This is a genomic window from Mariniflexile maritimum, from assembly GCF_009746565.1.
GTDB lineage: Bacteria > Bacteroidota > Bacteroidia > Flavobacteriales > Flavobacteriaceae > Mariniflexile > Mariniflexile maritimum.
The window spans coordinates 115,344-168,092 of sequence record NZ_WRPN01000009.1; the positions used below are offsets into that span (position 1 = coordinate 115,344).

At 37.4% G+C, this 52,749-nt stretch carries 47 protein-coding genes and 2 pseudogenes (1 of these 49 cut by a window edge); 36 read left to right on the forward strand and 13 right to left on the reverse strand.

What is annotated here, in order from left to right; all coding sequences use genetic code 11:
- From atpG to nadD, 15 genes are all read left to right on the forward strand, one after another.
- Positions 1–474, forward strand: the 3' portion of a protein-coding gene (gene atpG / locus GQO80_RS12250; RefSeq protein WP_157208652.1) for an ATP synthase F1 subunit gamma. It extends 387 nt beyond the left edge of the window; 474 of the gene's 861 nt are visible here — the last part of the coding sequence; the start codon falls outside the window, past its left edge; it ends in the stop codon at positions 472–474.
- Positions 475–706: 232 nt separating this feature from the next.
- Positions 707–1,450 carry a hypothetical protein gene (locus tag GQO80_RS12255; protein ID WP_157208653.1) on the forward strand — a complete coding sequence of 248 codons (744 nt, stop codon included), beginning with the start codon at positions 707–709 and terminating at the stop codon, positions 1,448–1,450.
- 116 nt (positions 1,451–1,566) lie between these two features.
- A complete protein-coding gene (locus tag GQO80_RS12260) occupies positions 1,567–3,027 on the forward strand; it encodes an oligosaccharide flippase family protein (RefSeq protein WP_157208654.1) in 1,461 nt (486 codons plus the stop codon).
- 48 nt (positions 3,028–3,075) lie between these two features.
- The gene (gene dut, locus GQO80_RS12265; RefSeq protein WP_157208655.1) at positions 3,076–3,510 is read left to right on the forward strand and encodes a dUTP diphosphatase; all 435 of its coding nucleotides are present in this window, start codon (positions 3,076–3,078) and stop codon (positions 3,508–3,510) included.
- Positions 3,511–3,680: 170 nt separating this feature from the next.
- A complete protein-coding gene (locus tag GQO80_RS12270) occupies positions 3,681–4,700 on the forward strand; it encodes a sugar phosphate nucleotidyltransferase (RefSeq protein ID WP_157208656.1) in 1,020 nt (339 codons plus the stop codon).
- A 179-nt stretch (positions 4,701–4,879) separates the two neighbouring features.
- Positions 4,880–5,287 (forward strand): energy transducer TonB, encoded by a 408-nt coding sequence (locus tag GQO80_RS12275; protein ID WP_198037781.1) that lies wholly within the window; start codon positions 4,880–4,882, stop codon positions 5,285–5,287.
- A 194-nt stretch (positions 5,288–5,481) separates the two neighbouring features.
- A complete protein-coding gene (locus GQO80_RS12280; RefSeq protein WP_157208658.1) occupies positions 5,482–6,843 on the forward strand; it encodes a tetratricopeptide repeat protein in 1,362 nt (453 codons plus the stop codon).
- Positions 6,843–7,613, forward strand: coding sequence for a DUF4292 domain-containing protein (locus GQO80_RS12285; protein ID WP_157208659.1), 771 nt, complete (start codon positions 6,843–6,845; stop codon positions 7,611–7,613). The genes GQO80_RS12280 and GQO80_RS12285 overlap by 1 nt, the downstream gene beginning before the upstream one ends.
- Positions 7,613–8,848 (forward strand): murein hydrolase activator EnvC family protein, encoded by a 1,236-nt coding sequence (locus tag GQO80_RS12290; protein WP_157208660.1) that lies wholly within the window; start codon positions 7,613–7,615, stop codon positions 8,846–8,848. The genes GQO80_RS12285 and GQO80_RS12290 overlap by 1 nt, the downstream gene beginning before the upstream one ends.
- 117 nt (positions 8,849–8,965) lie before the next feature.
- A complete protein-coding gene (locus GQO80_RS12295; RefSeq protein ID WP_157208661.1) occupies positions 8,966–9,823 on the forward strand; it encodes a YicC/YloC family endoribonuclease in 858 nt (285 codons plus the stop codon).
- 111 nt (positions 9,824–9,934) lie between these two features.
- Positions 9,935–10,567: a ribonuclease H1 domain-containing protein gene (locus tag GQO80_RS12300; RefSeq protein ID WP_157208662.1), complete on the forward strand. Its 633-nt coding sequence runs from the start codon at positions 9,935–9,937 to the stop codon at positions 10,565–10,567.
- Positions 10,568–10,606: 39 nt separating this feature from the next.
- The gene (locus GQO80_RS12305; protein WP_157208663.1) at positions 10,607–12,769 is read left to right on the forward strand and encodes an ATP-dependent helicase; all 2,163 of its coding nucleotides are present in this window, start codon (positions 10,607–10,609) and stop codon (positions 12,767–12,769) included.
- A gap of 193 nt (positions 12,770–12,962) precedes the next feature.
- Positions 12,963–13,100: a helix-turn-helix domain-containing protein gene (locus GQO80_RS12310; RefSeq protein WP_232333178.1), complete on the forward strand. Its 138-nt coding sequence runs from the start codon at positions 12,963–12,965 to the stop codon at positions 13,098–13,100.
- A gap of 99 nt (positions 13,101–13,199) precedes the next feature.
- Positions 13,200–13,790 (forward strand): guanylate kinase, encoded by a 591-nt coding sequence (gmk, locus tag GQO80_RS12315; protein ID WP_157208664.1) that lies wholly within the window; start codon positions 13,200–13,202, stop codon positions 13,788–13,790.
- 10 nt (positions 13,791–13,800) lie between these two features.
- A complete protein-coding gene (nadD, locus tag GQO80_RS12320; protein ID WP_157208665.1) occupies positions 13,801–14,379 on the forward strand; it encodes a nicotinate (nicotinamide) nucleotide adenylyltransferase in 579 nt (192 codons plus the stop codon).
- A gap of 85 nt (positions 14,380–14,464) precedes the next feature.
- On the opposite strand, the gene ppnP is transcribed toward nadD, so the two are convergent.
- The 3 genes from ppnP to GQO80_RS12335 all read right to left on the reverse strand — a co-directional run bounded on the left by ppnP (position 14,465) and on the right by GQO80_RS12335 (position 18,473).
- The gene (ppnP, locus tag GQO80_RS12325) at positions 14,465–14,746 is read right to left on the reverse strand and encodes a pyrimidine/purine nucleoside phosphorylase (protein WP_157208666.1); all 282 of its coding nucleotides are present in this window, start codon (positions 14,744–14,746) and stop codon (positions 14,465–14,467) included.
- Positions 14,747–14,872: 126 nt separating this feature from the next.
- Positions 14,873–17,203: an inorganic phosphate transporter gene (locus GQO80_RS12330; RefSeq protein ID WP_157208667.1), complete on the reverse strand. Its 2,331-nt coding sequence runs from the start codon at positions 17,201–17,203 to the stop codon at positions 14,873–14,875.
- A gap of 73 nt (positions 17,204–17,276) precedes the next feature.
- Positions 17,277–18,473 (reverse strand): porin, encoded by a 1,197-nt coding sequence (locus GQO80_RS12335; RefSeq protein WP_157208668.1) that lies wholly within the window; start codon positions 18,471–18,473, stop codon positions 17,277–17,279.
- A gap of 383 nt (positions 18,474–18,856) precedes the next feature.
- Here GQO80_RS12335 and GQO80_RS12340 point away from each other — a divergent pair, with 383 nt between their 5' ends.
- A complete protein-coding gene (locus tag GQO80_RS12340) occupies positions 18,857–19,192 on the forward strand; it encodes a toxin-antitoxin system YwqK family antitoxin (protein ID WP_157208669.1) in 336 nt (111 codons plus the stop codon).
- An 81-nt stretch (positions 19,193–19,273) separates the two neighbouring features.
- On the opposite strand, the gene GQO80_RS12345 is transcribed toward GQO80_RS12340, so the two are convergent.
- The 3 genes from GQO80_RS12345 to GQO80_RS12355 all read right to left on the reverse strand — a co-directional run bounded on the left by GQO80_RS12345 (position 19,274) and on the right by GQO80_RS12355 (position 23,960).
- Positions 19,274–20,392, reverse strand: coding sequence for a hypothetical protein (locus tag GQO80_RS12345; protein ID WP_157208670.1), 1,119 nt, complete (start codon positions 20,390–20,392; stop codon positions 19,274–19,276).
- Positions 20,393–20,599: 207 nt separating this feature from the next.
- Positions 20,600–23,362: a TonB-dependent receptor gene (locus GQO80_RS12350; protein WP_157208671.1), complete on the reverse strand. Its 2,763-nt coding sequence runs from the start codon at positions 23,360–23,362 to the stop codon at positions 20,600–20,602.
- Positions 23,363–23,573: 211 nt separating this feature from the next.
- Positions 23,574–23,960, reverse strand: coding sequence for a carboxypeptidase-like regulatory domain-containing protein (locus tag GQO80_RS12355; protein ID WP_157208672.1), 387 nt, complete (start codon positions 23,958–23,960; stop codon positions 23,574–23,576).
- 160 nt (positions 23,961–24,120) lie between these two features.
- Here GQO80_RS12355 and dgt point away from each other — a divergent pair, with 160 nt between their 5' ends.
- Positions 24,121–25,461, forward strand: coding sequence for a dGTP triphosphohydrolase (gene dgt, locus GQO80_RS12360; RefSeq protein ID WP_157208673.1), 1,341 nt, complete (start codon positions 24,121–24,123; stop codon positions 25,459–25,461).
- 238 nt (positions 25,462–25,699) lie between these two features.
- On the opposite strand, the gene GQO80_RS12365 is transcribed toward dgt, so the two are convergent.
- The 3 genes from GQO80_RS12365 to dxs form a co-directional block, all read right to left on the reverse strand.
- Positions 25,700–27,472 (reverse strand): hypothetical protein, encoded by a 1,773-nt coding sequence (locus GQO80_RS12365; protein WP_157208674.1) that lies wholly within the window; start codon positions 27,470–27,472, stop codon positions 25,700–25,702.
- A gap of 45 nt (positions 27,473–27,517) precedes the next feature.
- Entirely contained in the window at positions 27,518–28,195 is a 678-nt protein-coding gene (locus GQO80_RS12370; protein WP_157208675.1) for a type II restriction-modification system restriction endonuclease, read from the reverse strand.
- A 189-nt stretch (positions 28,196–28,384) separates the two neighbouring features.
- A complete protein-coding gene (gene dxs, locus GQO80_RS12375) occupies positions 28,385–30,136 on the reverse strand; it encodes a 1-deoxy-D-xylulose-5-phosphate synthase (RefSeq protein ID WP_157208676.1) in 1,752 nt (583 codons plus the stop codon).
- A 91-nt stretch (positions 30,137–30,227) separates the two neighbouring features.
- Between dxs and GQO80_RS12380 the strand changes: the two genes are divergently transcribed.
- From GQO80_RS12380 to GQO80_RS12400, 5 genes are all read left to right on the forward strand, one after another.
- Positions 30,228–30,677: a nucleoside deaminase gene (locus tag GQO80_RS12380; protein WP_157208677.1), complete on the forward strand. Its 450-nt coding sequence runs from the start codon at positions 30,228–30,230 to the stop codon at positions 30,675–30,677.
- A gap of 212 nt (positions 30,678–30,889) precedes the next feature.
- On the forward strand, positions 30,890–31,990 hold the full coding sequence (ald, locus tag GQO80_RS12385) for an alanine dehydrogenase (RefSeq protein ID WP_157208678.1): 1,101 nt from the start codon (positions 30,890–30,892) through the stop codon (positions 31,988–31,990).
- A gap of 91 nt (positions 31,991–32,081) precedes the next feature.
- Entirely contained in the window at positions 32,082–32,777 is a 696-nt protein-coding gene (locus GQO80_RS12390) for a zinc metallopeptidase (protein ID WP_157208679.1), read from the forward strand.
- Positions 32,778–33,004: 227 nt separating this feature from the next.
- A complete protein-coding gene (locus tag GQO80_RS12395; RefSeq protein ID WP_157208680.1) occupies positions 33,005–34,051 on the forward strand; it encodes a GntR family transcriptional regulator in 1,047 nt (348 codons plus the stop codon).
- Positions 34,052–34,340: 289 nt separating this feature from the next.
- On the forward strand, positions 34,341–34,880 hold the full coding sequence (locus GQO80_RS12400; RefSeq protein ID WP_157208681.1) for a hypothetical protein: 540 nt from the start codon (positions 34,341–34,343) through the stop codon (positions 34,878–34,880).
- 155 nt (positions 34,881–35,035) lie between these two features.
- Here the strand turns inward: GQO80_RS12400 and GQO80_RS12405 are convergent, their stop codons facing one another.
- Positions 35,036–36,577 carry a glycine--tRNA ligase gene (locus GQO80_RS12405; protein WP_157208682.1) on the reverse strand — a complete coding sequence of 514 codons (1,542 nt, stop codon included), beginning with the start codon at positions 36,575–36,577 and terminating at the stop codon, positions 35,036–35,038.
- Between the two features lie 247 nt (positions 36,578–36,824).
- Between GQO80_RS12405 and GQO80_RS12410 the strand changes: the two genes are divergently transcribed.
- Positions 36,825–37,502: a ComF family protein gene (locus GQO80_RS12410; protein WP_157208683.1), complete on the forward strand. Its 678-nt coding sequence runs from the start codon at positions 36,825–36,827 to the stop codon at positions 37,500–37,502.
- A 58-nt stretch (positions 37,503–37,560) separates the two neighbouring features.
- Positions 37,561–39,168 carry an Ig-like domain-containing protein gene (locus GQO80_RS12415; RefSeq protein WP_157208684.1) on the forward strand — a complete coding sequence of 536 codons (1,608 nt, stop codon included), beginning with the start codon at positions 37,561–37,563 and terminating at the stop codon, positions 39,166–39,168.
- Here the strand turns inward: GQO80_RS12415 and GQO80_RS12420 are convergent.
- Together GQO80_RS12420 and GQO80_RS12425 are read right to left on the reverse strand one after the other, a co-directional pair.
- The gene (locus tag GQO80_RS12420; RefSeq protein WP_157208685.1) at positions 39,155–39,931 is read right to left on the reverse strand and encodes an amidohydrolase; all 777 of its coding nucleotides are present in this window, start codon (positions 39,929–39,931) and stop codon (positions 39,155–39,157) included. The two genes, GQO80_RS12415 and GQO80_RS12420, sit on opposite strands and share 14 nt — an antisense overlap.
- Positions 39,932–39,946: 15 nt before the next feature.
- The gene (locus GQO80_RS12425) at positions 39,947–40,414 is read right to left on the reverse strand and encodes a hypothetical protein (RefSeq protein ID WP_157208686.1); all 468 of its coding nucleotides are present in this window, start codon (positions 40,412–40,414) and stop codon (positions 39,947–39,949) included.
- Between the two features lie 245 nt (positions 40,415–40,659).
- Here GQO80_RS12425 and GQO80_RS12430 point away from each other — a divergent pair, with 245 nt between their 5' ends.
- The 12 genes and pseudogenes from GQO80_RS12430 (at position 40,660) to GQO80_RS12485 (ending at position 52,452) form a co-directional block, all read left to right on the forward strand.
- A complete protein-coding gene (locus GQO80_RS12430; RefSeq protein WP_157208687.1) occupies positions 40,660–42,696 on the forward strand; it encodes a transketolase family protein in 2,037 nt (678 codons plus the stop codon).
- Between the two features lie 55 nt (positions 42,697–42,751).
- Positions 42,752–43,408, forward strand: a complete 657-nt coding sequence (gene fsa / locus GQO80_RS12435) for a fructose-6-phosphate aldolase (RefSeq protein ID WP_157208688.1) — start codon at positions 42,752–42,754, stop codon at positions 43,406–43,408.
- A gap of 36 nt (positions 43,409–43,444) precedes the next feature.
- The gene (locus GQO80_RS12440) at positions 43,445–44,131 is read left to right on the forward strand and encodes an NUDIX hydrolase (protein WP_157208689.1); all 687 of its coding nucleotides are present in this window, start codon (positions 43,445–43,447) and stop codon (positions 44,129–44,131) included.
- A gap of 199 nt (positions 44,132–44,330) precedes the next feature.
- Entirely contained in the window at positions 44,331–44,792 is a 462-nt protein-coding gene (msrB, locus tag GQO80_RS12445; protein ID WP_157208690.1) for a peptide-methionine (R)-S-oxide reductase MsrB, read from the forward strand.
- Entirely contained in the window at positions 44,782–45,321 is a 540-nt protein-coding gene (msrA, locus tag GQO80_RS12450) for a peptide-methionine (S)-S-oxide reductase MsrA (RefSeq protein ID WP_157208691.1), read from the forward strand. Before msrB ends, msrA begins: the two co-directional genes overlap by 11 nt.
- A complete protein-coding gene (locus tag GQO80_RS12455; RefSeq protein WP_157208692.1) occupies positions 45,318–46,883 on the forward strand; it encodes a protein adenylyltransferase SelO in 1,566 nt (521 codons plus the stop codon). The genes msrA and GQO80_RS12455 overlap by 4 nt, the downstream gene beginning before the upstream one ends.
- Positions 46,884–46,906: 23 nt before the next feature.
- Complete coding sequence (locus tag GQO80_RS12460) at positions 46,907–47,770, forward strand: acyl-CoA thioesterase (protein WP_157208693.1); 864 nt, start codon at positions 46,907–46,909, stop codon at positions 47,768–47,770.
- Between the two features lie 3 nt (positions 47,771–47,773).
- Positions 47,774–48,460, forward strand: coding sequence for a glycerophosphodiester phosphodiesterase (locus GQO80_RS12465; RefSeq protein ID WP_157208694.1), 687 nt, complete (start codon positions 47,774–47,776; stop codon positions 48,458–48,460).
- The gene (locus GQO80_RS12470) at positions 48,457–49,710 is read left to right on the forward strand and encodes a BaiN/RdsA family NAD(P)/FAD-dependent oxidoreductase (protein WP_157208695.1); all 1,254 of its coding nucleotides are present in this window, start codon (positions 48,457–48,459) and stop codon (positions 49,708–49,710) included. The genes GQO80_RS12465 and GQO80_RS12470 overlap by 4 nt, the downstream gene beginning before the upstream one ends.
- Positions 49,711–49,979: 269 nt before the next feature.
- Positions 49,980–51,098 carry a diphosphomevalonate/mevalonate 3,5-bisphosphate decarboxylase family protein gene (locus GQO80_RS12475; protein ID WP_157208696.1) on the forward strand — a complete coding sequence of 373 codons (1,119 nt, stop codon included), beginning with the start codon at positions 49,980–49,982 and terminating at the stop codon, positions 51,096–51,098.
- 40 nt (positions 51,099–51,138) lie between these two features.
- Positions 51,139–51,485: pseudogene (locus GQO80_RS12480) on the forward strand (four helix bundle protein).
- Positions 51,486–51,522: 37 nt separating this feature from the next.
- A complete protein-coding gene (locus GQO80_RS12485) occupies positions 51,523–52,452 on the forward strand; it encodes a mevalonate kinase family protein (RefSeq protein WP_157208697.1) in 930 nt (309 codons plus the stop codon).
- A gap of 189 nt (positions 52,453–52,641) precedes the next feature.
- Here the strand turns inward: GQO80_RS12485 and GQO80_RS12490 are convergent.
- Positions 52,642–52,749, reverse strand: a pseudogene (locus GQO80_RS12490) (IS982 family transposase); the annotation flags it as partial.

Below are 52,749 nucleotides of genomic sequence, written 5' to 3' on the forward strand. Positions count from 1 at the left end.
AACAGGGTAATTGCCAATGAAAGCGCGATCTATGAAGATTTAAACTTCGAGAATGTTGCTGAAATTGCAAAAATGCTAATGGATAAATTTGTTTTTGGTGAGTTCGATAAAATTGAAATTGTTTACAATAAATTTAAAAATGCCGCAACCCAAGAGATTATGGTTGAACAATTTTTGCCCATTGTTCCCGTTGCAGGAAGCGTAAACACCAATGCAGATTATCTGTTTGAACCATCAAAACTGGAAATTGTTGAGCAATTAATTCCTAAGTCATTAAAAACCCAATTGTATAAAGCAATAAGGGATTCCTTTGCCAGTGAGCACGGTGCACGTATGACCGCCATGCACAAAGCAACCGATAACGCCACCGAGTTACGCGACCAACTTAAATTAACCTATAACAAAGCACGTCAAGCAGCCATAACCAACGAAATCTTGGAAATTGTTGGTGGTGCGGAAGCCTTAAGTAGCTAATACTATGCTGAATTTATTTCAGTACCTTATTTAATAACATTAAGCCTCATGTATTTGAGGCTTTTTTACGTGCTAATATTTAAAAAAAATCGACAAAATACAAATTAACAAGGTGAAGCGGTAGTTTCTTGGTTTTATTCGTACATTGTTTGAACCTGTTTAATACCTTTGTATTTGTTTTTAACTTAACCTAAATTTACTATGAAAAAAAAATTACTTCTTAACTTTAACTTTGGCATTTTTAATTTTTGTTTATCATGCTGAAGCACAAACATTAACATTTGCCTCGGATGCAGGAAATTTATGGAATGATGGTATTGCTATGGATGGAGAAGGTGGTTCTACAAATATTCCAGGTTTATCAATTCAGATTTATAACGTAGATGCTTCATTAAATAATATCAATAAAATGGAATGGTATTCAAATGTAGATTTGGCTACTAATAATGGCTTTAACGGCATAACAACTTTTAATTTTACCGGGGATGCAAGTTTTAAAGGTCAAATTATTAAAGAAACCGCAGGCTTAGAATTTCAAATTAACGGCTTTGGTTGGTACGATTGGGGTAACAATAATAGTCAACCTATGACAGTTACTGGTTTTAAAGATGGAGCGCAAGTTGCCATAACAACGTTTGTTGGCAATAATAATCCTAGTAGTATTTATGTTTCGCTAAATTCAGATTTTGATAACGTTGATGAGGTTAGAATTTTAACTACTTCGGGCACAACATATCCTTCAATAAATAATATAGAAATTGCAGGCGCTGTTTTAAATACGGAAGCACATGCAGTAGCTGACTTAAAAATAATTGCTAAAAACAAAAAATTTATATCCAATTCTAAAGATGTTGTTATTGAAGTATATAGCATATTAGGACAAAAAATGAAAAATGAAAATTTACTGTCGGGTATTTATCTTGTAAAAGTCACTTTAAAAAATGCTAAGTCAATAGTTCTTAAAAGGTATTTATAGTTAGGCTAGAAATCAATAAAAAAGTCTCATAATCTATGAGGCTTTTTTATTTTTAGTGTTTATTTTTATAGCTGTGCTGAATTATCTACTTTTAGCACAACGTATTGCACATAACATTGAGCGGATTAAGAACATTATTTAAGCAAACATTTATTTACGGGTTGGCCACGGTGCTTCCCAGAATGCTCAGCTTTATATTGGTGCCACTTTACACCACTAAAGGCGTTTTATCTTCAGTAGCCGAGTATGGCGAAGTATCGGTTATTTTCTCCTATTTTGTACTGTTCAATGTTGTTTTGGCCTATGGCATGGAAACGGCTTTTTTTAGGTTTTTCAATAAAGAAGACGATAAGGCTACCGTTACAGGTACTTCAGCATTGTCAATAATAATATCGTCATTATTGTTTTTTGTGCTCGCCTTGTTATTCCAAGGCCAAATAGCCAGTTATATAGGCATCAATGTTAAATATATCAATCTTGTTATCTGGATTTTATTGTTGGATGCCCTGGCCATCATCCCATTTGCTTGGTTGCGCGCCACACAGCGCCCCATACGTTACGCAATTATCAAAATATTAAATGTCTTCATCAATATATCATTAAACCTATTTTTCTTATTGGCATTAAAAAAACTGGCAGTAAACAGTTCTTTTTTTGAAATGTTATATATCCCAAATTTTGAAATCAGCTATATTTTCATAGCCAATTTAATAGCCAGTGGGGTCGCTTTGTTGCTTATGCTTCCATTTTACGCACGCATAAAATATGTGTTTGACGCTAAACTGTGGAAATCGATGATGCGTTACGCATTTCCTGTCTTAATAGCGGGAGTGGCATTTTCAATCAACGAAACCTTCGACAGAATTTTGCTAAAAGAGTTATTGCCACCTGATATTGCCGATACCCAAATTGGCATGTATTCTGCATGTTATAAAATTTCGTTGTTTATGACGCTTTTTGCAACCGCTTACCGCTTGGGCATCGAACCTTTCTTTTTCAGTCATGCCAAAACCGAAAACCCCCAGAAAAACTACGCCATTATTTTAGAGTTTTTTGTCGCCATGGGTTCGGTTATTTTACTTTTTGTAGTGGTTTTTGCCGATGTGTTAAAACCCATTATTGTAAGAAGTGAAGCCTATTGGGAAGCCATGTGGGTGGTGCCCATTATATTAATTGCTAATTTTTGCCTGGGCATTTACCACAACCTATCGGTATGGTACAAAATTACCGATAAAACCATGTATGGTGCCTATATTTCAATAGCTGGTGCGGTGGTAACACTCGCAATCAATTATTATTTCATTGGTGCATATAGTTACAAAGCATCGGCGGTTGCAACTTTGGTGGCTTATGCCCTTATGATGCTCTTGTCGTATCATTATGGCAGAAAGTACTATCCAATTCCCTATAATATAAAAAAAATGGGATTGTATTTAGGGCTTTCCATAGGCTTATCGGTGCTGTCGTTTTACGAATTTAGAACCAATTATATAATAGGAATTTCTATGTTAATCGTATTTTTGGGCATCATAGGTATTTCAGAAAAGAAACAGTTAAAACGAATGTTAAATAAATAAAGTTTGTCATGCAAAGCGCAGTCGAAGCAGCTTAGAAATTAATAGATAATGAAAATAAAAATCATCAATAAATCAAGTCACGAGTTACCAAATTACGAAACCATCGCCTCGGCAGGTATGGATTTACGCGCCAATTTATCGGAACCACGTATTTTAAAACCCTTGGAACGAAGCATTGTAGGCACAGGTTTGTTCATAGAATTACCAATTGGGTACGAAGCCCAAGTACGCCCCCGTAGTGGGTTGGCAGCCAAAAAAGGCATAACGGTTTTAAACGCACCGGGAACTGTTGATGCCGATTATAGAGGTGAAATAGGGGTGATTTTGATAAATCTATCGCATGAAAATTTCACTGTTAATAATGGCGAGCGCATTGCGCAACTTGTTATAGCGAAGCACGAACGTGCCGAATGGGTTGCGGTTGAAGCACTTTCGGAAACCGACAGAGGCGAAGGCGGGTTTGGCAGTACAGGAACAAAGTAGAAACCCTTTAATTCCCCAAAGGGAAATATTAAGGTAAAAAAACAACGAATTACGATTAACGATTTTTGATTTCAGAATGAAAACATTCGTGTACTCGAGGCAAAAAAAGTATATATTAAAAGAAGTTTAACATAATAGTTTCTCTCCTTTGGGGAGATTAAGAGGGACTTATGAAAATAATAGTACCAATGGCAGGACGCGGTTCGCGCCTTCGCCCACACAGTTTAACCGTGCCAAAACCGTTAATTCCGGTGGCAGGCCAACCCATTGTTCATCGTTTGGTAAAAGATATTGCCAAGGTTTTAAAACAACCCATTAGCGAAATTGCCTTTGTATTGGGCGACCCCGCTTTTTTTGGCGACGATGTTGTTGAAAGCCTAGAAAAATTGGCATCCGATTTAGGTGCCAAAGCCTCCATTTACCGCCAAGACCTTCCGTTGGGAACCGGTCATGCCATAATGTGTGCCAAACCTTCCTTATCGGGTCCAGCGGTCATTGCGTATGCCGACACACTCATTCGGGCGCAATTCGATTTGGACCCTGAAGCAGATAGCGTTATCTGGACGAAACAAGTTGATAACCCCGAAGCCTATGGCGTGGTAAAATTAAACGCCAACCAAGAAATTGTTGAGTTGGTTGAAAAACCAAAAGATTTTATAAGCGACCAAGCCGTAATTGGTATTTATTACTTTAAGGATGTGGCGGTTTTAAAGGAAAAATTGCAACAAATTTTAGATGAAAACGTTACCAATGGAGGCGAATACCAAATTAACGACGGTATTAAGCGCATGATGGCCGACGGAAAAATATTTAAAACCGGCACCGTTGACGAATGGATGGATTGCGGCAATAAAGCCATAACCGTTGAAACCAACGCCCGTATGTTGGGGTTTTTAAAGGCCGATGGCGACGAGCCATTAGTAGCAACTTCAGCAAAACTGGAGAACTCCAAAATTATTGAGCCTTGTTTTATTGGCGAAAACGTGGTGCTTATAAACAGTACCGTGGGCCCATACGTTTCAATAGGAAATAATACGGTTATCGAAAATGCAACTATTAAAAACAGTTTGATCCAAACGAATACGAACATCAAAAATGCCGATTTGCAAGAAGCCATGATAGGAAACCACGTGGTGTATGATGGTCATTTTAAACGTGTGAGTATCGGCGATTATTCGGTGTTGGAGTAGAATTCCTGCGATGGCAGGAATCTTATAATAATTTGCGGGTACAAACTAAGTGCATGATAAAAATTGATTTTTAGAACTAAATTACCTGCTAATTTGTGGAAAACTAAAACCTCACAGGTTTTGAAAACCTGTGAGGTCTGTGAAAGTGATAAGTTATAATGTCTTGAAAATAATTGTATGTGAGTAAAATTTTATCATTATTATTTGTAACAAGTTTATGTTTCAGTCAAAATGGAGGCGCTAAAACAATATCGGAAAAAATTAAAGCTGCTGACCAATCAAGATTCGACAGTATTGCAAAATCATTAAAATACAAAGGAGGCGACCAGATTAAAGTCGATGTACTTTTTACCATTAACGAAAATGGGGATATTGTAAATATTAGGGCAAGGTCAGTACATCCTGAATTTGAGAATGAAGCTATTCGCGTTGTAAGTGAACTTCCCAAAATGGTTCCAGCAGAACATACTGGAAAAAGAATTAGCCAGAAATATGCGCTTCCTTTAGTGTTTGAAATTGAAACGGATAAGGAAAAAGCTAAAAGATTAAGGAAAGAGAAAATGAAAGCATTAAAACAAAATAATTAGGATAACCTGTAAGTTATTAGGTAAAAAACCTTGCAATCAAACCAAAAACACAGCAAACACCTGCGTTAGGGATTGCAGCGGCATCCTTTTTTGCCATTAAAAGCAAAAAAGATATAGCGGAAAGCCCGACCTTTATCCTGTACTTGTTTCAGGATAAAGGTAACGCCCAAAATAAATTCAGCATTAGGCATCAAATGAAACAAAAAATCTACATACTCATCTTTCTCGTCGGAGCTATTTTGCTTCCGCAGATAAACCATGCGCAAGTAGATTTAAACAAAAAACCCGACGACGATTTGGGCGATGTTGAAGACAAGTTTCAAGAGCTTTTTTATGAAGGGTTAAAGCAAAAAGCGATTGAAAATTACGATCGTTCGGTGGAAGCGTTTTTAAAATGCATCGCCATTGATGATGCGGTGCCCGTATTGTATTTTGAATTGGGCAAAAATTACAGTGCGCTAAAAAACTTTGGTGCTGCCGAAGAGGCTTTTAAAAAAGCCATTGCGAAAGAACCCGAAAACGAGTGGTATCTGGATGCCCTTTACGGGTTTTATGTGGAGCAAAACGACTACGATAAAGCCATAAAAACCGTGAGACAATTGGTAAAATACCACCCCGATTACAAGGAAGATTTGGCGGCATTGTATGTAAAAACAAAAGCCTATAACGAAGCCTTAAAAATTTTAGATGCTTTGGATGCCGAGTTTGGGATTTCGGTGGGGCGCGACCTCATGCGGAATCAAATTTATGAGCTTACCGGCCGCAAAAAAGACCAAATAAAAAATTTGGAAGCGCGTGTGGAGGAAAATCCGGATAAGGAATCGAATTATTTACAGCTTATTTTCCGCTACAGCGAAAATAACGAAACCAAAAAAGCCTTTGAGACCGCGCAGGAGCTGTTAAAAATAAACCCGAATTCGCAAGTGGTGCATTTGGCTTTGTACAAGTTTTATTTGGATGCCAATAATGCGGAAAAAGCCATTGAATCGATGAAAATTGTGGTTAAAAGTCCTGAAATAAAACCCGAAGCGAAACTAAAAGTACTTACCGATTTTGTGCAGTTTGTGGGCAACAATCCACAGTACGAACCCGATTTGGTCGAGGCCACCACGTTGATTGGCGACAACAACAACAGTAAAACCCTAACAGAACTGGGCAATTATTACCTGAACAGAAAAGACAAGCCCAAAGCATTGACCTATTTTGAGGCCGCATTAAAAATAGATGCAGAAAACTTTAACCTGCTTCGTAATGTATTGTTACTTTACATAGATTTGCAAAAGTTTGAAATGGCAGAAAAAAAGAGCAGTGAGGTGCTTCAAAAGTACCCGTCGCAACCCTTATTTTATTTAATTAATGGGATAGCTTTAAACCAATTAAACAAATCAAAACAGGCCATCGATATATTAGAATCGGGGCTGGATTATATTATCGACGACCCCAAAATGGAAATCGATTTTTACAAACAATTAAGTATGGCTTATGGGTTGCAAAACAATACCACCAAGGCAAAAACGTTTAGTGATAAAGCAAAACAATTAGAAACTTCCAATTAATGAAAAAATTTAAGTACTTGGTTTTATCCCTGATGGTTTTATTGGTATTTCAGTGTAAATCGTCCAGAACCCTTGGCGGTGGTGAGGCCAATTTTAAATTATCGACCAAACAACTTTTAAAGGAAACCGCCAAAAAAGCCCCCAATTTTAAAACGCTGCAATCCAAACTTAAAATAACCTATGCCCAAGGCGATAACCAACAGGCGGCATACACGGTAAATTTTAGGGTACAAAAAGATGAGGTTTTGTGGTTAAGTGCCTCGTTTTCGGTAGTTAAGGCATTGATAACCCCCGAAAAAGTAAGTTTCTATAATAAGCTTGATAATACCTATTTTGAAGGCGATTATACCTATTTAAGCAGTATTTTGGGCACCGAACTAGACTTTGAAAAAGTACAGAACCTGTTGTTGGGCAATCCCATATTTAACTTGAACGCTTCCGATTATGAAGCTTCGGTAAACCAGGAAGCATACATTCTTCAACCAAAGGAGCAACGTGCCTTGTTTGAGATTTTCTTTTTGCTCGACCCGGTTCATTTTAAATTAAAATCGCAGCAACTATCGCAACCCAAAGAATTTCGGCATTTGCAAATTGATTACGCTGCCTATCAAGAAGTTGAAAAACAAACACTTCCGGAACGTATAAAAATAATCGCCGTAGAGGGCAACAAGGAAACCAACATCGATTTGGAGTTTAAAAACGTTACGTTAAATGAAGATGTAAGTTTTCCGTATAAAATACCCTCTGGTTTTAAAGAAATTAAATTGTAATGTTTACACCTAAAAAATCCCTCAAAATTGTTGCACTATTAAGCTTTTTGTTAGGTAGTGTTCTCGCATTTTCACAAAATACCAAACAGGAAGAACTGGAGGCGCGCAGGCAAGAACTTCGTTTGGAAATACAAAAAATTACCCAATTGCGAAATGAAAATAAATCCAAGGAAAAATCGCAATTAAACTTGATCCAAAGTTTTCAGCAAAAAATAAAAGCCTTGGATAATTTAATAAAAGTTACCAACCAACAGGCCAATTTTTTAACGCTCGACATCAACAGGAACCAGCGAAAAATCACGGAATTGCGTGAAGAACTCAAGGTTTTAAAAGCCGATTATGCTGAAATGATGGTAAAATCATATAAAAGTAAGAACCAGCAAAGTAAAATCATGTTCCTGCTTTCTGCCGATGATTTTAAGCAAGCCTACAAACGCCTGCAGTATATGAAACAATATACCGACCACCAAAAGCAGCAAGGGGAAACCATTAAAGTAAAAAGCACCGAACTACAGGCTACCAATGTTGACCTTTTAAAACAACAGGAAGCCAAGAAAAAATTGATTGCCGAAAACAGGGAAGTGCAAAAAACCCTGGAAGAAGAGCGCAAACAGCACGAAGAGTTAATGAAATCCATTAAAAAGAACCTTTCAATGTATGCGGCTCAAATAAAGCAAAAACAACAGGAAGCCGATAGGATTGATGCCGAAATAGACCGTATTATTAAGGAGGCCATTGCCAAATCGAATAAAAAAGCGGGCGTTAGCAATGCAAAAACCGCTTCAAATTTTGCATTAACCGCCGAAGAAAAAATATTGGCGGCCAGTTTTGTGGCCAACAAGGGCAAATTACCGTGGCCTGTTGAAAAAGGCTATGTAACACTTGGCTATGGCACACAACCACATCCGTTGGATAAATCGTTAACCATCAAGAGCAACGGGGTGCGCATTGCTACCGAAAAAGGCGCAAAAGTACGTGCGGTTTTCAATGGCGAAGTAAGTTCTGTGCTTAAAATGAAAAACGTAAACCCCATCGTAATGATTCGTCATGGCGATTACCTTACGCTTTACAAAAACCTGTCGAGCGTATATGTTAAGGAGGGCGACAAAGTAACCACCAAACAGGTTATTGGCGAAGTGTTTACCAATCCCGCAAACGGGGAAACCATCCTTAGTTTTTCAATTTCAAAAGGGATAGTTACTGAAAATCCGGCATCATGGGTTTTCAAAATGTAACCGGGCAACCTTAAAAAATTCGATTTCCGCGGAAGCACCCGTTTTTGAATAACATGCGCAAAGAGTTTTCTAACCTTTTGGTTTTAATTATCTTTGTAAACCTTAATACACACGTTTATGATATATTCAATGACAGGTTACGGAAAATCTGTATTGCAATTGCCCACCAAAAAAGTAACCATCGAGCTCAAGTCGCTTAACAGCAAAAGCCTCGATTTAAGTGCCCGAATGCCTTCTATTTACCGTGAAAAAGAACTATCCGTTAGGAAATTGCTGGCCGATTCCCTTGAGCGTGGTAAAATCGATTTTTCCATTTATGTAGAAGCGACCGCCGAAGACACCTCAACACAAATAAACGTACCTGTAGTTAAACAGTACATTGCGCAATTAAAGCAAGTGGTTGATGGTGATGCCATTGAATTGCTAAAGATGGCCGTACGTTTTCCAGATGCCCTCAACACCGTTCGCGAAGAAATTGACGAAAACGAGTGGCAATTAATAGCTGCGGAAATTGATAATGCCATTGACGATTTAAACAGCCACCGTTTAGATGAAGGCAAAGTACTGGAGCAGGAATTTATAAAACGCGTTAACATTATTGGCAATTTGCTAGACCAGGTTATCGCCATGGACCCTGCGCGCATAGAGGGCGTGCGCGAGCGTTTGCTTAAAGGCGTTGAGGAATTAAAAGAGAAGTACGACGAAAACCGTTTTGAGCAGGAACTGGTGTATTATATTGAAAAATTTGATGTTACCGAAGAAAAAGTACGATTAAAAAACCACCTTAATTATTTTATGGAAAGCATCCATTCCAAAGATTCCAACGGAAAAAAGCTGGGGTTTATCAGTCAGGAAATGGGTCGCGAAATCAACACCATTGGCTCCAAAAGCAACTATGCGCCCATGCAGCAGTTGGTAGTGCAAATGAAAGATGAACTGGAAAAAATTAAGGAGCAACTGTTGAATGTGCTTTAGGGTAGGATGTTTTATGGTAATTATGTGTTTGTTTTAAAGTTGGAGACAGGGCTTGGGAACAATACTAAATTTGAACTGACTACACAAAACAAGCAGAAAAATTTTTAGACAATGGCAAAACCAATATTTTACGTTGTATGGAAAGGACGACGAACTGGTGTTTTTGAAACTTGGGACGACTGCAAAGCACAAACTGATAAGTTTCCAAAAGCGGTTTATAAAGCTTTTAAGACACGAAAATTAGCAGAACAAGCATTCAAAGACGAATACTGGGACTACATCGGTAAAGATATTTTTGAAACCGAATTAACTCCAGAACAATTACTTTTAGTTGGCAAACCCATTGAAGAAAGTATTTCGGTTGACGGTGCTTGGAACACATCAACAGGGGTTGTAGAATATCAAGGGGTTTACACAAAAACGAAAGAATTAATTTTTAGAGTTGGACCTTTGGAGGACGGCACAAATAATATAGTTGAGTTTTTAGGAATTGTTCATGCCCTTGCGCATTGCAAAAAACACAATATCACACTTCCAATTTATTCGGACAGCCAAAACGCAATTGGTTGGGTTCGGGACAAGGAGGCAAGAACTAACCATGAGCGTAACGAAAGAAACACAAAACTTTTTGACCTGTTGGACAGAGCAGTAAAATGGCTCAACGAAAACGAATATGAGAACGAAATATTGAAGTGGGAAACTAAAGCTTGGGGTGAAAATCCTGCTGACTTTGGGCGAAAATAATTTTGATATAAAATCTGCAACAATAAAAATTAAACGCAATTGACAACAAATAAAACTGATTTAAGCACTCTTAACGACAAACAATGTGAGGCTGTTGTTAGTGAAGACAAACGTATTTTGGTTTTGGCTGGTGCGGGTTCGGGAAAAACCAAAACGCTACTTCAAAAAATCATCTATTTAATCGAGGAAAAAGGTGTAAGTCCATCAAGTATTCTTGCCATTACCTTTACTAAGAACGCCACAAACGAAATGATTGATCGCTTAATTGTTTCAGCAGACACAACAGGGCAATATGAAGTCTTGATGTCTGACAAGCATTTGAGCAAATTAGAAAAAGACAAGGAACGATTCAGCCAACAAAAAAAATATAAATGGATTGATGGTTTAACCATTAGGACATTTCATAGTTTTTGTTACACTATATTACGGAACTATGGTGTAAATGAGTTTGACAACAAATTTAGAATCATAGGAGATGAAAAAAGAGATGAAGAAGATGAACTTGCAAAACATGTTGCCCCCGAAACAGTTTTTGAAGTAGTCCACAAACTTTTAATTGAGCAATGTCAAGACACCGATTTTTTGCTACAACTGAAACGCTATGTATTAGATTACGTCATAGACAAAATACACCTTAAGAAAACAGATGGAAAATATTTGCCGAAAGACGGCAAATATTTCACAACTCTTGATGGAACGAAAGTCCGTTCCAAATCCGAACAGTTTATTGCCGATTGGTTTTACCGCCACAGCATAAAGTATGAATATGAACCTTTACTAAATGTCAAGGATTTTCCTTTTCACCCCGACTTTTATATACCCGAAGCGAACCTTTATATTGAACATGTAAGCGATAAAAGCTATTCTACAAAAGACAAGGAAGAGCAATTTCAAAAGGGAAATCTACTCTTAGTAAAGACCTTTGAAAGTATGACAAAAGACTCTGCTTTGTTCAACCATACTTTGGACAGCGTTGTAAAAAATCGTTTGCCTTCAAATTATCACAAAACAGTTTCACTCACTTACAAAGAAGAATTTAACGGATACCATGAAAGTATAAAAGAATTCGTTACTCAAATCATGCGAATTACAGACATGATAAAAGTTGAGAACACAGACTTGAAGAAAGTTCTAAATGACGCAAGACAAGACCAACACGAAAGAGTTAGACATTTTTATGAGTTAGCAATTCCAATAGTTGAAAAATACATTCATTACTGTACAGACAAATCTTATCTTGATTTTAATGATTTGATTTCACGAAGCACTTCTCTTTTTCAGAACCATAACGACATCGCCAACAAATACAAAAGCAAATACCGATACATCTTAGTTGACGAGTTTCAAGACGTAAATAATTTGCAAGTTGAGCTAATCAAACTTTTACTAACCGACCAAACTCAAATGTTTTGTGTTGGTGACGATTGGCAAAGCATTTACGGTTTCAGAGGTTCTAACGTGAGTTATATAGTTGACTTTGAAAACCATTTTCCAAATGCAAAAGTTGTAAAGCTTAATTTGAATTATCGTAGCACTCAAAACATTGTTGGAGCAAGTAACGAAGTAATAAAACACAATAAGTTTAAAGTTGAAAAGGAAATTCACTCTTCAAAAAAATCTGAACATAAAATTGTTGTTTATTCAGGAAACAGCGAGGATGAAAACATACAATTCTGTTTTGACAAAGTAAAAGAACTTTTAGATGAAGGCCTGACAAATGATGATATTTTATTTCTCTACCGCAGAAGCAAAATGTTTACTCCTTATTTCTTTCGTTTCAAGAACGAGGGAATAAAAGTTCAAGGAAAAACGATTCATGCAGCTAAAGGACTTGAAGCAAAAGTTGTTTTTATACTTGGCTTGTCAGAGGGAAACGGTGGTTTCCCTGATATTTGGTTGGAGGACAGAATTTTTCAAGTAATTAAAAAAGCAAATCACGATTTGCTAATAGAAGAAGAAAGACGACTATTTTATGTTGCAATTACTAGGGCCAAAGACAAACTATTTTTAATAACAGAGAAAGGAAACGAATCAAGTTTTTTAAAAGAAATTCCAGCCATTTTCACAGTTCGGTCGGCTATACCAATAAAGTCAGTAGTTGAAAAAGTAATCACTTGTAAAAAGTGTTTCAGCCAGCTCGAAAAGCTTTGGGTTGCTTGCCCATACTGCATGGAAAAAGTAGCAGACAAGACCAACGAATAAATAAAATAAATCCAAGACATCAGTTGGCGATGGAAATTGTGAACTGCAAATAGATTTCGCAACAGGTTATCGTATTTATCTCAAAGAAAAATATGAAAAAAAATTGTATTACTAATTGGTGGAGACATATCGACTAAATAAAGACATCAAGAAAGCGAAAGAAATCTGGAAGGAATAAAACAAAAATAGAAAAATGGGAACTTCAAAATTTTACATGACTGATTATTTAAACAGCAATGAAATGACTGCCGAATATCTGAATACTGTTTTGGGATATGGAAATAATGCGAATATTATAAATGCAATCGGACATATTGCAAAAGCGATTTGATGATAATTACAAGTGAATTCAATATACACCTAAAAAAAATCCAAGCACGAAACACTAAACAAAAAACGCCTAAAACCAAACCAATAAAAAAATAAATTCGTGACAAACCAAGAAACTACAAAAACCGGCAAACTCATTGTGTTTTCGGCGCCATCAGGTTCAGGAAAAACAACCATTGTAAGGCATTTGTTAACCTTAAAGGAATTGAATCTGGAGTTCTCTATTTCGGCAACTTCCCGGGAAAGACGCGGTACCGAGGTAAATGGTAAAGATTATTATTATTTATCATTACAGGAATTCAAGAACAAAATAAAAAACGACGAGTTCCTGGAATGGGAAGAAGTGTATCGCGATAATTTTTATGGCACCTTAAAAACCGAAGTGCAGCGTATTTGGGCCATGGGCAAAAACGTTATTTTTGATATTGATGTATCGGGCGGCTTGCGCATTAAGCGGAAATTTCCTGAGCAAACCTTGGCCATTTTTATAAAACCACCAAGTATTGATGAACTTAAAATCCGTTTAAAAAACCGTAAAACCGAAACCGACGATAAAATCAATATGCGTGTCGCCAAGGCCTCGGCAGAATTGGCTACCGCACCCCTGTTCGATGTGATTGTGGTAAACGACGATTTGGAAAAAGCCCTTAAAGAAACGCAAAAACTGGTAAGTGATTTTGTAAATTCTTAACGTTAAAAACATGAAAATAGGATTGTATTTTGGCTCTTTTAACCCCATTCACATAGGGCATTTGGTTATTGCCAACCATATAGCCGAATACAGCGATTTAAACGAAATTTGGTTTGTGGTAACGCCACACAACCCGTTTAAGAAGAAAAGCAGTTTGCTGGATAATTACCAACGTTTGGAAATGGTATACCGCGCTACCAAAGACTATAAAAAACTAAAAGCAAGCGACATAGAATTTGGTTTGCCACAACCCAATTACACCGTAAATACATTGGCATATTTGCAGGAAAAACATCCTAATTATGCGTTTTCCCTAATTATGGGCGAAGATAATTTGGATGGTTTTCATAAATGGAAAAACTACGATGTTATTTTAGAAAACCACGATATTTACGTGTATCCCCGATTATCCGATAAAAAAGTAACGGCACAGTTTGATGGGCACAAAAAAATCCATCATATAAACGCGCCCATCATGCAACTTTCTTCAACCAGTATCCGAAAAGCCATTAAAGAAGGCAAAAACGTAAAGCCACTATTGCCAGAACATGTTTGGGAATATTTGGATGAAATGAATTTCTATAAATAAGTGTATGATATCCAAACAGGAGGTTATTTTACTTGAATCCTGTTCAAAATAGTACCAAACCTTGCCGAAAATTTACGAGCAACCGTTATTTATATTGGCACAAATACGAGGTTTGCACCGTTACCTTAACCTGAAACTTTTTGTTGGCATCAATTTCATAAGCTTCTCCTGCCTTAAATGTTTTCCAATCGGTAGCGTTGGGCAGTTTTACGGTCATTTCACCTTCAATAACGCGCATGGTTTCGTGTTGTGAAGTTCCAAATTCATAGCTGCCTGGGTTCATAACCCCTAAGGTGGAGGTTCCTGTGGCGGTTTTGTAGCCCATCGATTTTACATTGCCATCAAAATATTCGTTTACCGAAATCATTTTATCTTATTTTAAATTTTTCACAAAAGTAAATAACTGAACACCAAATTATGCTACGATATACCCAATTTAATGATAAAAAAAACAAAGCCATCGTAATTTGATGGCTTTATATCATCAACTAAACTATTTTTTGGCTTCTAAATGGTGAGCAGGCGCTACGGTGGCAGGTTTTACTTTGCCGTCGTGTGCTTTGTAATATTCTTCTAAAAGATTCATGGTGGCGTTCAATAAATCTTTGGTTTCCAATAAGATGCTAAAATACAGGGTGGTGTTTTTAGGGCTCGATTCCTCTGAACGGGTACGTTCTACCTGTTTCTGGATTTTCGAACTTACCAAGCCCAAAATTTCCTCTTTTCTACCTAAAATAATGCCTATTTCCTCAAAAGACCTGGAGTCGAAAGCTTTTTTGGTGTTATTGAAAAACGTTTCAAAACGCTCATCTACTTCTTTCAGTTCTTTTATTTGGTTAAATTTTAGTTTTCTATGGTTGTTATGAACGTGTTTATGGCTTACTTTGGTAATGTACTCCAAGGATTGGGTCATGTCTTGAAGGTAGCCCAAAATATGGATGTAAAAATTGCTGGCACCTAGGCTCGATTCGTCTAAATTCTTAATAAAATAGAAGATGTTGTCGCGCAATTCGTCCACTTCTTCCGATAGTTTCACGATTTGCTTTTTGTTCTTTTTCAACAAAGTTAAATCTTGTAGGGCGAGTCCGTTAATGGCATTGGTGTATATTTTATTGCCGCGTTTAACCACATTGGCGATGTTGTTGGCACTTTCGTGGATAACCCCTTGAATGGAACTGCTTTCCGCCTTTGTTAAGCTGTCTTCGGCTTTGAGTTCCTTAGATTTTTTTCTGTGTGCCAACGAGCTGCGTACCAATAAAGCGAACGCCACAAACAATAATATAGGGAACATAATTTCAACATTCAAGTTTAAAAGATAGGCTACCAAAGCGGCTGCCATAAAGGCACTAAATGCGGTAAAAAACCAACCGCCAATAACGTTTATTACTCCAGCTACACGGTACACGGCACTTTCTGCGCCCCAGGCACGATCGGCAAGCGATGTACCCATGGCAACCATAAAAGTTACATAAGTAGTTGAGAGGGGCAATTTATAGGACGTTGCGATGGAAATTAATACGGCTGCAACCATAAGGTTTACTGCGGCACGAACCAAATCGAATGCAGGAAGTTCGTGTTTTTTGTCCTTACTAAGTTTAATAACGGGCACTTCAAATTGTTTGTCTATGCGCGCTTGCCAAGCTTTGGGCAATAAATAAGCAGAAACTTGCGACATTAAAATGGCAAATCGAACAAAGCTGCGCGACATAAAATTAGGCTGGAAACGCTCTTTGGTACTGCTTTGGCTTGCTAGATCGACCGAGGTTTTTACAACGCTTTTTGCTTTTGATGAAAACCAAAGCGTTAATACCATGATGACGCCCGCAAAAAGCAGTAGAAATGTTGGGGTTGTAGCTTTGGCACCAAGGCTATGCATGGTAAACTCGGTAGCGGGTAACCCTAAGGTGTTAATGGCAGGATTCATAAAGTCTAAATACGCCTGATAAGCTCCGGTAGATGGGCCAATAAAGTTAACCAGGTCGTTGCCCGCAAAGGCCAATGCCAGGGCAAAGGTGCCTATAATAATCACTATTTTATAGATATTCGCTTTCGCAAATAGTATTAAAGCATAAGAAAATAACGACCAAAAAATAAGACTAAGCGCAACGATACTATATACTTTATGCTCTAAAAAATCCTTTATGGTTTCCCCATTGGTAATGGCAAAGGTTTGTTTGGCAAAATTAGTACCGCCTATACCCTTTAGGAAAATGAAATAAGTAAGTGAGGTGATGGCCAACCCCCCAAATAGGGCACCTACCCATTTTGCCTTCCTTTCAAAATTATAGGATAATAAAACCCGTGCTACCCATTGTACAAAAGCACCCACGGTAAAGGAGATGATTACCGAGAGCAGAATACCATAAACAATTTCAGAGGCTTTGGAGGTATTAATGTATTGAAGTAAATCGCTAAATGTGCCTCCTGAATTCCCTATTTTGATGAGAGCAATGGCAACGGCAGCGCCCAATAACTCAAATACAATGGAAACGGTTGTTGAGGTAGGCATGCCAATGGAATTGAAAAAATCCAGTAAGAGGATGTCGGTTATCATTACCGCCATGAAAATAATCATGATTTCGCTAAAAACGAATTCTCCCGGAACAAAAATCCCATTACGTGCTACTTCCATCATTCCGCTAGAAAAAACGGCACCAATGGTTACGCCCAAACTTGCCACAATCATCAAGGTTTTAAAAGAAACGGCCTTGGAGCCAATGGCAGAATTTAGAAAGTTTACGGCATCGTTGCTTACGCCCACTACCAAATCGGCAATCGCTAAAATGGCAAGGGCAATGATCATTAATAAGTAAATATTATCCATAGTTAGTTAAATATGTTTACAAATATCTTGTGTATTTATGGTTATTAAGTTACCAAATTGTTATGTTTTTTTATTAAAAGCGAATCTCGCATTGAAGGCGATACATTAATTGATTGTTGTTGTTCGCAACATCCAAATAGCTGATATCCGACTGTAATTTTAAATTATGTCCTACTATATATTTTGAAACACACATTGTGTATTGGTTTTCGGCATCTTTCCCTGTAATGGTTTTGTTTAAAGTAATATTGGTATAGCGCCCGGAAAGTTCCCAATCGGTTTTAAAAAGATAGCCCGCTTGTAAGTTTACGCCACTGCCAACCTGTACTTCGGCACGGGTTAAGGTACCATCGGTATTTTTGGCATACGGATTTTTGGCATCTCGATTGGCATATTCAGCCATTAGTGAAAGCCCATGGTATTTAAACATGGCATCTACAAAAACCGTGTTGGTGTTGGTTTCAAACAGCCCATTGCCGCCATCAATTGTCATATACGACCCTTGATTGCCTCGTGTTTTTACAGCCTTGTTGTTAAAATCATACGATGCGGCAAGGGCCAGTTTTGGTGATGCCTCGCGCTTTAAATCGCCACCGGAATAATCGCCTTTATTGTCAAATTCCCCAAAGGGCAATAATTCTAAACGTGTGGTATATTGGTGGCCACCAAGATTTCCGGTGGTTATATTTCTGCCCTCACCCTGGGAAAAGGCAAAGGATTCTTTAACCACAAAAGATTTTGTTAAATTGAAATGATGGTGTAGCTGGAAACCCATATCGCGGTCAATAGAAAACATATTGTTAAGCAACGAGCGGTTTACAAATTGAAGGTTGCCAGATGAAATTACCTGCTCCCTGTTTCCCGGTAATTTGGTTTGGCCAAACCAAAGCTGGAAGTTTTTATGGAAATGCCATATTATTACGGCATCCCTTATATATCTGGGGGTGTTATCGGTATATATGGATGCTCCCGAAATATCGGAGTTTGATAACCCTATCTGTAACTTATATTCGATTTTCGGACTAAAAGCGAAACCTTCAAAGCGAAGTCGTGCCCTGCGAACCATAAAACTGGTTTCGTTCTTTTGGTTTTCTTCCCAAACAGATTCACTTAAAAATTGGGTTCTTAAACCTACTTTCATGGCCCAAGAACTATCTTGCCCTACTATGTTTAATAGACCTTTTCCAAATTTAGAGCTTTTAATGTCTTGTGCGCTCAGCGAAGTAGTTGCATAAATTAATAATGCAACGATTGAAAACTTAATTTTCATTAATCGTTTTTAGTTTTTGTCGCTGCAAAGAACCAAATTCTATGTTAACTGAATGTTACCTAATGATTAAGTTTATAAATAAAAAAGCTGCCTTGGCCTAAGGCAGCCTCATTAGAACTCATGATAATGTAGTCGACAAAAACTAATAGATTATATGAAAAACTAATTGTAGTGTCTTAAGACTTTGCGAATATCCATATTTTAATTTAGTTGATTGTAATGCCAATATTAAGTAATTATTAAATCCAATGTTAAATTTATCATTGGTAACACGCTTTAAAACAAATAGTTATGCTTTAAAAGTTAACATAACGTTACGAAACCGTTGTTTTAATGTTAGTAAAGTTGTATATTTGATATATATAATGTTAAACCCCATAATTATGAAGAAGTTAGTTTTGCTTTTTGCCTTTTTAATTACTGTGGTCTCTTTTGCACAACAAAAGAGGGATTTAAAACTTAACAAAGACACCAATTTAATTGAAGTTGTTTATTATCATGACAATGGAGTTGTAAGTCAAACAGGATTTTACACTACAGATGGTAAATTACAAGGCGAATGGTTAAGTTTTGATACAGCAGGCAAAAAAACGGTTTCTGGAAATTATGATAATGGTAAAAAAGTCGACAAATGGTTTTATTACACCAATGAAACTATAAAAGAAGTAGATTATAGCAATAACGCTATTGCGAGTTTAAAGGAATCTGAAATTCAATAGAATTAGGTTTTTTGATAAACTATAAACAGAAAAGCATCCCAACGTGGGATGCTTTTCTGTTTATAGAAGCAGCGTTTTTAATTAATTACTTGTCCAAGTCGCCCAAGTAGGTAAGTTTGCACCATTACCAGCACCAGTTTGGGTTGTAACGTAAGTTGCCACCGTATTGTTTGCAGTTACAAAGTTAATGCCGTTTACTTTAAAATCACCTGCCGCAATTCTTGCAGTTGCACCTGTTCCAGAATCTAATTTAGCAAAAGTAGCAGGCATATCATTGGCTACAAATAAGTTTGTGTAAGTTTGTTTACCTCCTCCTTCTTTAAAATTGATCGCTTTTTCAGAAGCTGTAAATTTAGCCTCAGAGCCTTTTACGATTGATACGTTTGAAATTTTAGCATCTGTCATAGGTAAAGCTACATCGTTAGCACCATTGTTAGAACCTTCAATGCCTCCAAAAGAAACACCAGAGATGTAAACATTTGAAATAGTTCCAATGTAACCATCAGCGAAATCCAATGAATCATCATACGAATTTATTAATACTAAGTTAGTAGCATTTACTGCACCACCAAAAAATTCAACAGCATCATCGCCGCTTTCATAAGTATAAATATTGTTTACTACTGTTCCACTACCTACGCCAAAGAAAGAAACACCGTTATATTCTTTAGTATCACTAAATTTAGAACCAGTATAGGAGATTTTTAAGTAAGTAATTGACCCAGATGAATCAGCATTATTGTTGCCACCGTATAGCAAACCACCAACTTCAGAAGTTCCATTGTCGCCAGTGTTAACCTTTGCATCACCGCAAATAATTAAACCGCCCCAGTTACCTTCGGCAGGGGTTGTTTTACCAGATGTCATAACTACAGGTTTAGCAGAAGTACCATTAATGAATATTTTGGCACCTCTTTCTACGGCTATGAAAATTGTTTTAGCTTTTTCAGTATCCGCAGTTGGGTCTGATTGAATTTTTGTTCCAGCAGGGATAATTAATGTAGCACCAGATTTTACAACTAAACCACCAGTTAGTGTGTATGTTTGTGTAGCATCTAATGTTACAGTGCCATCTGTAATAGTACCTTTTAAATCATCTACTTTTAAGTCAAACGAACTACTTGTGGTAGGATTATCGTCTTTAGTACAGCTTGTTGAACCAAGTGCTAAAATTGCTATTGCTAAAATTAATTTTTTCATTTTTTTTTTAAATTATGTTTGAGTTTTTTAACAGTACAAATGAACATATTTAGTTTTTTTGTGGCGTTAAGCGATTATTATTATGCTGTTAAGGATTCTTGTAGTTTTTTAAATTCATTTAACATTAAATTTACATGCCTTTTAAATAAAGAAAAGAGGTAATTGTATAATAACAACTACCTCTTTTCAATAATTAAAGTGGTTTTTTTAGAACTTATAATTTAGGGACAAACTTAAGTTTGATCCTAGTTTGTAAGAACTTGCTAAAACATTGGCTGTTTTAATTAGTGGTGCTTTACTTTGGTCCGTTTCCCTTCTATAAGTTGGGTTTAATATGTTTTTATAGGACAATCCCATTTTTAATTTTTTTGAAAGATTGGATTTTAGAATAAAATCCAATCTACTTATGGATTTGTCTATAAGGTTTCCTCTTTCTGAAGTTCCTATTACGGCTAGTTTATCTGAAACGTAGGCATAGGTAAGTGTTGCCGTAATATCTTTGCCATTTTTGAATTGTTTTAAATAAGAAATATCTGAATTTGCCAAAAAGTCTGAAGCTCCAGATAATTTTGAGTTTTGATAAGTAAAGTTTGCACCAAAACCATTTTCATTAATAACTTTTAGGTTGCTTAAATCTTGGTCTTGGTACATGTACGAACCATTAAATCCAAAAGATAATTTTTCGTCCAAATCATTATCCTTGCCAAAATTGAAAATGTTTTTTCTTAGTTCTAATTCAATACCGGCTACAACCGCCCTATCACCAGTATTGGCATAAGTAATGTTTCCAGATGATGAATTGGTGAACATTTCATTTATGGGGTTTTGAATTAATTTCCCAAAAGCAGTTACAGTAAGTATTTCATCATTGCTAGGATATAACTCCCAACTTAAATCTGCATTGTAATTTGTTGAAGCGTATAATTTATCGTTTCCTTCATAAGATTGTCCAACTTCTTGAAAAAGTATTTTTACTTTTTCTTTAAATTGAGGTAATGTATAGGTGTTACTAGCTGCAAATTTTAAATTTTGTTTTTCATTTAATTTGTATTTAGCTATTATGCTTGGTAAAAACTTTACCGGGGCATAAGTTTTGCCACTTCCATCGGGTGCATCTAAACTCACAAAATAAACATATTGCTCTATTTGTTCCAATCTGCCTCCTAAAATCACAGACAATTTATTGTTGAAGTTGTACAGTACATTTCCGAATACGGTATGGATGTTCAAATGGCCATTGTAAAGCTGGGAGAGCTTACTAGAACTATCGCCCTCCGATACATCAAAGTTTGAACTATTCAAATACAAATCAGTGTTATTAAAACCGTCTCTAGTAAAAGTGGTTTTATTGGCTTGCGGGAAAAACGAATATTGTTGGGAATTAAAATCAACATTTTTCATTTTACCAGAGTATCCTAGCGTTGCTTTTCCTTTAAATTCGCCATCTGCATTTTTATTAAAGTTATAGGATACTGAAAGGTTTGCTGAAAATTCGTTTTCTTCTAAGCTCTGGAAATATCTATGGTTGTTAATACTCGTATTTTTAAAAAAGGTGTAAGTTGAAGATCCATCATAAGTTGGTACAAATGTGTTTTGCATACGATCTGGAATTGTATTATCCAAAATGCTGTAACCAATATTCCATTCAGCATTCCATCGCTCGTTATATTTATGTTTACCTAACAATTGGTTTACTAACAATTGCGTTTGGTCAAAAGTTCCGCGTTTAATAAAACCTATTGGATCCAATCCGGGAAACTCGATATTTATCCCATCATATTCACTGTAATCTTGTGAAGACGAGTTTAAAAATAAAGCCGTGTAAAGTATAGAGTTATTATTGTTTATTTTGTAATCGGCTGTACCCATTACGGTTGTATTGGTGTTGTGTTTATATGATTTTTTAAAGTAATCAGCACTAGCAGTACCCTGAGCTGTAATATTTGTTCTGTAAACACCTTCAATATATTTATTATCAGCATCAAATGAGGCTGTTAAAAATGCACCTAAACTGCTTTCAGATCCTAAACTGAATTTTTTTCCGGTCGATAGAAAATAGGTATTGTTAAGTGTGTTGTTGTTTTTTTGGCGGTCCCAACTGGTTCCATAATTATACGGTAACAGCGGATTGCCAGGAGCAGTTCCAGAATCAAACCCTAGGTACGATGGACCATCCTGTAAATAAAAATCATCTACTTTTAAAACGTTCGTGTTAGCACCTAAGCCCACGCCTATTGTAATAAACGGCGTTCCGGAGAATTTTTTAGAAACAATATCGATATTGGCACCGCCAAAATCGGCATAATTTTGAGATTCAAAGGTTTTGCTAATCCCTACATACTCAACAATATCGGTGGTGAAAATATCCAAATTTATGTTTTTGTTTGAAGGATTGTTTGATGGCAATGGCAACCCATTTAAGGTTGTAACGTTATATCTATCGCCTAAACCCCTTACAAATATACTTCCAGAGCCTTCTTGTTTAGAGATGCCACTCACTTTTGTTACAGCAGTTGCTACATCGCCAACGCCTTTTCTAGAAAGCTCATCGGCACCAATTGATGCTTTAAACGCAACCGCCTTTTTTTGTTCCAATAATAAAGCGGTTTCGCTTTCCCGTTTTGTGTTGGCGGTAATCACCACTTCCGATAGTGAAGCGGCACTAGCAGCCATTTGCACGTTAACCTCAGTTGCTTTATTTGCAACAACAACAACTTTAATTTCCTGGGTTTCATAACCAACAAAGCTAAATACTATGGTATGGGTTCCTGCCTCTAGGTTTGCAATGTTATAAGCACCGTCAATATCGGTTGTCGTTCCTTTTGTAGAGCCTTTTATTAATACGTTTGCAAAGGCCAAAGGTTCGTTGTTGTATTCTTTGTCGGTTAGCTTACCAACCACAGAACCTGTGTTTTGGCCATGTAAAATCGCTGCAAAAAACAATATTAAAATTAGGGTGATTTTTTTCATTCTTTTTAGTTTTTATCTTGGTGCAAAGAACGACACACTATGTAAACAAGGTGTTACCACGAGGTTAAACAATAGTAATAGAAGCGTTACCTAAATGTTATGAAATGGCATACCCGCAAACATTCCTTAACATTGTTTTGTTGTTTTAGCAAAAAAAAATCAACAGATGTAATGTTGATTTTTTTTTAAAAGCTGTATTGAAAAGAATCATTTAATTTAAAACCGAAAGCAAATCATCATCCTTGTGTGCTGTGTTGGTAATTAAAGCGAGATCATTTAAAGAAATGCTGCTTGCAGCTAAAGACAAGGTTATTTCCACAGCATGTAAGCCATCCACTTGAACGTTTATTTCTTGGGTCTCATACCCTGTAAAGCTGCAAACCAATGTATAGCTACCGGCTTCAAGGTTTTCAATAACGAACAATCCGGTCATGTCTGTGCTAACTTCCGTAGGACTTCCCTTTATTGAAACATTGGCTAGTAACAATGGGCTGTCATTTAATTCCTTATCTAATATTTTTCCAACTATTAAGCCTGTATTTTGTCCAAAAGAAACTGCGGAAAAAAGAAAAATGGCGGTATAAATTAAATGTTTCATACAGAAGTTATGATTGTAAGGCAAAATAACAGGTTTAATTTTAGATGCATGTTACCGAATCATTAAACAACGGCTATTAAAATGTTATCGTAATGTTACCAAAATTTTCAATTTTAGTTTTACCGAATTTAAGTATCTTGCCAACGCTTAAATCAATACAATGAACTGGGAACAACTTTTATCCTTAAAACGCTTTGGCGACACCAATAAACGCATCCGAAAAGAACAGGACGAAACCCGCTTGGATTTTGAAAAGGATTACGACCGCGTTATCTTTTCTTCAGAATTTAGAAGCTTGCAAGATAAAACACAAGTTATTCCCTTGTCGCAAACCGATTTTGTGCACACCCGCCTAACCCACAGTTTGGAAGTGAGCGTTGTAGGGCGTTCGCTTGGGCGCTTGGTAGGAAAAAAACTGTTGGAAAAACATCCGCATTTACAAAACGTTCATGGGTATCAGGCCAACGATTTTGGAGCTATTGTAGCCGCAGCAGCTTTAGCGCACGATATTGGCAATCCGCCTTTTGGGCACTCCGGAGAAAAAGCCATGGGCGAATTTTTTAAAACAGGCACAGGCAGCCAGTACAAAAACCAATTAACCGAAAAAGAATACCAAGATCTGTGCGATTTTGAAGGAAACGCCAACGGTTTTAAAATACTAACCGAAAGCAGGGACGGACGCCATGGCGGTTTGCGATTAAGTTACGCAACCCTGGGCGCGTTTACCAAATACCCCAAAGAATCGTTGCCAAAAAAACCAACCAACCATATAGCCGATAAAAAATACGGTTTTTTTCAATCTGAAAAAGAGGCATTTATCGATATTGCCACCGATTTGGGCCTGCAAAAACGCAGCAATAACCACCTAAGTTTTGCCCGCCATCCCCTGGCATTTTTAGTAGAGGCCGCCGATGATATTTGCTACACCATCATCGATTTTGAAGATGGCATCAACCTAGGCCTGATACAAGAAGAATTTGCACTCGAATACCTATCAAAAATAATTAGGGAAACCATCAGGCCCGAAAATTATTATGCCCTTTCCACCAAAGAAGACCGCATTGGCTATTTGCGTGCCCTGGCCATTGGCACATTAATAAACGAAGCCGTTGCTATTTTCATGAACCACGAAGAAGCCATTTTAAACGGCACGTTCAACGGCGCCTTGTTAGATAAAAGCAAGTACGAAGCCCAAATTAAGGACATCATTAAAATTAGTGTCGAAAACATTTACCAATCCACCGAGGTCGTCGATAAGGAAATTGCCGGTTACGGCGTTATCAACACCTTGTTAAGCACCTACACCACCGCAGTTAACAATACGTTTAATGGCGTTGCATCCAACTACGACAAGCTTATTTTAAAAGGCCTGCCAAAAACCATCAAAGTCAACGATTCCAGTTTGTACAACAGGCTCTCAAGCGTATGCTACCACATCTCGTTGCTATCAGACAGTAAGGCCATTTTGGAGTATAAAAAAATTAAGGGAATCAGTTTTTAAGGGTTTTGGGCGTTACCCGAAGGGTCGCGCTTTACGTTACAAGTCCTCGTTCGTGCCTCACTCCGGGCTTTCAACTTCAATCGCTAACGCGGAAATTTGAACTTGAAATTAAAAAATCATCTAACTGTTTGCAGCTATCCGAAATTAAGGCAATTACTTTAGAACTTGATTTGAAAATCATGTTGATTGAAATTCCACTTTTTGAATAGGTGCTGTTATGCCCAGCGCTAATTTCGGTCTATTCAAACATTGCCATTTGTCCATTGTTTACAGGTTTCATTTCGTTAATGAAACTGTCCCACAAGTCAAGTGTCAAATTGAATTGATACTTTTCGTTAAGAATTTCAAGTTCTGTTTGCAGGTCGGCTTTGTCAATCTGTTTTGCCAATTCTAAAAGGTCAATTCTCATTAATACGTCTTTTGTAAAAGTTCTTTTAGCGTCTGGAAAGGTTACGGATTGTAAAAACTGAACTGTCGTGTTAGAGTTTAAAAGAATTAAAGCGTAAACGGCAAATTCTATTTTGTCAAAACCTATCAAATAACAAGTGTCGTCAAGCATTACAGGTTTATTGTCCTGAGGCAGAATAAGTGTAAAATGAAATGTCTTGTAAAGTCCTGATATGCCAACTTTGAAAGGTTTGAAGGAATAGTCGCCTATACCAAATATTGAAAACAAAGGTTTGTTATTATAGATACTTGATTTTCTTGCATCGAAATTTGCTTGATGCTCTGTCAGGTATTGATATGTTTTAGGATATTCAGTTTTAATATACTTTGTTTCTTGTCCAACTTTCTTTTGCGTAACAATCGTAAACTTTCGTGTTTGATTAATTACTGTGTTTTTAAGGTCAGAACTTTTGAGAATACCATAAACTAAACCGTCTTCCAATTTCACTTCTTCGTTCAGTCCGTTTACATAATGCCCGTTTACTTTGTCTAACTCCATTACCGTAGAACAATCGTGTTTTAAGCCTTGTCGCCAAACAAAAGGACATTCACCGTCAATTTCTTTTGTGTGAATATAAGTGTCAATGTTTGAAACAAATTTGTCGTTCAACCAACCGAATTTGAGTTGAGATTTTTGATTGTTGTAAAAATCAAATTCTAAGCAATCAAATGTCGATTTTGAATTTAGTTTGCAATAAAACAAAGCTGCTTCTACTGAAACATTAAACTCCTTTTTGCTGTCAATACAATGTTTTTCAATAGCTGAAATCTTGTAACGATTTTTGTTTTGGTCAAAGACAATGTTTTTGATAACAGAATTTTTAACCAATAACAATAAATTACCTTTCATATTTTGAAAGGTTTCAATCATGGTCAATGTAATAAATTCAGCAATGTCAAAATTACCTTTGCCTGTCATTGCATCTAACCCGCTATGGTTTTTGAAATTCGTTTTTTTAGGAAGATTGGTCGAGTTTAAACTACCTAATTTTGAATTAGTTACCCAAGGTGGATTACCAATTACTAAAATATCATGCGTAGAATGTTCCTTTGCAATAGTTTTAAAATCGAAATCAAAAACGTTGCAATGAACTATTGAAATTTCTGGTTTGTTTGAATTTGGATTAGAAAGAAAAAAATCAACAATGTTGAATTTGGTTTCCCAAACGTAAGGTTTGTAAATTTCAACACCAAAGACATTTTTAATGTTTTTAAAGTTGCGTAAAGAAGCAATAATAAAATTCCCCTTTCCACAGGTTGGCTCAATTACAACTTTGGGAGAAATGTTTTTGGAAGCTAAGTGTAATGTTACTTTATTCGCTAAATCAGAATTAGTTTGAAAGTCGCCATATTCTGCTCTGTCTGGTTCTTGAACAATATTATGAGTAATTGAAAGAACTTCCTTAAGCGTTTCCAATTCTTTATCATTATCAAAAAAATGTATGATGCCGAAGGCATCATACATTTTTTGATTTGCCTTTTCAAAAGATGTAATCTTTTTCAGATTGCCATTTAAGAAATCTGAAACTTGATGAGTAATATTTGCTTCAAATACTTTACTCATTGGTAAATTTATTTTTAAAGGTATTCGTGATTGCTTCGCAGTTCATCATTGAGGTTTGTTATAGCTTACAATTTTGGTTATTCCCTTTACTTCATTTGTAAGAGTTACAATTCGTTGATATTGTAATCTCCATTGTAAAGCATTTGAAATAGTCAAGTAACCCTGTTCAGGTGGAGTTTTTAAGATTTGCTCCGCTAATTTCGATAATGTTATTTCGTCTGCTGGGATATTTTTGTCTTGCAAGTAAGCAATGATGTCGGCTTCATTAGCTTTATCCTTAACCATTTCTCTTAAACGGTAAGTTGTTGTATAATCAGCCGTTCTCTCTTTTGCAACAAATGAACAGCTAACAAAATTTAATGTTGCTGATTTGCTTTTGGGGTCGTCAGATTTGTCGTAAACGAAAACAAGTAAATTGTAACCAAGTCCAAAAACCTTTTGTTTTGCGTCTTTGAAAGGGCAAGATGATTGGGGCTGTTTTATCGAAGTGACTTTGATGTCAGTTAAAATGTCGTCAGAGGGCAGGTCAACACCACTTGCAGAGGAACCGATTGTAACTTCGTATTTGTCGTTTAAGTGCTTTTGAAATTTCTGTTCAATAAGTGTTCCAACGGCTTTGCCGTCAGTTACTCCAAACAGTTCTTTGTGCTGAAATTTAGATTGTTCAGCACAGAAGATTTGAGCTTCTTTTATTAAGTTTTCTATCGTTAATTTTTGCTTCATTCTCGTTTTAAATAGATGTTGCTAAGTTAATGTTTTTAGAATTTAAGTCTATTCCGTTAGTCTATCAAGTTTTAAACAAAAGCTTGACATCAAGCTGAAATGTTTGGCGGTCGCAAGATCGTTATAGGATTTGTTCTTTAAGAATTTTGGTTTAATCCATACAAATTCAAGTATTGAGATATTCTTCAACTACAAAAACAACCCAAAAACCTCCCTCAAACCCGCAATATCCAATCCAATACTTTTTTGAAGTTCGGTAACACTGCCATGTTCAATAAAGGTGTCAGGTATTCCTATACTCTTAATCGTATTTTTATAGTTATTGGCAGCAGCAAACTCTAAAACAGCACTTCCAAAGCCTCCTTTAATGGCGTTATCCTCAACGGTAAAAATGGTTTGGTAATTTTTAAAAATGGTATGCAACAGGGTTTCATCAAGCGGTTTTGCAAATCGCATATCGTAATGCGATACATTCAAATTTAATATAGCTTCCGAAACATTTTTGGCAATAGTTCCTATACTTAAAACAGCTATTTTTTCGCCTTTTTTAAGTTGAACGCCTTTACCTATTTCAATGCTTATAAAAGGTTGCTTCCATTGGGCAATAGCACCTGTGCCTCTTGGGTAGCGAATGGCAATAGGAAGCTGCAGCCCCAGTTGCGCGGTGTACATAATGTTGCGTAATTCAATCTCATCCCGTGGCGCAAAAATGATGAGGTTTGGGATGCATCGTAAATACGACATATCGAAAGCGCCATGATGCGTTGCGCCGTCTTCACCAACCAATCCCGCGCGATCCAAACAAAAAATAACGGGCAGTTTTTGTAGTGCCACATCGTGTATAATTTGGTCGTAAGCGCGCTGTAAAAACGTGGAATATATATTGCAAAACGGCACCAATCCCTGTGTAGCCATACCTGCTGCCAAAGTTACGGCGTGTTGTTCGGCAATACCCACATCGAAAGCACGATGGGGCATTGCTTCCATCATGTATTTTAAAGAACTGCCTGTTGGCATCGCAGGGGTTATGCCCACGATATTTTTGTTTTGTTTGGCAAGTTCTACAATGGTGTGTCCAAAAACGTCTTGGTATTTAGTGAATTCTGAAGGTGTTTTAGAAATGATATCACCTGTAGAAGCATCAAATTTTCCGGGGGCATGGTAAGTAACTTGGTTTTCCTCGGCCTGTTTCAACCCTTTGCCTTTGGTGGTAATGATGTGTAGAAACTTAGGCCCTTTTACAGATTTTAAGCGCTTTAATTCTGAAATAATTTTATCGATATCATGCCCATCAATAGGTCCGGAATAATCAAAATTCAAGGCTTTTATGATGTTGTTTTTTTTCTGGATACCTTGTTTAACATTGGTTAAATACTGTTTTAAGGCGCCAACGCTTGGGTCGATACCAATAGCGTTATCATTTAAAATAACCAACAGGTTGGCATGGGTAACACCAGCGTGGTTAAGTCCTTCAAAGGCCATGCCTCCAGCAATACTGGCATCTCCAATTACCGCAATGTGCTGTTTGTTAAAATCGCCTTTTAATTGTGATGCGATCGCCATGCCCAAAGCAGCCGAAATTGAGGTAGAGGCATGCCCAACACCAAAAGCGTCGTAAACACTTTCGTCGCGTTTTGGGAAACCACTAATGCCCCCAAGTTGTCGGTTGGTATGGAACACATCTTTTCTGCCCGTTAAAATTTTATGAACGTACGCTTGGTGGCCCACATCCCAAATAAGCAAATCTTCGGGCGTATTAAATACATAATGTAAGGCAATGGTTAATTCAACCACGCCCAAACTGGCACCCAAATGGCCTTCTTTAGTGGCAACGATGTCGATTATAAATTCACGTAACTCTTGTGCAAGTTGTGGCAGGTCCTTTTGGTTTAAAAGACGAAGTTCTTTTGGCGAGTTAATATGTTTTAAAAAACGACCCATGAGCTTACAAATGTAATATTTGAAAACGATACGAGCGCCATTATCATTTTGAAATTGTATTTTTGGATTTTATTAGTAAATATTTTTAAATATGATGCACCCTTTTGACGATGCCTATTTTATGAAAAAAGCGCTTCAGGAAGCAGAAATAGCTTTTGAAAAGGGCGAGATTCCCGTTGGGGCAGTTATAGTAATCGATAATAAGGTCATTGCCCGCGGGCATAATTTAACCGAAACCTTAACCGATGTTACGGCACATGCCGAAATGCAGGCCATAACGGCGGCTTCCAATTTTTTAGGGGGAAAGTATTTAAAAAATTGCACTTTGTACGTTACCCTGGAACCTTGCCAAATGTGTGCAGGGGCCTTGTATTGGAGCCAAATTTCAAACATTGTGTATGGGGCAACCGATTTAGAGCGGGGCTGTATGCATTTAAAAACAAAACTGCATCCTAAAACCCTTATTAAAGGCGGCATTATGGAAGCTGAAGCCTCCGAACTTCTAAAACGGTTTTTTATTGAAAAACGCCATTTAAACTAGTTTTTTAGTGAAGCCCATATATTTTAAAAACGGTTCTGTTAAAAATATATAAGCTACTTTTTCACCAAAAAAATCTTCTGAATTATGATTTATTCATATAATCGGTCGTTTGACTAAAAAAAACGTATAAAAATTTCGTTATCATTCCGATTTTTTCAGTCAATTATTTTACATTTACAGCCGTATTAAATTAACTCAAAATTTTTTTAGATATGAAAATTGGTGTTCCTATTGAGATAAAAAACAACGAGAGCAGAGTGGGCATGACGCCTTCTGGTGTATTTGAATTAACAAAAAGAAATCATACGGTTTATGTGCAAAAAGATGCTGGTTTTGGTAGCGGTTTTTTTGATAAGGATTACGTTGGTGCTGGGGCCATCATTCTTGAAACCATAGAAGAAGTTTACAAGGCCGCCGAAATGATTGTTAAGGTAAAAGAACCCATAGAGAAAGAGTACGGTTTAATAAAACCGCATCACGTGGTGTTTACCTATTTTCATTTTGCATCAAGCGAACCGCTTACCCATGCCATGATTAAAAGTAAGGCAGTTTGTATTGCTTATGAAACAGTAGAGGATATTGACGGCTCTTTGCCTTTATTAATTCCTATGTCTGAAGTCGCTGGGCGCATGTCCATTCAACAGGGAGCAAAATATTTAGAGAAACCCATTAAGGGTCGCGGCGTTTTACTAGGTGGTGTGCCTGGTGTGCCACCGGGTAAGGTGTTGGTTTTAGGAGGTGGTGTTGTAGGCATGCAAGCCGCTAAAATGGCGGCAGGTTTGGGTGCTATTGTTACCATTATGGATATTAATATGAAACAATTGCGTTATTTAAGCGACATTATGCCCAATAATGTCAATACCGAGTTTTCAAATGAATACAATATCAGGAAGCATATTAAAGATTCCGATTTAATTATTGGCGGCGTGCTTTTAAAAGGGGCAAAAGCGCCAAAATTAATCACACGTGATATGCTTAAAGATATGCGCCCGGGTACTGTAATTGTTGATGTAGCCGTTGATCAAGGGGGTTGTTTTGAAACCACCAAGCCTACAACCCATGAAAACCCTACCTATATTATTGACGATGTGGTGCATTATAGCGTTGCCAACATGCCCGGGGCAGTGCCCTATACTTCAACCGTGGCGTTAACAAACGTTACATTGCCCTATGTTATTAAATTGGCTAATGATGGCTGGAAAAAAGCGTGCAAACAAAATGCTGCATTGTCGAAAGGGCTTAATATTGTTAATGGAAAAATTGTTTATAGAGAAATTGCCGAAGCTTTTGATTTGGAATTTACCGCTTCCTGATTTTTTAACTGACATAATTGCATAATTCAAATTTGGCGTTATTTTTGCTATAAATGTTTCAACATTAAAATTTAAAAATGATATTTAAAAAATGATAGGATATTATATTTTATTAGGAGGTATAGCGCTCGTTAGCTGGATAGTGAGCAGTACTTTAAAGCGAAAGTTTGAAAAATACTCAAAAGTGCAATTGCGTAACGGTATGAGTGGCGCCGAAATTGCTGAAAAAATGCTGGCCGACCACGGTATTACCAATGTTGAGGTAATCTCAACACCTGGGCAATTAACCGACCATTATAACCCCAAAAACCGAACCGTAAACTTAAGCGAATCGGTTTATCACCAGCGTAATGCTGCTGCTGCTGCCGTAGCGGCGCACGAGTGCGGTCATGCCGTGCAACATGCCCAAGCCTACGAGTGGTTAAAAATGCGTTCGGCATTGGTGCCCATCGTTAGCGTAACATCGGGTATGTCGCAATGGATTGTTATTGGTGGGCTTATGCTTGGTGCTGCTGCGGGCTTAGGTATTGGCTTTTATGTAGCGGTTGCTGGTTTGATTATGATGGGGTTTGCAACCTTGTTCAGTTTTATAACCTTACCCGTTGAATATGATGCCAGTAACCGTGCCTTGGCGTGGTTGAAAAGCAGAAACATGGTGTCGCAACAAGAATACGCAGGTTCTGAAGATGCGCTAAAGTGGGCCGCTAGAACTTATTTGGTAGCCGCTATTGGCGCTTTGGCTTCGTTGGTTTATTGGGCATTCCAAGTATTTGGACGAAGAGACTAACAAAAACAGATAAATTGATTTAAGCCTCGATGTATTTCGGGGCTTTTTTTATATGTAAATGCACCATTACAACCAATCTTGCATAACAGATTGCAATCATTTAATTTATATGAAAAAGGCAATTACCTGCTTTCAAAAAATCGAAAAGAATTTCTACTTCCCACCTATATTTATGTTAGTTTTGTAATGTTAACTGCTAATTTTACGCTTTGTAGAGCATTGTTTTTATGTCGCAATCAATTGAAATAAAGATTAATGAATCGTCCCGTATTCCAAAGTATAAACAAATAGTGGACCTCATCATTGGTGATATTTCCAAAGGGAAATTAAAAATTGGCGAAAAAATTCCATCGATAAACGAATTGAGCGAATCCTGCTATTTGTCCAGGGATACCGTTGAGAAAGCATACAATCAACTTAAAGAACAAAAAGTTATTATATCGGTCAAGGGAAAAGGCTATTACACTGCAAAAACAGATCTTATTTCTAAAATCAATGTTTTTTTCATGATCAATAAGCTAAGTTCTTATAAGATGATGATCTATAATTCGTTTGTAAATAGCATGGGAATCAATGGCCATGTTACCCTAGCAATTTACCATTGCGAAGAATCCATCTTTACCAGAACCCTCGAACGCCATCTTGGGGCTTTCGATTATTATGTTATCATGCCCCATTTTAAAGCCGAAAATTTGGAGCATCAAAGCATTACCCAAGCGTCGCATACCATACTTGAAAAAATACCAAATGACAAGTTGATAATATTGGATAATGATAGGTTGGAGCTAAAAGCGAATTATGGCGCCGTTTATCAAGATTTTCAGGAAGATATTTATAATGCACTAAAAAAAGCCCTTAAAAAACTAGAGAAATACGATAAGTTAGTATTGGTATATCCTGTAAAATCTGTTTACCCCTATCCGCGTCGCATTGTTCATGGCTTTAGGAAATTTTGTTCAAAATATAAGTTTGATTTTGAAATTTTAAATGAAATTTATGACGATATGGAACTGGATAGTAAAGACGCCTACGTTATTATTGAAGAAAACGATTTGGTGAACTTGGTTAGACAGGTAAGGCAAAAAAAACGAATACTTGGGCAGGACATAGGCATTATTTCCTATAACGACACACCGCTAAAGGATCTTTTGGGAATAACCGTTATAAGCACCCATTTTAAGGCTATGGGCGAAACGGCCGCTTCAATGGTTTTAAACAATAAACTGGAAAAAGTAAAAAATATTTTTGAATATATTGAACGCCACTCTGTTTAGTCCAAATGCTTGTATATTAGTAATTAACAAGACTGGAGTCTATTCGTTTTTAAAGCACTAAAAGCCTGTAAGCGCTTATTAATCAAATAGATGTATTATTTTTTGCTCCTTGTACTTGAACGGCAATGACCTTCTGTACTTTCCATCATTTCCGTCATTTTTTATAGACTAATGCTTTAGTATTTTTTTGCCAATAAAATTAAAAAATAAAGTATTTTCTTAATCTTTCTTTTGTTATTTTTGTTTGAAATCTTTACAATTAAAAGTGAACTTACTAAATCGAATCTATATGCAAAAAATATTACTATTATTGGTTGGCATGTTTTTGGTGTCAGCATCCTTATTTTCTCAAGAAACAAGTGACGCTACTCCTGTAATCTCTAAAAAACACGAATTAAAACTTGGGGCATTAAAATTACTTTCTGGCGGTATTTTTGAAGCTAGTTATGAATATGTACAAGACAGCAATAGAGGTTTTGGCGCAGCTATTTTGCTTAATTTGGACACAGGAAACGAATACGTGGAAAATTACTCATTAACGCCATTTTACAGGATGTACTTTCAAACGAAAGAGGATTATGGTGCAAAAGGCTTTTTTGTTGAAGGGTTTACATCCTTTTTTGGAGGCAAAAACTATAGTTATTACACTGGAAGTAATATTGAAAAGAATTTTTTTGATACGTCAATTGGCTTGTGTTTAGGTAAAAAATGGATCAATTCGGCTGGATTTGTTTTTGAATTTAAAGTAGGAGCCGGAAGAAATTTGTTTAATGGCAGTGAATATGACGCTTTGTTTAAAGGCGATTTATATCTTGGCTACCGTTTTTAAGCGCATTTGATAATTTAAAAGAAGTTTTAAAGGCATAAACTTTTTAAGTTAATATGTAGGTTTGTTGCAAGAAGTGCTAACAAAAAAAAAAAAAGAGGCTATCTCACAATTTGTGGAAAAGCCTCTTTTTTTTTTATCGAGAAACCTCAGGTAAATTACATCTTCATCAACCAAGAACGCATGTCCACTTCTTGCTTAATCATGTTTCGTAAATCTTCAATTTTTACACGTTCTTGTGCCATAGTGTCTCTGTGGCGAATGGTAACGGTGTTATCATTTAAGGTATCATGGTCAATGGTAATGCAAAATGGGGTTCCGTTGGCATCTTGCCTGCGGTACCGGCGACCCACGGCATCTTTTTCATCATAATCTACATTGAAGTCCCATTTTAAATCCTCAACAATTTGTTTGGCAATTTCCGGCAGGCCATCTTTTTTAACCAAAGGCAAAACTGCCGCTTTAATAGGGGCTAAAACGCTTGGTAATTTTAAAACCGTGCGCGAAGTACCGTTTCCTAGGTCTTCTTCAACCAATGAATTTGAGAATACCGCTAAAAACATGCGATCCAATCCAATGGAAGTTTCCAGTACATACGGCACATAGCTTTTGTTTTCCTCGGGATCAAAATACTGTAATTTTTTACCAGAGAATTTTTCATGTTGGCCTAAATCGAAATCGGTACGTGAATGAATGCCTTCCAGTTCTTTAAACCCAAAAGGAAATTTGAATTCAATATCGGTAGCAGCATCGGCATAATGCGCCAGTTTTTCATGGTCGTGAAAACGGTAGTTATCGGTGCCCATTCCTAAAGACACATGCCATTTCATTCTGGTTTCTTTCCAATAGTCAAACCATTCCTTTTGTGTGCCCGGTTTAATAAAAAATTGCATTTCCATTTGTTCAAACTCACGCATCCTAAAAATAAATTGTCTTGCAACTATCTCATTTCTAAAGGCTTTACCGGTTTGTGCAATGCCAAACGGAATTTTTTGTCGGCTTGTTTTCTGCACATTTAAAAAGTTCACAAAAATACCTTGTGCCGTTTCGGGGCGCAAAAATAAATCCATGGCGTTTTCGGCAGATGCGCCCAACTTGGTGCCAAACATGAGGTTGAATTGCTTCACATCGGTCCAGTTTCTGGAACCTGTTAGCGGGTCGGCAATTTCCAGTTCTTCTATTAAGGCTTTAACATCGGCCAAATCCTCGTTTTCCAACGATTTTGCCATCCGCGAAAGCGTGGTGTTTATTTTTTCTTGATATTCAACAACACGAGCGTTGGTGATAACAAATTCTTGTTTATTAAAGGCATCGCCAAAACGTTTTGTGGCTTTTTCAACTTCTTTGTCAATTTTGGCTTCAATTTTAGCGCAATATTCTTCAATCAAAACATCGGCCCTGTAACGCTTTTTGGAATCTTTGTTGTCAATTAAGGGGTCGTTAAACGCGTCCACGTGCCCAGAAGCTTTCCAAATGGTTGGATGCATAAATATGGCCGAATCGATGCCTACAATATTGTCGTTCATCTGCACCATGGCTTTCCACCAGTAGTCGCGAATGTTTTTTTTAAGTTCTACACCATTTTGTGCATAGTCGTAAACCGCACTTAGTCCATCATAGATTTCACTACTTTGGAACACGTAACCATACTCCTTTGCGTGAGAGATTACTTTTTTAAATTGATCGTCGTTATTTGCCATGGTGCAAAAATAAAAAACGCTTCCAAATAAACCCCTTATTAGTGGAAAATTAAATGCTTGTTTTGGTTATCTTTTACAGCGGTGGGCATTGAGGCCATGTTTGCGCTCTTTTTGGGATGATAGAGAAAAGCGCATACTGAAAGACCCACCTGGTTTATTAATTTGTGTCAGGAAAAAGGGAACGCCCAAAAAATATTACGAATAGTTCTCTTTTTTAACTAAGTTTACGGTAATACATAGTTAACAGATGTTTAAACCCATAGTCAATTTATTTTTTCCGAAAGTATGTTTTGCATGCCTTAACCTGTTACACGATAATGAAGATACCATTTGTGTAAATTGTAGGCACGATTTGCCCGTAACAAACTTTCATTTTGACAATGATGATACGGTTGCAAAAGTACTTTATGGACGCGCCAAAATTGAACAGGGCACCGCGCTTTTTAGGTTTGAAAAAAAGGGTTTGGTGCAACAGCTTATACATGGGTTGAAATACCGAGGCTATGAAAATATTGGGGCTTTATTAGGAAATTGGCTTGGAAGTGAATTAAAAACCTTGGAACATTACCAGAATATCGATGTGGTTATTCCGGTGCCGCTCCATAAAAAGAAACTTAGAAAACGAGGCTATAACCAAGTGGCCAAATTTGGGCAACAATTGGCAAAAGCCTTGGATGCTGAATATAATGATAAGGTGCTCGTGAAGGTAACCAATACGGCATCGCAAACCACAAAGCAACGGTTTACGCGCTGGATAAATAACGATGAACTGTTTGCTATTGTGAACATGGGAGCTATTGAAAATAAGCACCTGCTTTTGGTGGACGACCTAATTACTACCGGTGCCACTTTAGAAGCTTGCATAACGGTACTTAACAAAGCCAAAAACATAAAAATAACTATCGCTACCATGGCAATAGCATAAACCGTTACCCGTTATATCTCTAAAATTATGTAGGTTTGTAAAAAATTTTAATTTGGTAATGAATAAGGCCCTTTATAATGTTGTTTTGTTGGTTTTTATAAGTCTGGTTTTTGCAAATTGTGCCAATCGAGGTACACCAGATGGTGGCCCAAAAGACGAAACGCCCCCAAAAATTTTAGAGGAAATGCCAAAAAATTTCAGTACTAATTTTAAAGGCAAGGTGATCAAGATTTATTTTGATGAGTATGTAAAATTAAAGGACATCCAGAAGCAGCTCATTATTTCACCACCCATGAATACCCAACCCGAAATTACGCCGCTTGGGGGCGCCAGTAAATACATTACCATTAAAATCTTTGATACTTTACAGCCCAATACCACCTATGCATTTAACTTTGGAAACAGTATTGTTGACAATAACGAGGGCATTCCGTACCCCTATTACAGATATGTGTTTTCTACCGGTAATTATATAGACTCGCTAAGTGTAAAGGGTACTATTTTGGATGCACTAAAAAAGCAGCCCGAAGCTTTTGTAAATGTGGCACTTTATGAGGTAGATTCTACATTTACCGATTCCATAATCTATCAAAAAAAGCCTAAGTACATTACCAATACCCTAGATAGCCTTACCACGTTTTCAATTGACAATATTAAGGCCGGAAAGTATATGCTCGTAGCTTTAAAAGATGCCAATGGTGATCATAAATTTCAACAAAAAACCGATCAAATAGCGTTTCACAAAAGTTTTATCAACGTACCAACCGATTCGCTTTACACCCTTAAGTTGTTTGCTGAAGATTTGGATTTTAAGGCCATGCGCCCTGCCTTGGCGGCTACCCAAAAAATAGCCGTTGGTTATGAAGGCGATTATACTAAAATGAAAATGAAGGTCAAATCTGAAATTCCTCCCAATTTTCAATCCCGTATTACCAAAGACGAAAAAACAGACACCTTATATTATTGGTACAAGCCAAAACTGGAAGTAGATTCGCTTATTTTAAACGTGTTGCATACCAATTTTGATAAAGATTATACTGTAAAATTGAGAAAGCAGAAAAAAGATTCGTTAATACTAAAGGCCAATCCATCAGGGACCATTGGTTTGGACGAGCCATTTAAAATCTCTGGAAACATCCCTTTTGTAAGTTTCGATGCTTCAAAAGTTAACTTAATCGATAAAGATTCGGTTAAGGTTGATTTTACAACAAACTACGATTCCATTTCTAATACCTATGCCTTCAACTTTAAAAAGAACCAGGAAAACAAGTACAATATGAGGGTTTTGCCCGAGGCTTTTGTCGATTTTTTTGATAATAAAAACGACACCCTAAACTATGGTTTGAGCACGCGAAAAGACTCCGATTTTGGTTTTGTGCGTTTTACCTTGGTGAACGCCAAATACCCACTTATTGTACAATTAACTACTGATAAAGGGGAAGTTAAGGCCGAAAGAAACACCACGAAACCGGAAACCATCGATTTTATGAATTTACCACCCAGCACCTATTTTATCCGCATTATACACGATGCCAATGGCAATGGAAAATATGATACAGGCAATTACCTTAAAAAAATACAGCCAGAAAAAGTGAGCCATTTTAATGAAATTGAAGTACGCGCAGATTGGGGTTACCCCGAAACACTCGAGTTTACTTCAGAATAAAAGCATCCTTATCGTCTAAAAACTTAAGTTTATTGCGATAATAATGGATATGGTGTTTATCTAAAACGGCAATTTCTATCTGCTCTTTGTGTGGTTTTGTGCAGGTGATGGCATTTCCCAATACGTCATATACCGCCGAGTTTCCCGAGTATTCGTTTTCAGCTTCATCAATGCCAACACGGTTAACGCCCACAACATAGCTTATGTTTTCAATGGCACGCGCCTTCAACAAGGTGTCCCATGCCTGTACCCTAGATTTTGGCCAATTGGCAACGTAAATTAGCACATCGTAGTTTTCTACATTACGCGCCCATACGGGAAAGCGCAAATCGTAGCAAACCATGGGGCAAATTTTCCAACCTTTATAATCTATAATCACCTTTTCTGTACCTGCAGTAAATACTTTATCCTCGCCTGCAAGCGTGAAGGTGTGCCGTTTATCGTAAGTTGTGATGTTGCCCGAGGGCTCTACAAAAAGCAAGCGGTTAAAATAATGGTTGTTATCCAAAATAATAAGGCTGCCTATAATGGCAGCCCCCGTTTTTAAAGCTTTTTTTTGCATCCAAGCCACTGTTTTGCCATCCATGGTTTCGGCCACGGTTTTGGCATCCATGGTAAACCCTGTGTTAAACATTTCGGGAAGCACGATAATATCAACCTCTTGGATGCCTTCTATCTTAGCGGTAAAGCCTTTACGGTTTTTTTTTTGGTTTTCCCAGGCTAAATCCGATTGAATTATGGCTATTTTAAGTTGCTCTTGCATAAAACATGTAACAGGTTAAAGTCTCTTTTTAGCTTTGTCGAGATCTTTTTTTAAATCCTCCATTTTTTTGAGCCACTTTGCTTCATCTTTTGTAGGTAATTGCCCTTTCTTTTTCAAGCGGTCAAGTTTCGAGCGTTCATTATTGTATTTTTTTTCCGCTTTTTCAAATTTCGATTGCGCTTTTTGTCTCGCCTTCAATTCTTTTTCGGCTTGTTTTTGTTTTTTTTCGGCCTTTTTTTGTTCTTTTTCAGCTTTCTTTATCGCTTTTTCAGCTTCTGAACGCTCTTTGTTTAAGGCTTTTTGTTTTGCGAAAGCCTCTTTAATTTGGGTTTGCTCGTCCATTGATAAGGTGTTGGTAACATCTACACCTTCTTTTAAAATGGTTTTGCCCTTAATCTTGTAAGTGGTGCCTTGGTGCATTACTTCTTGCGCCTGAATGCCTAAAGTGAATGCCAATAACGCGAGAGATAGGAATAGTTTCATTATTGCTTGGATTGGTTTGTTTAAGGTAATACTTTTAAAGGTCTAATTTTTTTATTTTTCAAAATATTTATAAGTGTTTTTAAAACACTTATTTATTAATTTATTATATATTTGCAAATATAATTTGAAAAGCCTTCAAAATAGGTTTTAGGGAAATGTTTTTTTATTTTTGCAGATTCTATTGAAAACCAGTTTGAATGTAATCCAACCATGGTGTTGGCCATTAAAATTAACCATAATTAAACATGAACAAAAAATTAGATCAACAAGCAGCAGATAATATTAGGGCACTAGCTGTAGCCATGGTAGAAAAAGCAAATTCAGGACACCCCGGTGGGCCTATGGGAGGTGCAGATTTTATGCATATTCTTTACTCGGAGTTCTTCAATTACGACCCATCAGACATGACATGGCCGTTTAGGGACCGTTTTTTTATGGACGCGGGGCATCTATCTACCTTAATGTATGCACAGTATTATTTGTTAGGAAACTATGCAAAAGACGATGTTGCTAATTTTAGACAATGGGGTTCTATTACGCCAGGGCACCCAGAAGTTGATGTAAAAAGAGGGGTTGAAAACACCTCAGGGCCATTAGGGCAAGGTCATACCATGGGCGTTGGGGCAGCCATTGCCGCAAAATTTTTACAGGCGAAATTTGGTGACTGGATGAACCACAAAATATATGGGTTTATTTCCGATGGTGGGGTACAGGAAGAGATTTCGCAAGGTGCAGGGCGCATTGCCGGCCATTTGGGATTGAATAATTTCATCATGTTTTACGATTCCAACGATATTCAACTATCAAGCGCTACCAATGAAGTGACCAGCGAAGATACGGCCATGAAATACAAAGCATGGGGTTGGAACGTGATCTCTATTGATGGCCATAACCATGATGAAATAAGAAAAGCTTTAACCGATGCCAATAAAGAAACCGAGCGGCCAACCTTAATTATTGGTAAAACCATTATAGGTAAAGGCTGCGTTACTGCCGATGGCAGTATGTACGAAGGCCACTGCGAACTGCACGGGCAACCTATTGGGCATACCGGTGCCGATTATACAAAAACCTTACTGAACCTAGGCGCAAACCCAGAAAGCCCCTTTGATATTTTTCCGGATGTAGAAGCGTACTATAAAAATGTATTAAAAGAAAAAATAGCGCAAGCGGCACAGAAGAAAGCAGAAATCGCCACTTGGAAACAAGCAAACGCAGCACTTTCGGCCAAATTGGATTTTTTCCTTTCAGGGAAATTACCAAAACTTGATTTTGGCTCTATTGCACATAAAGCAGGTTTGGCATCACGGGCTGCATCCTCAAATGTATTGGGCTATTTGGCTGAAAACGTCGAAAATATGATTGTGTCTTCCGCCGATTTGTCCAATAGCGATAAAACCGATGGCTTCCTAAAGAAAACTACCGTTATGCAAAAAGGCAACTTTAATGGTTCCTTTTTACAGGCCGGGGTTGCCGAATTAACCATGGCAGCCATAGCAAATGGTTTGGCATTGCACGGTGGCGTTATTCCGGTGGTGGCAACCTTTTTCGTGTTCTCCGATTATATGAAACCCGCCATCCGTTTAAGCTGTATTCAAGAGTTACCGGTTAAGTATGTGTGGACGCATGACGCCTTTCGAGTGGGCGAGGATGGGCCAACACACCAACCTATCGAGCAGGAAGCTCAAATACGTTTAATGGAAAAATTGAAAAACCACAGCGGAAAACCAAGTTTCTTGGCATTACGACCTGCCGATTCTGCCGAAACCTCGGTAGCTTGGAAAATGGCATTGGAAAACCAGGAAACACCCACTGGTTTAATTCTTTCCAGACAAAACATACAAGACATTCCAGCCATTGGAACCCTAAGATATGATGAAGCATTGGCTGCTGAAAAAGGAGGCTATCTAGTAAAAGAAGTTCAAAATCCAGACGTGGTACTAATTGCCAATGGCTCGGAAGTTGCAACGCTTTTGGACGCTGCTGAAATTTTAGAAGCTGAAAACGGCCTGAAGGTAAACATAGCTTCAATCATTTCAGAAGGCCTGTTCCGACTTCAAAGCACCGATTACCAAAACAGCATCATCCCGAAAAACAAACCATTATTTAGTTTAACAGCAGGATTGCCCGTAAATTTTGAAGGTTTGGTTGGCGAAAAAGGAACTGTTTTCGGCTTGGACCATTTTGGATATTCGGCACCAGCAAACGTTTTAGATGAGAAATTCGGGTTTACGGGTAAAAAGGTGAGCCAACAAGTATTGGAATATTTAAAAACAGTTTAAAAAAATAATCAGCTGCCAAGGAGTCAATCACTGGCGGTAAAAAACACATGAAACTATGAAATTTTTTATTGATACAGCAAACTTAAACGATATTGCGGAAGCTCAAGCGTTGGGCGTATTAGATGGTGTTACAACCAATCCGTCATTAATGGCAAAGGAAGGTATTACCGGCGCAGAAAATATTTTGGCACACTACAAAAAAATATGCGATTTGGTAGAAGGTGATGTAAGCGCCGAAGTTATTGCAACCGACTTTGAGGGGATGGTAAAAGAAGGTGAGGCATTGGCAGCACTTCATCCTCAAATTGTTGTAAAATTACCTCTTATTGCCGACGGAATCAAGGCCTGTAAATACTTTTCAGATAAAGGCATCAGAACCAATGTAACCTTAGTGTTTTCAGCGGGTCAAGCCTTATTGGCAGCCAAGGCGGGCGCAACTTATGTGTCGCCATTTATTGGGCGTTTGGATGATATTTCAACCGATGGCCTACACCTTATTTCTGAAATCAGAATGATTTATGATAACTACGGCTTCCAAACCCAAATTCTTGCGGCATCGGTACGCCATACCATGCATATTATCGATTGCGCCAAGTTAGGTTCGGATGTCATGACGGGGCCATTATCGGCTATCAAAGGCTTGTTAAAGCACCCATTGACCGATAGCGGTTTGGCTCAGTTTTTATTGGATTACCAAAAAGGGAATAAGTAATTAGTTGAATTTTGTTGTGCCAATATTTTTAAAAACATGGTATTCGATAACATAAAATACAGGGATGCACAACAAATTAAATTAGCTGTTGATTGTATCATTTTCGGCTTTAACGACAACCGACTGGAAGTTCTATTAATCCATCGGGGGTTTCAGCCAGAAATGGGTACATGGTCTTTAATTGGCGGGTTTATTGACAATGATGAAGATCTGGATGAGGCCGCCAATAGGGTGCTGTACGGTTTGTCTGGCTTAAAGAATATTTACATGGAACAGGTACGAACCTTTGGTAAAGCCGATAGGGATTCTTCGGGGCGTGTTGTTTCAACCGTTTACAGTGCCATGATTTTAAAATCGGAATACGACGAAGCCTTAGTACAGAAATATAATGCACAATGGTTCCCTATTGACGACCTGCCAAAACTGGTGTTCGACCATGCAGATATGGTCGATTCTGCCATAAAACGGTTACGGCGTCGGGTGCGAAACTACCCTATCGCCTTCAATTTATTGCCATCAAAATTCACCTTGCCACAATTGCAGGCACTTTATGAGGGTATTTTGAATGAACCGATTGACAAAAGGAATTTCCGAAGAAAAGTCATGCAAATGAACTACCTAGTGAAACTGAACGAAAAAGACATGTCCGTTTCCAGAAAAGGCGCCTATTTCTATCAATTCGATGAAGCCCTGTACAAAAAGGAACAAAATTTTAACCTGTAATTTAATATTTTAAATTGCTAAGGTTTAAACATTATTGCATACGCATTAAATAAGGTAGCCGTTTTAATAGTGCTGCCTTATTTGCTTTTGTACTCTTTTCTTTTTATCTTTTGAAAAGTTAAGGCTTGAAAGTGTTTAGCGGTTTTACCGACTAACATCAATCAAAATAATTTTAATTTAAAAGAAAGGAACTACCAGTATGTTAACTTGGAAAGCTATCATTAATTTCGCCGTAAACGGAAATCCAATACCTGACAAGCGTATTGAAAAAACAGATGCAGAATGGAAAGCGCAATTAACCCCAGCGCAATATAGAATTACCAGGCAAAAAGGGACTGAAGCTCCCGGAACTGGTGCTTTGTGCACGGTTCACGATGCAGGAAAATATAACTGTGTGTGCTGTAATGCGCCTTTATTCGATTCTACGATTAAGTTTGAATCGGGTACGGGTTGGCCAAGTTTTACACAGCCTATCAAACCAAATGCCATTAAATATCATAAAGACAATTCCTTTGGTATGGTGCGCGTTGAGGTGCTGTGCAACACCTGCGACGCCCATTTGGGGCATGTTTTTCCTGATGGTCCAGAACCCAGCGGATTGCGTTATTGTATCAACTCAGAATCCATGCAATTAGAAAAGGAGGTTAACCATGGCAACTAAAAATTTAAAATTAGCAACCTTTGGCGGTGGCTGTTTTTGGTGTACCGAAGCTGTTTTTCAAGAAATAAAAGGGGTTGAAAACGTAGTGTCTGGCTATTCAGGGGGCAACGTGCCTGGGCATCCAACCTACCGCGAAATTTGTTCGGGGTTAACAGGTCATGCCGAAGTGGTTCAAATTACTTTTGATGAGCGCATTATTTCCTATAAAGAATTAGTGTTAATTTTTATGACCACCCACGACCCTACAACCCTAAATAAACAAGGGGCCGATGTTGGTACGCAATACCGTTCGGTTATTTTTTACCATGATGAAACTCAAAAAGAAACCGCACAAACCCTTATTAAGGCAGTTGCAGCGTATTATGATGGCCCAATTGTAACAGAGGTGAGTCCGTTGAAACAATTTTATATAGCGGAAGATGCCCATCAAAATTATTACAGGAATAATAAGGAACAAGGCTATTGTAGTTTTGTGATTATGCCGAAATTGGCAAAACTTAGAAAGTTGCACGCAGAACAATTGAAATGAGGAACCTAAATATAAAAGATACCTTTACTAAAGAATTACCGGCAGATCCCCTTCTGGAAAATACCAGAAGACAAGTTGAAAATGCCTGTTTTTCGTATGTAACGCCCAAAAAAACCTCAAATCCAGAATTGCTTCATGTGTCGCCCGAAATGCTCGAAAATCTAGGGATTTCCCAAAAAGAAGCTAAAAGCAAAGCCTTTTTAAACGTGTTTACAGGAAATAGCGTGTTGCCAAACACCAAACCCTATGCCATGTGTTATGGCGGGCACCAATTTGGCAATTGGGCAGGACAATTGGGCGATGGGCGTGCCATTAATTTAGCCGAAATCGTTCATAATAATACCCGTTGGGCAATCCAATTAAAAGGCGCAGGACACACCCCGTATTCCAGAACCGCCGATGGGTTGGCTGTATTGCGGTCTTCCATCAGAGAATATTTGTGTAGTGAAGCCATGTTTCATTTGGGTGTTCCAACCACCCGAGCGTTGTCTTTGGCGCTATCGGGCGATCAGGTTTTAAGGGATGTGCTTTACAATGGCAACCCCGAATATGAAAAAGGGGCCATCGTTTGTAGAGTGGCACCCTCTTTTTTACGCTTCGGAAACTTTGAAATTTTAACAGCTAGGGAAGATTTCAAAACCTTAAAAACGCTAACAGATTACACTATCAAGCACTTTTTTAGTCATTTAGGCACCCCTTCAAAAGAAACCTATTTGGCCTTTTTTAACGACGTTGCGCAACGCACCTTGGATATGATTATACATTGGCAACGTGTGGGTTTTGTGCACGGTGTAATGAATACCGATAACATGTCCATCCTTGGTTTAACCATCGATTATGGCCCTTACGGCTGGTTGGAAGGCTTCGATTTTGGTTGGACGCCAAATACCACCGACCGCCAGCACAAACGCTACCGATATGGCAATCAACCCAATATCGGGCTGTGGAATTTGTATAAATTGGCAAACGCCTTGTTTCCTTTAATTGACGATGTAAAAGCGCTGGAAACCGTTTTAGATACCTATAAAACGAATTTTGAAAGGGATTCTTTAAAAATGATGCGTTCCAAATTAGGGTTGGAAATGCAAGATGCGTTTGATGCTTCTTTAATTAAAGATTTAGAAGCTAATTTACAACTTACGGAAACCGATATGACGCTGTTCTTCAGAAAATTAAGTGATTTCAATTCTGAAAAAGGGGCTGATGGATTAGAAATTGTAAAAGAAGCGTTTTATATTCCAACAGAAATAACGTTGGAAGTGCACCAAAAATGGAACAGTTGGTTTCAAAAATATGCCGAACGTTTAGCGCAAGAAGAAACAACTTCCGAAGCAAGAAAAGCAACAATGAACGCTATAAATCCCAAATACGTTTTACGGAATTATATGGCACAATTAGCCATTGATGCGGCCGATAAAGGCGACTATCAACTAATTGACGATTTGTTCCAACTGCTTAAAAACCCGTACAGCGAGCAGCCCGAAAACGAAAAATGGTTTGCAAAACGTCCCGATTGGGCGCGATATAAAGTAGGTTGTTCTATGTTGTCGTGCAGTTCTTAGTATATTTGTATTAAAAAATTAAAATGACTTCCGTAAACGATTTATTAAACCTACTAGTTTTAGAAAAAATAAGTGACACCGCGTTTAACGGTGTGAGTAAAACCATTGGCAGCCCTATTGTTTTTGGGGGTCAGGTGTTGGCGCAAGCCTTAAACGCAGCGAGCAGAACCATTACCAACAACCGCGTTTTGCACTCCATGCATGCTTATTTTTTAGAAGCAGGAAATTTAGAATTGCCCATTACCTATAATGTTAGTTTGGTGCGAGATGGTGGCAGTTTTTCGGTACGCAGGGTAACGGCACATCAAAAAGAACATACTATTTTTATTTTATCGGCGTCGTTTCATAAAAAAGAAACAGGCCATAACCATCAATTTGAAATAAAACCGCATTTAAAACAACCTGAAGATTTATTAAGTTGGACGGATATCCTTCAGCAATATGGCAATTTTATACCCAAAAGCCTTAAAGCTTTTTTTGAAATTGAGCGTCCTGTTGAGTTTAAGCCAACCCTTATTGTAAATCCGAATGATAAAATTGATTTGCCACCCTTTAGCGATGTGTGGTTTAAATTAAAGGGCGATACAAAAAATCTGGATTTAGCTACAAAACAACAAATACTAACTTACATCTCCGATTATAATATTTTAGGTGCTACCCTATATCCGCATGCCAGTAAAGCCCATTGGGGCAATACGCAAACGGCCAGTTTGGACCATTCTATGTGGTATTTTAGGGATTTTGAGTTTGATGATTGGTTGCTTTATGCCATCGAATCGCCTAGTGCCTCCAACGCCCGTGGTTTTGCCCGAGGTAATATTTTTACCAGAGATGGCAAGTTAATTGCTTCGGTAGCGCAAGAAGGTTTAATGCGGCCTAAAAACTAAAAAATGAACCATAAAATTCTTAAAATTGGGCATCGAGGTGCGAAAGGGCATGTTACTGAAAACACCTTAGAATCCATTCAAAAGGCGTTGGATTTGGGGGTAGATGGCATTGAAATAGATGTACACTTATGCGCATCGGGTGAACTGGTTGTTTTTCATGATTTTACATTGAATAGAATGACTGATGGCGATGGCGAAATAGCGAAATACACCCTTAAAGAATTGAAAAAATTAAAAGTAAAAGATCGGTACCAAATTCCAACATTATCCCAAGTTTTACTTTTAATTGATAAAAAATGTATTATAAACATCGAGTTGAAAGGCATAAACACTGCAAAGGAGACATGCAGATTGATCGCTTTTTTTATTGAAAAGAAAGGCTGGAATTATCAAAATTTTATTGTGTCCAGTTTTCAGTCGGGTTTGCTGGAATCTGTTTATAAAATTAACAACAAAATACCTTTAGGGGTTCTTACAGACACGAATTTAGAGAAAGCCGTTAGTTTTGCCAAAACCGTTAATGCCGTTTCCATTCATGTGGATTATACCATGTTAACCCAAGAACTTGTTGAAAAATTACAGGAAAATTATAAGGTTTTCGTTTATACAGTGAATAATTTAAAACCCCTAGAACGTATTAAATCGTACCAGGTTGATGGGATAATTTCCGATTATCCAGATAGGATATGACTAAAAAAGAGCTGATCATAGTGGGCGGTGGTGCCGCGGGTTTTTTTGCAGCCATCACTATTGCCGAACAAAACCAGAAACTAAAGGTAACCATTTTAGAACGCGGTAAAGAGGGTTTACAGAAAGTGAAAATTTCTGGCGGCGGTCGCTGCAATGTAACGCACGCCGAATTTATACCGCATGAATTGGTGCGTCATTACCCACGGGGCGAAAAAGAATTATTAGGGCCTTTTCATCAATTTATGACCGGCGATACCATAGAATGGTTTGAAAAACGTGGCGTGCAACTTAAAATTGAAGAAGACGGACGCATGTTCCCAATAACCGATTCTTCGCAAACCATTATTGACTGTTTTTTGAATGAAGCTAAAAAGCACCAAGTTGAAATTTTATACAACTATGCGGTAAAATCAATTGAAAAAGTAGCCAATTCTTGGAAACTAGAAACGTCTGAAGGCGATTTTTCAACAGAAAAATTAGTGATTACCACAGGAAGTAACCCAAAAATCTGGAAACTTTTAGAAAATTTAGGGCATACCATTTCACAACCCGTTCCATCGCTTTTTACCTTTAATGTGAACGATGAACGCATTAAAGATATTCCAGGTGTTGTAGCACAAAATGTAACGGTTAAAGTACTTGATAATTTCCCTCCTTTTGAAGGAGAGATGTCTCGAAAAGACAGGGAGGTTTTAGAATCTGAAGGGCCATTGCTAATTACCCATGTTGGCATGAGTGCGCCCGCTATTTTAAAACTTTCGGCGTTTGGGGCTCTGGAATTGGCAAGGTGCCAATATAAATTTGAAATTGAAATTAATTTTATAAAACAGTCGTTTGAAGATTGTTTTAAGAATTTGAAAGTCTATAAAAACGATTTTGCAAAAAAATCAGTTTATAAATCTTCACAATTTGATTTGCCCAAACGGTTGTGGCAAAAACTGGTGCTGGCATCACACATAACCCAAGAAACTTGTTGGGCAAATGTAAACAAACAGCAACTGGAAACTTTGGCTTCCCAACTTACCCAGGCTATTTTTAAAGTGGATGGAAAAAGCACCTTTAAAGAAGAATTTGTAACCGCTGGAGGTGTCGATTTAAAGGAAATTAACTTCAAGACCTTTGAAAGTAAATTGCATAAAAACCTATATTTTGCGGGCGAAGTGTTAAATATCGATGCCCTTACAGGCGGTTTTAATTTTCAAAACGCGTGGACAGGCGCTTACATCGTAGCTAAAAATATCGTTCGGTAACCTGCAAGGTTTTAAAAACCTTGTAGGTTTTCGATTAAATAAAATCTATTAAAAACCTTATGTTTAATTGTTTTTTATACGCAATCTAAAATATCATCGAAAAAAAAAGTTAATAAAACCGGACGATAAAACCATTGCCGTTTTAGAAAACAAACGAACCTTTTAAAGGAATACAAAAAAATGAGGGACACCATGTTGGAAAGTATGGAAAATGAGAAACTACAAAACCTTGCTAAAACTATTATCTTTGTCTGAAGAATTAAAATAAAATGGCCCAACAACAGTTCATCCCAAAAAAATACAACAGCACCATCGATAGCGGAAAGGTATCATGGGAATCGCCCAGTAACATTGCGTTAATTAAATATTGGGGAAAAAAGAAAGACCAAATTCCCGAAAACCCATCGATAAGCTTCACGCTTAAAAACTGCAAAACAATCACAACCGTAAGTTTTTCCAAAAAAGAAACCCAAGCTTATTTTTCATTTGAAGTGTTTTTGGATGGCGAAAAGAAAGACGATTTTAAACCAAAAATAGAAACCTTTTTTGAGCGCGTTGAGGTTTATTTGCCTTTTTTAAGAGCGTATCACTTTAAAATTGAAACGGAAAACACCTTCCCGCACAGTTCAGGAATCGCTTCATCGGCATCGGGCATGAGCGCTCTGGCCTTGTGTTTAATGAGTATTGAAAAACAACTTATTGAAGCAAATAATGCTTTGGGCGCAGTTGAAAGGCCGTTCAATGAGGCATATTTCAACCAGAAAGCCTCTTTTTTGGCGCGTTTAGGTTCCGGAAGTGCTTGCCGAAGCATTGAGGGCGACTTGATTGTTTGGGGAAAAACGAAACAAATTGAGGGCAGCAGCGATTTATTTGGGGTAAAATACCCCTACAAAGTACATGGCAATTTTAAAGATTTTCAAGACACCATTCTGCTGGTTGACAAAGGCGAAAAACAGGTAAGCAGCACCGTTGGGCACAACCTGATGCACAACCATCCGTATGCAAAAAATAGGTTTAGGCAAGCCCATGATAATTTTGAAACGTTAAAACCCATCTTAGAATCGGGCAATTTAAAAGCCTTCATCCAACTTATGGAAAGCGAAGCCCTAACCTTGCACGCAATGATGATGACCAGTATGCCCTATTTCATTTTAATGAAGCCAAATACCTTGGAAATCATCAATAAAATTTGGAAGTTTAGGCAAAAAACCAACCTGCACATTGGTTTTACCTTAGATGCTGGCGCAAACGTGCATATTCTGTATCCAAAAAATGAAACCGCCAAAATTTTAGAATTCATTAAGAATGAATTAGTTGCACATTGTCAAAATGGGCATTATATTTGCGACCAAATTGGTTTTGGAGCACGATTAATTAAAAATGAATAGTTTAAAGCTTGTATTAGATAGATAAATTTAATTATTTATTATGAAACCAAATATTATTAGGGATAAAAACTTTGATTTTGCCATAGATATTGTAAATTTATATAAAGAGTTGGCATTTAAGAAGAACGAATATGTGATGTCAAGGCAATTATTGAAGTTTGGAACATCCATAGGAGCGAACGTAATGGAAGCTGAATTTGCCCAAAGCAAGTCGGATTTTATAAATAAATGTCGATTAGTTTAAAAGAAGCCAACGAAACGGATTATTGGTTAGATTTGCTTCAAAAAACAGAATTTATTGATAAAACTATATTTGATGTGTTTAAACCCAAACCCGTTGAAATATTAAAATTAATAGCAAGCATCGTTAAAAATTCAAAAGAATAATTATTAATTTTTCACTTTTAATTATTAATTAAGAAAAATGAAAGGACCATTATTTTACTCGAAAATATTACTCTTTGGCGAGTATGGCATCATCAAGGATTCCAAAGGCTTGTCCATTCCCTATAATTTTTATAATGGTGCTTTAAAAACCGATGGAAATCCTTCGGAAGCTGCTATAAAATCGAACGCAAGTTTAAAGCGGTTCGCCGCCTATCTTGAAACAATTAGTACAGAACTGGTAACGTTTGATATTGAAACCTTAAAAGCCGATGTAGAGGCCGGCATGTATTTCGATTCTTCCATTCCGCAGGGCTATGGCGTTGGCAGTAGCGGTGCGTTGGTTGCCGCTATTTACTATAATTATGCACACAACAGAATTACCGTTTTAGAGAATTTAACCCGCGAAAAATTGTTAAAGTTGAAATCCATATTTTCGGCAATGGAATCGTTTTTCCACGGAAAATCATCTGGACTCGACCCATTGAACAGCTATTTGAGCATTCCTATTCTTATAAATTCCAAAGATAACATTGAAGCTACCGGCATCCCATCGCAGAAAACCGATGGCAAAGGAGCCGTATTCCTGTTGGATAGCGGCATTATTGGCGAAACCGCACCCATGGTTAGTATTTTTATGGAAAAAATGAAGCAGGAAGGATTCCGCAACATGATAAAAAACCAATTCATAAAACATACCGATGCCTGTGTGGATGATTTCTTGAAAGGCGACATCAAATCCTTATTTAAAAACACCAAGCAATTATCAAAAGTGGTATTGAACCATTTTAAGCCCATGATACCCTTGCAGTTCCATGAACTTTGGAAAAAGGGCATCGAAACCAACGAATACTATTTAAAACTGTGCGGTTCTGGCGGAGGTGGCTATATTTTGGGTTTTACCGAAGATATCGACAAGGCAAAACAAGCATTGAAAGACCATAAATTAGAAGTGGTTTATAATTTTTAACACCCCTTTTTATGGAAGTTGATGAAGGTTTTTCTATTGGTTTTATCATTTGGAAAATAGCGCAGTTAATTCTTTTGCTTGGGGTAATCTACCTAGTGTATTGGTGGTTCAAATCAAAAACCAAAAAGAAACTTTAGATGATGCTTTCACGGAAACAGAAACACATACTACTTAAACCCGTTGTGCATTTTAAATAATGCTAATTTTAATATTATTAATGTTTCTGTCAAATATAAACTTATTGATATACTGGATAGTTGTTAAAGCAGTTATCTTAGATATTATTCTGGTTTTAAA

Coding starts and splice junctions, on each gene's coding strand:
- GQO80_RS12425 (WP_157208686.1), bottom strand. CDS start 40,414: ATGAAACTATTCCTATCTCTCGCGTTATTGGCATTCACTTTAGGCATT.
- dxs (WP_157208676.1), bottom strand. CDS start 30,136: ATGGGTCGTTTTTTAAAACATATTAACTCGCCAAAAGAACTTCGTCTT.
- GQO80_RS12430 (WP_157208687.1), top strand. CDS start 40,660: ATGAACAAAAAATTAGATCAACAAGCAGCAGATAATATTAGGGCACTA.
- GQO80_RS12365 (WP_157208674.1), bottom strand. CDS start 27,472: ATGAGTAAAGTATTTGAAGCAAATATTACTCATCAAGTTTCAGATTTC.
- dut (WP_157208655.1), top strand. CDS start 3,076: ATGAAAATAAAAATCATCAATAAATCAAGTCACGAGTTACCAAATTAC.
- GQO80_RS12290 (WP_157208660.1), top strand. CDS start 7,613: ATGTTTACACCTAAAAAATCCCTCAAAATTGTTGCACTATTAAGCTTT.
- GQO80_RS12460 (WP_157208693.1), top strand. CDS start 46,907: ATGACTTCCGTAAACGATTTATTAAACCTACTAGTTTTAGAAAAAATA.
- GQO80_RS12420 (WP_157208685.1), bottom strand. CDS start 39,931: ATGCAAGAGCAACTTAAAATAGCCATAATTCAATCGGATTTAGCCTGG.
- GQO80_RS12395 (WP_157208680.1), top strand. CDS start 33,005: ATGTCGCAATCAATTGAAATAAAGATTAATGAATCGTCCCGTATTCCA.
- GQO80_RS12285 (WP_157208659.1), top strand. CDS start 6,843: ATGAAAAAATTTAAGTACTTGGTTTTATCCCTGATGGTTTTATTGGTA.
- GQO80_RS12335 (WP_157208668.1), bottom strand. CDS start 18,473: ATGAAAATTAAGTTTTCAATCGTTGCATTATTAATTTATGCAACTACT.
- GQO80_RS12405 (WP_157208682.1), bottom strand. CDS start 36,577: ATGGCAAATAACGACGATCAATTTAAAAAAGTAATCTCTCACGCAAAG.
- GQO80_RS12440 (WP_157208689.1), top strand. CDS start 43,445: ATGGTATTCGATAACATAAAATACAGGGATGCACAACAAATTAAATTA.
- msrA (WP_157208691.1), top strand. CDS start 44,782: ATGGCAACTAAAAATTTAAAATTAGCAACCTTTGGCGGTGGCTGTTTT.
- GQO80_RS12475 (WP_157208696.1), top strand. CDS start 49,980: ATGGCCCAACAACAGTTCATCCCAAAAAAATACAACAGCACCATCGAT.
- GQO80_RS12455 (WP_157208692.1), top strand. CDS start 45,318: ATGAGGAACCTAAATATAAAAGATACCTTTACTAAAGAATTACCGGCA.
- fsa (WP_157208688.1), top strand. CDS start 42,752: ATGAAATTTTTTATTGATACAGCAAACTTAAACGATATTGCGGAAGCT.
- GQO80_RS12270 (WP_157208656.1), top strand. CDS start 3,681: ATGAAAATAATAGTACCAATGGCAGGACGCGGTTCGCGCCTTCGCCCA.
- GQO80_RS12350 (WP_157208671.1), bottom strand. CDS start 23,362: ATGAAAAAAATCACCCTAATTTTAATATTGTTTTTTGCAGCGATTTTA.
- GQO80_RS12340 (WP_157208669.1), top strand. CDS start 18,857: ATGAAGAAGTTAGTTTTGCTTTTTGCCTTTTTAATTACTGTGGTCTCT.
- GQO80_RS12410 (WP_157208683.1), top strand. CDS start 36,825: ATGTTTAAACCCATAGTCAATTTATTTTTTCCGAAAGTATGTTTTGCA.
- GQO80_RS12485 (WP_157208697.1), top strand. CDS start 51,523: ATGAAAGGACCATTATTTTACTCGAAAATATTACTCTTTGGCGAGTAT.
- ppnP (WP_157208666.1), bottom strand. CDS start 14,746: ATGATTTCGGTAAACGAATATTTTGATGGCAATGTAAAATCGATGGGC.
- GQO80_RS12465 (WP_157208694.1), top strand. CDS start 47,774: ATGAACCATAAAATTCTTAAAATTGGGCATCGAGGTGCGAAAGGGCAT.
- nadD (WP_157208665.1), top strand. CDS start 13,801: ATGAAAATAGGATTGTATTTTGGCTCTTTTAACCCCATTCACATAGGG.
- GQO80_RS12295 (WP_157208661.1), top strand. CDS start 8,966: ATGATATATTCAATGACAGGTTACGGAAAATCTGTATTGCAATTGCCC.
- GQO80_RS12345 (WP_157208670.1), bottom strand. CDS start 20,392: ATGAAAAAATTAATTTTAGCAATAGCAATTTTAGCACTTGGTTCAACA.
- ald (WP_157208678.1), top strand. CDS start 30,890: ATGAAAATTGGTGTTCCTATTGAGATAAAAAACAACGAGAGCAGAGTG.
- GQO80_RS12470 (WP_157208695.1), top strand. CDS start 48,457: ATGACTAAAAAAGAGCTGATCATAGTGGGCGGTGGTGCCGCGGGTTTT.
- GQO80_RS12380 (WP_157208677.1), top strand. CDS start 30,228: ATGATGCACCCTTTTGACGATGCCTATTTTATGAAAAAAGCGCTTCAG.
- GQO80_RS12300 (WP_157208662.1), top strand. CDS start 9,935: ATGGCAAAACCAATATTTTACGTTGTATGGAAAGGACGACGAACTGGT.
- GQO80_RS12415 (WP_157208684.1), top strand. CDS start 37,561: ATGAATAAGGCCCTTTATAATGTTGTTTTGTTGGTTTTTATAAGTCTG.
- GQO80_RS12390 (WP_157208679.1), top strand. CDS start 32,082: ATGATAGGATATTATATTTTATTAGGAGGTATAGCGCTCGTTAGCTGG.
- GQO80_RS12310 (WP_232333178.1), top strand. CDS start 12,963: ATGGGAACTTCAAAATTTTACATGACTGATTATTTAAACAGCAATGAA.
- msrB (WP_157208690.1), top strand. CDS start 44,331: ATGTTAACTTGGAAAGCTATCATTAATTTCGCCGTAAACGGAAATCCA.
- dgt (WP_157208673.1), top strand. CDS start 24,121: ATGAACTGGGAACAACTTTTATCCTTAAAACGCTTTGGCGACACCAAT.
- GQO80_RS12370 (WP_157208675.1), bottom strand. CDS start 28,195: ATGAAGCAAAAATTAACGATAGAAAACTTAATAAAAGAAGCTCAAATC.
- GQO80_RS12400 (WP_157208681.1), top strand. CDS start 34,341: ATGCAAAAAATATTACTATTATTGGTTGGCATGTTTTTGGTGTCAGCA.
- GQO80_RS12330 (WP_157208667.1), bottom strand. CDS start 17,203: ATGGATAATATTTACTTATTAATGATCATTGCCCTTGCCATTTTAGCG.
- GQO80_RS12280 (WP_157208658.1), top strand. CDS start 5,482: ATGAAACAAAAAATCTACATACTCATCTTTCTCGTCGGAGCTATTTTG.
- GQO80_RS12355 (WP_157208672.1), bottom strand. CDS start 23,960: ATGAAACATTTAATTTATACCGCCATTTTTCTTTTTTCCGCAGTTTCT.